This is a genomic window from Streptomyces sp. NPDC060035 (assembly GCF_042736635.1).
Taxonomy (GTDB): domain Bacteria; phylum Actinomycetota; class Actinomycetes; order Streptomycetales; family Streptomycetaceae; genus Streptomyces.
In genome coordinates this window covers 1-57041 of record NZ_JBHWVO010000037.1, presented here as the reverse complement: position 1 = coordinate 57041, position 57041 = coordinate 1, and the positions used below count along the sequence as shown (strand labels likewise).

The window sequence follows — 57041 nt, the reverse complement described above, 5'->3', positions numbered from 1 at the left end:
GAACTCCAAGTGCCAGTGAAAAAAGCGGTTACGGGAGACCACCTCACGCAGTTCCCGCTCCCCCGCCCCCTCGCGCCACTCCCGGTCCTCGTCCGACTCCGGCACCGGGTCTTCACCCATCGGAGGCAAGGGCTCCGGAATACCGTCGAGCGCCTCACCCAGCTCCAGCCGCTTCAACGTCGACGTCGTAATAGGCGCCGGGGCGTCTTTCCGCTTGGGCCAGATGAAGGCCGCACACCAGGCGTCGGCCACCCGCTTGAGGCGTTCCAGCTCCGGGTTGGCCTCGAACTCCTTGTGCCGCTTCGCCAGTTCGCGGATGGCGGCGAGTCCTCTGCCTACCGGCCTGGCCGCTGCCTCCTCCGCGGCCACCCGCACCCTTGCTGTGCTCGTATGGACGGCCGGCTCCCCCAGCTGGCTCTGGACCCAGACCTCGATGCCCTTCAGTTCCTTGCGGTTGCGGTCACGCGCCTCGTTGATCGCCGGGCCCTCGTCGCCCTCCAGCTTCTTGAAGGCGTTCTCCGGGATTCCCGCTTCCAGCAGCAGCGGTGTCGTCCCCAGCAGGGCGTTGCCAACCTTGATGCGGTCGTCCAGGAAGGCGAGCGGCTCCCCCGGGTTCAGGGACTCCAGCCACAGCGACACCTTGGCGATCTCTGCGGCGAGCGGGTTGATGTCGACGCCGTGGACACAGGACCGTACGACCTTGCCCATCGCCTCGCGCACCTTGTCCGGTGCGGGCTCCAGCTCGTTGTCGTGCAGCTGGGCATAGCGCAGAGCTATGCGCCGGGCGGCCGCGACCAGGACATGGCCCGAACCACAGCTGGGGTCCACGAAACGGATCCTGAGAAGGTGATCGGGGATCCCTGACTCCGCGTGGCGCTTGATCACCGGGTCCAGGGCGTTGTCGAGGAGCTTCTCAATGAGTACGGACGGCGTGTAGTACGAGCCGGTCGTCTTCCGCTTGTTCCCGGCCACCAGGTCCTGGAGCCAGAACTCCCGCTTTTCCGGGTCGTGGCGGGGGATGAGCTCCAGCAGGGACTCGTAGACGCTGCCGAGTTCGTCCGCGCCCAGGTGACGGTAGTCCACCCGGCTCGGGCGGCCCTGCTTGTCCCTTACGCGGGAGAGGAGCCGGACCGCGTCGAGCAGGTTCTCGTTGGGGAGCTTCGCCGAGCGCAGGGGTTCCGGGCTGCCGGGGAGCAGGGCGAGGTGGCCCTCACCGCCATCCGCACGGAAGTACAGGCCGCCGAGCTCGGGAAGTGCGAGGGCCTCCAGGCCACGGTCCTGGCCGAGCGCGTCCAGGACGATGCGCAGGCCCTGCCACAGGTCGCTGTTGTGGTCGCCCTTCCTGCGCGAGGAGATCCGGCGCAGCCGGGCTGTGGAGAAGTAGCGGGCGTAACGGGCGCGGGCCCGTTCCAGGGCATCGATCTGCTTGCGGGAAGCGCCTTCCTCCGCCTGCAGGAGCAGGGCGTTGCGGTCTTCGGCGACGAAGAGGAAGACCAGCTGGTAGGCGAGTCGGAGCAGCTCGTGGTGGAAGTCGTCCAGCGCGGGCTTGCCGGCACGGGTGAGCGCTTCGCCGAATTGCGGGTTGGCCTGGAGGAAGCCCGAGCCGAGGATACTCAGGGCCTGCTTGACCTGATTGCGGAGGCGGTCGCGGGCGCGGATGCCGGTCTCAATGGAGTAGGCGCGCCACCATTCGATGCGGCAGTCGGCCGGGGTGAGGACGGTGACGTCGTCGGGGGCGGCTGCGTCGTCGAGTGTGTCCTCCTCGGGCTCGCGCTCGGCCTCGGCCGTGTCGTCGTCTTCCTCGACCTCGACGGCCGCTGCTCCGCGCCGCTTCTTCTCCGGCTTCGGCACGAGCTCGAAGCGGGTGGAGTGGAGCATCGCGTAGAGCAGCAGGAAATCGGCGAACTGGTCGCCGCCGAAGATCGCTTCGAGGTTGAACTCAACGTACGCGGAGCCGACGAGTGCGGTGGAATCGCGCAGAACACGCAGTACCCGGCCGTTGGAGAGGAGTCCCCACAGGTGCTCGTCGGAGACGTTGAGGAGTTCCTGGACCATCGACTGCGGGGCACGGTTGGTGCCGATGCCCCGGTCGAGTTCAGTGTTCCAGCCCAGAAGGTGGACGGGCAGGTGCTGCTGCCACTGGTGGCTCACCGGGTACGGGTCGGGTCGCCCCGGCACCGGGATGCCCTGGCGCTTGGGCACCGTGGTGAGGCCTGCGTAGCCGAGCTCGTCCAGGAGGACGCCGAGCCATTCCTTGACCGTGACCTTTGCCGGGTCGGTGTTCTCGCCGAGCTCGTCGAGCTGGTCCTGGAAGGTGGCGTACGTGGCCTTGAGGTACTCCCATTTGCGGCTGGCGGCGTCCTCGACCCGTACACCGCGCGGCAGACGGTAGTCGGCGGGGGCAGCACCGGGAAGCTCCCGGTCACCGAAGCGGATCTTGTTGATGAGGTCGGCGGAGAGCAGCGCTCCCTCTATGCGTACGGCTGTGCTCGCCGGGAGGTGGTCGGGGGCGAGAGTGGTCACCTGGATCCTCCGGGACGCTTGACGTACACGTACACACCGAGCAGGTCGGGTTCGCCCGCGGGTTCGGCGGTGATGCGGCGGGCGGCTGCCGCGCCGCGTGCCCGGCCTCTTTCGCCGGCCGCCTCCCGTACGCGCTGGTGGGCGGCTTCGAGGCGGCGGGCGACCTGGTCGCCGTGGGCGGTCAGGTGGTCCTCGACCTCGGCGAGTTCATCCAAGGCGCGAGTGATCTGCTGTCCGCGCATCGACTGGTTGGTGTTGCGGTCGGGGGCGGCGAGGAGCAGTTGGGCGGTCTCCTCGTCGCTGAGCCATTCCCGCTTGCCCTCGGGGTCGTTGCGCCAGGCCAGCAGCTGGGCGTCCTCGGCGACCAGTTCACGCGGGGGCTCTGTGGTCCGCACGGTGCGGCGGCCGGGGAGGGTGAGGCGGAAGCGGTAGCGGACCAGGAGCAGGACGGTCCGGTGGGCGACGTCTGGGGTGCGGATGACGCCGAGCCGGCGGGCCGGTCGGTCGTTCTCGCTCAGGCCCGGGTCGAGGGCCGAGTCCAGGGCGTAACGGGCGACGGCCCGCACCGCAGGGTCCGTACGGAACAGGGCGTGCGCCCCGGCCGGGACCGGAAGGTCCTGGTGGAAGACCAGGTTGTCCGCTGCCGGTTTACGGCTCTTGGCCTTGGCCGTACGGGCCGTGGCCTGGGCGGCGCCGGGGCCGAGGGCCTGGTCGGCGTCCTCGTAAATGCCCAGGGAATGGCGCAGGCCACGGGGCAGCGCTGCTGTCGGGGCGGTGAATCCGGTGGAACGGGCGTCGGGGCGTACCGGCGAGCCGAGGGCCTTCAGCGTCTCGCGGGTGAACTCCGCGATGTCGGCAGGGTCGCCGAGGGCCTGGCGCAGGGCGTCGAGTTCGGCCTGGACCTCGTCGGGGCGAAGGCCGCTGTGGGCGAATTTGGTCAGGACCTTCGACTCGCGCTCGGCCGCACTCTCCCACTCCGTGTCGAGCTGTTGGCGTGCGAGGCCGAAGAGTTCGCTGGAATCGAAGTCGAGAGCGAGCTGTCCGTCGCCCGCGCCCTCGCGGCCTCTGAGCAGGAGGGCCTTGGACAGTGCCTGCAGCACCCCGGCACCGGCGTCGGGGACGGGGACGATGACACCCACCTGCTCGGCGATTTCCCGGTGCTTGCGGATGAGTACGTCCAGGACGAGGCCGTCGATGCCGGTGTCCGTGTCGTACAGGGTGATGGCGCGGACGTTCTCGCGGGACTGTCCGAAGCGGTCGACGCGGCCTTCGCGCTGTTCGTGCCGGGTGGGGTTCCAGGAGAGGTCGTAGTGGACGACGGCGCCGAAGTGCTCCTGGAGGTTGACGCCTTCGGAGAGGCAGTCGGTGGCAACCAGGACGTGCCGGCCGCGCTTGGTGGTGAGCTCGTCGATGCGGGCCTGGCGGGCATCGGGGTGAAGCATTCCGGTGATGGCGTCGACGTGGGCGCCGCGGCCGAGTGCTTCGGCGAGGTGCTGGGCGACGTACTCGGCGGTGGGGATGTAGCGGCAGAAGACGATGGGGTCGTATCCGTCGACAAGGAGGCCCTTCACCGCGTCGATGAGGAAGGCCAGCTTGGTGTCGTGCTCGGGGCCGGCCAGCGAAGCCGCACGGTCAGCGAATTCCTTCAGCTTGCGGCTGCCGCCTCGGGTGGTGGTTTCCGCGTCGTCGACGTCTTCGAGGAGGGAGCCGGGTACGGCGTCGAGTCCTTCGCTTGTCTCGTCGCCGGTGAGCTCGAGGACGGCCTTGCGCCCGATGCGTTCCGCCTCGTCGGGCGTGCGTGCTGCGGCGACGGCGGCACGCACCTTGAGCGTCTCCGCCGCCGCGGCCGGCGAGGAGAGCACACAGCGCAGCAGGGCGAGGACGGACCACCAGGTGAGGCGCTGTTTGAGGGCGCCGTCGGGCCGGCGGACCTCCTCGCGCGCGAAGGCGAGGACGTCGGAGACGAAGCGGGCGTACTCGGTGCCCAGTTGGTAGGGAGCCGGGCGCAGTTTACGGTCGCGCGGGAAGGGGGTGTCCTCGTCAAGGTAGCGCCGGATGTCACGGCGGCGGCGCTGTACGAAGTGGCGGGCGAGACGGTCTCGGTGGGCGGGCACGGTCGGGTCGAGTGACTGGAGACCGGGATCGAGCAGGCTGGTGAGCTTGGCGAAGGCCTGGGCGTCGCCGCTGTGCGGGGTGGCAGTGACCAGGACGAGGTGGCGGCTCTCGTCCTGGGCGAGCGTGCGAAGCAGTTCGTAACGCTGCTGGTGTCCTGTGCCCGCTCCGACGCAGGTGTGCGCCTCGTCGACGATCAGCAGGTCCGGGCAGGTGCGGCGAAATGCCTCACGGCGGTCGGGCTGCTTGATGAAGTCGGTGGAGACAATCGTGCAGGGGTAGCGCTCGAAGAGCGTCTGGCCCGGTTCGACACCCTTTTGCAGACGGGCGGCAGTGGAGGGCAGGACCAGCTCCGCCTCCATCCCGAACTTCTCCCGGAGCTCGGACTGCCACTGCTCAGCGAGGGAGGGCGAGCAGAGCACTGCCATGCTGGTGGCCGAACCCTGTTCGAGGAGTTCTTTCGCGATGAGCGCGGCCTCGATGGTCTTGCCGATGCCGACATCGTCGCCGATGAGGAGGCGCACGGTGTCCATCCGCAGGGCCATCATCAGCGGGACCAGCTGGTACTGGCGCGGCTGGACGGCGATGGAGGCGAGGCTGCGGAAGGGCCCGGCACCGTGGGTCGCGGCGATCCGCAGGGCTGTGCGCAGGAGTCCGGCCGAGGCGAAGTCGCCGATCTCGCCCTCTGCCGCATTCGGTCGGCCGAAGCCGGGCTCTTTGATCTCGTACGGGAAGAGCGCGGTGATGAACTCACGGTCACCGTCGAGAGGTTGGGCGATCACCAGGTCGTCGGAAGCACCGGGCAGGACTACCCAGTCCCGCCCCCGGGCCGACACGAGATCGCCGGGCGCGCGGTCGGCGGCCGTCATCGGATGCTCCGTCCGGGGCCGAATACATCCGGGTGTGCGCGCACAGTGCTTTCCCATTCCTTGGTGTCGGCGCCGGCCCGGATCACGAGCCAGCCGTCGTCGATGAGCCGGTACTCGGCCGGCTTGTCCAGGTGCCGGCCGGCCGCGGTGTCCAGGTAGACCGCGACATCCGCGCCGGGCAGGCGGTAGACGATGTCGGGTCGGACGGGGGCGCCGGTCTGCTCCGGGTGTGTTTCATCGGGTAGCCGGTGCCCGGACCGGTCGAGCCACTCCACGAAGTCGGCCACCGGCCCCTGGGCGCTCTCGGTCGCGCGTGCCAGCGCTCGGGCCCGCTGGGCTGCCGGAGTGGTCTGCCGCTCGCCCCTGGTGGTGGCCGAGGCGAGCCTCATCAGCAGCGGGACAGCGGTGTGCCGGTCGATGCGGGTATGGAAACGCTGGTTGCTGTAGGAGAGGAGGCAGTCGTAGCAGCCGAGCTCACACCGCTCGGGAGCTCCCTCGGCTCTGTCCTCGTCCTTGCCGCTGTCAGGGTTCACGTGAATGATCTTCAGTGCCGCACGGGCGACTTCCGCGAGCGCTTGGGGATCATCGTGCAGCAGCCTCAGGACCCCTGCGCCGCCCTCCGCACCCTCGACGAAGAGCATCCGGCCACGCAGGTCCTCGTCGGGGAGGTCCTGACTGTCCAGCTCGGAGTCCTCCAGCTGGTAGCGGGCTTCCATACCGCGTTCAAGGGCGTATCTGAGCGTGATGGCGATCTTCTCGTCGACCGGTTCGGCCAGTCTCAGTACGGCGATGTTCTTGCGGTCCTCGACGTACGGGATGACCTGGAGCGCCCGGTCCGCCGAGGAGAACGCGCCCAGCGCCTCGTCCTCGGCGGACGCTTCCTGCGCTTCGTTCACCTTCTTGGCGCTGAGCCACCTTCCCTGCACCGGGTCGAGCCAGAATCCGCGGTCGCCGGGGTGCTTGCGCTTGCGGCGGCCGATGTTGAAGACACGGACGCGTGCGGTGTCGCCGTAGCTCACTCCGAGGACCGGGCCGTGGGCATCGGCGGAGACTGCGTCCAGCCGGCCGGCCGACTGGGAGAATTGATAGCCCGTCAGGAGTTCGAAGCCGGACTTGAGACGCTCCTCCTCGTCGGAGGAGATACGCCGTACCGGCGATGCCTGGACAGTCGTCAGCACCATCGTCCGGCTCAGCGTGAGAGTGAGCGGGACGTGGCAGTCGTCACACTGGTCCGCGCCTTCGGAACGGTCGTACCAGGTGCCGCAGCTGCCGCAGATCCGCACATCGCTGGTGGCCACCTGCCCGGGCGTGGAGCCTGTCGGAACCTGTACGCGGTCGACCGCGTACCGCTGTCCCTCGTGATAAATGAGCGCTCCCGGACCGAACTCGGAGATGGCGATGAAGCGTGGGCGCTGGATGTACGCACCGTTCTTCTGGCCGTATCTGCCCTCGCCCCGCTGACCGGGAATGTAGGCGGCCAGCGGCAGGCGGGGGAAGGAGTAGCCGGGGAGGAACCCTTCCGAAGCGAAGTAGCGGTAAGTGTAGAAGTCGCTGAAGGACTCCTCGCTGTCCTCGTTGCGCAGCAACTTGAGCCGGCTCTCGGCCTCGGCGCGACGGGCCTGTGCCCGGCGCCGGGACTTCGGGTCGACGGTGAGGTCCCCGGCGGTGCGGTGCTGCTCCTCGCGTTCGGTGAGCGCTGAGCGGTAGAGGCGCCGCCAGCGCTCGCAGTCGTCGTCGAACCGGCGCGGCGCCGACCGTACGACGTCCTCGATCCAGCCGTCGTACCACCAGGTGGTGCGCTCCTCCAGGTCCGCCAGCAGGGGGCGCAGAACCTCGGCCGCCCTCGCGATGGCACGACGGCGGGCCGTCTCGCTGTCGAGTTGGGTGCGCATCGCTTCCGTAAGCCTGAGCGGCACCGGTTCGCCGGGGCCCGCAGGAGTCTCCGCGTCCAGGAAATCGGTCATCCGGGATTCGAGGGAGGCGCCTGTCTCGGCCAGCCAGATGGCGTGGACGTGCGAGCGCAGCAGCTCCTCGTTGGCGAGGTCGAGGCGGGGCGGTGTGACGCTGCCCGCGACCATCAGTTCGGGGCGGCGGAAGTAGTACTGATCGTGGGCGCTGCCTGTCGAGCAGTACGTGGTGACCAGGGCAGGCTGTCCGGAACGTCCGGCGCGGCCGGAGCGCTGGGCGTAGTTGGCGGGAGTGGGAGGGGCGTTGCGCATGGCCACCGCGTTCAGGGTGGCGATGTCCACGCCGAGCTCCATCGTCGGTGAGCAGTAGAGGAGGCTCAGCTCACCCTCCCTGAATGCCTCCTCACGGATCTCGCGTAGAGCCGAGGGAACCTGGGCGGTGTGCTCACGGGCTTCCAGGCCGACCAGCTCGGCCGCGCTGTCCCGATAGAGGTCACGGAAGTAGGTATTGACGCGCGGCTCGGCGTCCGGGTCGCTCACCTTGCGCAACGGGTCGGGCTCGGGAGTGGCACCGTCTCCGGGAAGCCAGCGCAGCGCGGCGGACCTGACCTGGTGCCCTCGCGAACCGTCACGTTCCTCGCGAACGACTGCGACCAGGCCGTGGGTCTCCAGCACCTGCAGAAGGCTGCGGATGACTGCGTCGGCATCCGCGACGGACATGCGCCGCCCGGCGAGACCGGGGATGTCCTCGAACTGGCCGGGCCGACGCAGGAAGCGTCCGTACGCCCCGAGGCCACTGAGGTAAATGGCCTCACCCGAAGGGGCTCCCTTGGGCCCGCTTCCCGGGAAGGCGACGCGCGAGGGTACACGGGGTTCCCTCGTCGGCAGCGCCCACACGCCGAGCAGGTGTCCCTCGGACAGGCGCTGAAGCTGGTCGAAACCTTCCTGGGTGAGCAGCGGATCGTCCACGGCGAGCGACCGACGGAGCTCGTCCAGCAGGACGCGGGCCAGGTAGGCGCGGTGTCCGGGCGAGTCGCCGGTGAGAGCGGGATGCGCACCCTGCCAGCACTCCTCGTCGGCGGCGATCTCCGTGAGATCGGTGTAGCCGAAGCGGAGCAGCCCGGTCTGGGTGAGGTTAGGCATGGTGATGCGCCAGCCGCGCTCCAGGTCCGCGTGGACCCGGTAGGCCAGGACGGTACGCAGCGCAGAGCGCGCGAATTCCCGCTGGCTGTATTTGGCACCCGGGTTGCGCGCGAACGCCTCCATGGGCAGGCCGAGCGCCTCCTCGACCGCCTGTGGCAGCACATCGTGCCGCAGCCCTTCGGGGCCTGCGGCGGCCAGAGCCCGATAGAGCGCCCCGCGGATCTGGGTCACCTGGGCGAAGTCGTTGAAGTGTCCGGCCTGGAGGCTGGCGTCCTGCCGGTTGTCGACAAAGGTCAGAAGCTTACGGGCCCTCTCGTCGATGTCCTGCTGTGCGCGCAGCGAACGCACAACGCTGGCACTGATCAGAGAGACTGCCGAGCTGCGCCCTTCGGCAGCGAATGTCGCCAGCTTGACGAAATCCCTGGCCCGCAGCTGCTCATGGCTGACGCGGCAGCGCAGGCAGAACCGGAACGGGGCCCCGATCCACCAAGCGCGCAGCCCGTGCTCGCCCGAGGCAAGGAGAGTGCCGTCAGGAGCGACCCGGACCTCACGCGGCACGTCGCCGGATCGCGCCTGCACAACGGTCCTGGTGCCGTCTTCCGACGTTTCGACCCAGCTGTCGGGAAGGCGGGACAGCCGCTGCTCGCTGTCGGCCGGCCAAGGCTGCTCCTGGCTGACGTAGAGGTAGCCGTCCGCGTCCTCGGCCGGGGCCTCCGGGTCCCGGCGTGCCGTGAGGCGTGGTCCGGCCGGACCCTCCTCCCGGGTCACCACCAGGTAGTCGTGTCCGCAGTCGCGGCAGAACGCCAGAGGAATCAGCGGCTTCTCCCGGTGCTCAGGCACGCTGACCTGGTACTGGCTGGTCAGATGGCGCTGCCCGGCGGGTTCGAAGCTCGTGTAGACCGTGTCACCCTTGGAGAGGAACTGGTGCAGTCGGAAGGCGAACAACGGGCGCCGGTGCTGCGGGTGCCGCGCCTCGGCGCCTGCCCGGAGGATCGCCTCAATGGCGCCCCGGCACAGTTCCTCGGGCTGCCCGCTCGCCTTGGCAAGTGCGCGGCCCGCGTACGGCACGGTGACAGGTGTCCGGCGCACGAGCCGCCCGCCGGACTTCTTGTCCTCGACCAGGCCGAACGAATCCTCCACCCACACGGCGAGCGTGTCGGTCTGAAGCACCCTGTAGTCGCGCGACAGCGCGTGGGGCTCCTCGGCTGCACGGCGCACCGCCGCGCCCAGGGCCGAGCGCCGCTCACCTGCGGAGCCGCCGGAAGTGGCACCGGGATCTGTGGCGCGTTCGAGCGTCTCACCGATCACCCGTTGGGGACGGACCGTGGTTCCGAAGAGGCTGGTGGCGACGTCCGCCACCTTCGACTGTGCTTCGCCGAACGTGGCAGCACTGGCCATGGTCGCGGAGGTGCCGATGCACTGGAGCCCCGGAGCCGCGCAGGCGTCCCGCAGTCTGCGTACCAGCAGCGCGACGTCGGCTCCCTGCCGGCCGCGATACGTATGCAGCTCGTCCAGCGCAAGGAAGCGCAGGCCCTGAGCAGCTCCGATCAGCTCTTCGCGCTCTTGGGGGCGGGTCAGCAGGTACTCCAGCATGACGTAGTTCGTCAGCAGGATGTCCGGCTTGGCGCGCAGGACCGCAGCCTTCTTCTCTCTGTCCTCCTGCCCGGTGTAGCGGGCGAAGGTCACCTTCCGGTCAGCTTCCGGGATGCCCCACTGCAGGTAGCGCGCCAGCTCGTGCTGCTGGCTGTTGGCTAGGGCGTTCATGGGATAGACGACGATGGCGGAGATGCCGTCGGGGTTGGGGCGGCGCAGTACCGCGTCAACGACGGGAAGGATATAGGCGAGGCTCTTTCCAGAACCCGTTCCTGTCGTCAGGACATAGGAATCCCCCGAGGCGGCCGCTTCAATGGCTTCTCGCTGGTGGCGGTGAAGGGTGAGGGTCCGGGAGCCGGAGTCGTTCTCGTGGTCCTTGGACCGGAAGTAGCGGCGGCATTCGTGGTGCAGGAGGCCTTCGTCGACGAGCTCCGCAACGGTGCCCCCGCTGCGAAAACTGGGGTTGAGCGAAATGCGAGGGTCCGGCCAGCGGGCCTTACGGTTTCGCTCATCGTCGAGGTGCCGTTGGATATCCCGGTCCCGCACGCCGACCAGCGAGCTGGTGAAAGCGTCATAGTCCGTGATGAGTCTCTGGTGGACCCCGAATACATCCATCGTCGCGCGTGCTCCCCATTTACCTGCCGTAATGCGCGGTCCTGCCGCCATCGCTGCTGGCCCCCCAGCCATCGGTGACAATCACCCTACTGCCGCGCGGCACGCTCAGGAGCTGGGAAACATGTAGCCGACCGGAGACGGTTCGTTGCATGGTTCACTCCGGAGTACTCCAAGAGAAGGGGAGCCTTCGTGGCCCACGAGGTAGATCAGTCGTTCCTGGCCCTGCCACTGCGCGCCCTCGCCGACGCGGCGCTCGCCCGCGCGCGTGCGCTCGGCGCGGTGCACGCCGACTTCCGGTTCGAGCGGGTGCGGGGCGCTTCCTGGCGGCTGCGGGACGCCCGGCCCTCCGGGACGTCGGACACCACCGACCTCGGATACGCGGTACGGGTGGTGCACGGCGGGGCATGGGGGTTCGCGTCCGGGGTGGACCTGACGATGGACGCCGCGGCGAAGGTGGCCTCCCAGGCCGTCGCCATGGCGAAGCTGTCGGCCAAGGTGATCGCAGCAGCGGGGTCGGACGAGCGCGTCGAGCTGGCGGACGAACCGGTGCACGGCGAGCGGAGCTGGGTCTCGGCGTACGAGATCGACCCCTTCTCCGTACCGGACGAGGAGAAGGCCGGACTGCTCGCGGAGTGGAGCTCGCGACTGCTGGCGGCGGACGGGGTCGCGCATGTGGACGCCTCGCTGATGACCGTCCACGAGAACAAGTTCTACGCGGACACGGCCGGGACCGTCACCACGCAGCAGCGCGTGCGGGTGCATCCGCAGCTGACCGCGGTCGCCGTGGACTCCACGACGGGTGAGTTCGACTCGATGCGGACCATCGCACCGCCGGTGGGCCGGGGCTGGGAGTACCTCACCGGCACCGGCTGGGACTGGGACGCCGAACTGGAGCGGATCCCCGGGCTGCTGGCCGAGAAGATGCGGGCGCCGAGCGTCGAGGCGGGGACGTACGACCTGGTCGTCGACCCCTCCAATCTGTGGTTGACCATCCACGAGTCGATCGGCCACGCCACCGAACTGGACCGGGCGCTGGGGTACGAGGCGGCGTACGCCGGTACGTCGTTCGCCACGTTCGACCAGCTGGGGAAGCTGAGGTACGGCTCCCCCGTGATGAACGTGACGGGCGACCGCACCGCCGAGCACGGGCTCGCGACCATCGGGTACGACGACGAGGGCGTCGAGGCGCAGTCGTGGGACCTGGTCAAGGACGGCACGCTGGTGGGCTACCAGACGGACCGCCGGATCGCCGAACTGACCGGTCTCGGCCGGTCCAACGGGTGTGCGTACGCGGACTCGCCGGGCCATGTCCCCGTACAGCGCATGGCGAACGTGTCACTGCAGGCGGACCCGGGCGGTCTCTCCACGGAGGATCTGATCGGCGGGGTGGAGCGCGGGATCTACGTGGTCGGCGACCGGTCCTGGTCGATCGACATGCAGCGCTACAACTTCCAGTTCACGGGGCAGCGCTTCTTCCGCATCGAGAACGGCAGGCTGGCCGGCCAGCTGCGGGACGTGGCGTACCAGGCGACGACCACGGACTTCTGGGGCTCGATGGAGAAGGTGGGAGGGCCGCAGACCTATGTCCTGGGCGGCGCCTTCAACTGTGGCAAGGCCCAGCCGGGCCAGGTCGCGGCCGTCTCGCACGGCTGCCCCTCCGCCCTCTTCCGAGGCGTGAACATCCTCAACACGACGCAGGAGGCCGGGCGATGAGCGGTCACCACGGAATCGGCCGGGGGTCCGGGGGTCGTCCCCCGGGTCGGCACAGTCTCAACACGACGCAGGAGGCCGGGCGATGAGCCGCGTCAGCAAGCCGTACGAGATCGTCGAGCGCGCACTCGAGCTGTCCACCACCGATGGCTGTGTGGTCATCGCGGACGAGAACTCCTCGGCCAATCTGCGCTGGGCCGGCAACGCGCTCACCACGAACGGGGTGACACGCGGCCGGACCCTGACCGTGATCGCGACCGTGGACGGCGCCCAAGGGACGGCATCCGGCGTGGTGTCGCGTTCGGCCGTCACCGCCGACGACCTGGAACCTCTCGTGCGGGCCGCCGAGGCCGCCGCGCGCGGGGCCGGACCCGCGGAGGACGCGCAGCCGCTCGTCTCCGGGGTGCCGGTGTCCGCGGCCTTCACGGACGCGCCCGCCGAGACGAGCTCCGATGTCTTCGGCGACTTCGCCCCGGCGCTCGGTGACGCCTTCGCCCGCGCCCGCTCCGGCGGCCGTGAGCTGTACGGCTTCGCCCACCACGAGATGACCTCGACCTACCTGGGTACGTCGACGGGGCTGCGGCTGCGCCACGACCAGCCGAACGGGACGCTTGAGCTGAACGCCAAGTCCCCCGACCGGACCCGCTCCGCTTGGGCGGGACGGGCCACCCGGGACTTCAAGGACGTCGACCCGGGGGTCCTGGACGCCGAGCTCGCGCAGCGGCTCGGCTGGGCCGAGCGCAGGATCGAGCTGCCGGCCGGGCGATACGAGACGCTGCTGCCGCCGACCGCCGTGGCCGACCTGTTGATCTACCAGTTCTGGTCGTCGAGCGCCCGGGACGCCTCGGAGGGCCGGACGGTCTTCTCCAGGCCGGGCGGCGGTACGCGGCTCGGCGAGAAGCTCTCCGCCCTGCCGCTGACCCTGCGCAGCGACCCGCACGAGCCGGGTCTGGAGTCCGCACCGTTCGTGATCGCCCACGCGTCGGGCGACGACGCCTCGGTCTTCGACAACGGCCTGCCGCTGGCACCCACGGACTGGGTCAGGGAGGGCAAGCTGGAGCGGCTGACCACGACACGGCACTCCGCGGGGCTCACGGACCTGCCGCTGGCCCCGGCCGTGGACAACCTGGTGCTGGACGGCGGCGGTGAGCGTTCACTGGAGGAGATGGTGGCCGCCACGACCGGCCGGGCTCTGCTGCTGACCTGCATGTGGTACATCCGGGAGGTGGATCCGGCGACGCTGCTGCTGACCGGCCTGACCCGGGACGGTGTCTATCTGGTGGAGGACGGAGAGGTCCTCGGCGAGGTGAACAACTTCCGGTTCAACGAGTCGCCGGTCGATCTGCTGTCCCGGGCGTCGGAGGCGGGCCGCACCGAGAAGACGCTGCCGCGCGAGTGGGGCGACTACTTCACCCGGGCCGCCATGCCCGCGCTGCGGATCCCCGATTTCCACATGAGCTCGGTCAGCCGGGGCGTCTGACCGACCTAGACTGAACCGCAGTCCCATCCACCCCATCTCGACCCCACGAGGAGAGAAAAGACCGTGACGGACATCGTCGACGAGCTGAAGTGGCGCGGGCTCTTCGCCCAGTCCACCGACGAGGACGCACTGCGCAAGGCTCTCGCGGACGGCCCGGTCACGTTCTATTGCGGGTTCGACCCGACCGCGGCGAGTCTGCACGTCGGGCATCTGGTGCAGGTGCTCACCATGCGCCGGCTCCAGCACGCGGGGCTCAAGCCGCTCGCCCTGGTCGGCGGGGCCACCGGCCAGATCGGTGACCCGCGGCCGACCGCGGAGCGCACGCTGAACGACCCGGAGACCGTCGCGGCGTGGGTTCAGCGGCTGCGCGGGCAGATCGAGCCCTTCCTCACCTTCGAGGGCCCGAACGCCGCGACGATGGTGAACAACCTGGACTGGACCGCGGGCCTGTCCGCGATCGAGTTCCTGCGGGACATCGGCAAGCACTTCCGGGTCAACAAGATGCTCACCAAGGACTCGGTCGCCCGTCGGCTGGAGTCCCAGGAGGGCATCAGCTACACGGAGTTCAGCTACCAGTTGCTGCAGGGCATGGACTTCCTGGAGCTGTACCGGCGCTACGGCTGCACCCTCCAGCAGGGCGGCAGCGACCAGTGGGGCAACCTCACGGCGGGCATCGACCTGATCCACCGCGTGGAGCCGGCTGCCACCGTGCACGCGCTGGCGACCCCGCTGATGGTGAAGGCGGACGGCACCAAGTTCGGCAAGTCCGAGAGCGGTGCGGTCTGGCTCGACCCGGAGATGACGACGCCGTACGCGTTCTACCAGTTCTGGCTGAACGTGGACGACCGGGACATCTCCACGTACATGCGCATCCTCAGCTTCAAGAGCCGCGAGGAGCTCGAGGAGCTGGAGCAGCTCACCGAGGAGCGTCCGCAGGTCCGTTCGGCCCAGCGCTCGCTGGCCGAGGAGCTGACGACGCTGGTACACGGCGGCGCGCAGTGCGCCGCGGTCATCGCGGCGTCGAAGGCGCTGTTCGGCCAGGGCGATCTCGGCGAGCTGGACGAGGCGACGCTGGGCGCCGCCCTGTCCGAGGTTCCGCACGCCGAGGTCACCGAGCTCGGTCCCGTGGTGGATCTCCTGGTCGAGGTCGGTCTGGCGCCGAGCAAGTCGGCCGCCCGCCGCACGGTCAAGGAGGGCGGGGCCTACGTGAACAATGCGAAGGTCACGGACGGCGAGGCCGCCCCGGCCCGCGAGGAGCTGCTGCACGGTCGCTGGCTCGTGCTTCGGCGGGGCAAGAAGAACCTGGCTGCCGTCGAGGTCACGGCCGGCTGATCCGGTCACCGGCACCCACGGCACGGCACGGCGGCCGGTCACGCATCACGCGTGACCGGCCGCCGCCGCCGTGCCGCCCGGGTCAGGTTCTCTGCTTGTTGCTTCGGTTGCCCCTGATCGACTGCCAGACCATGTCGCCGACCCCGACGACGGCTACCGCGCCGATCAGCTGCAGCAGATGGCGCATCCAGTCGATGCCCTTGGTGTCGTCGACACCGATCCAGGCCGCTACGGCGTTGCCGAGGATGCTGCCGAGGATGCCGAACACAGCCGTCAGCCAGAGGGGGATGTTCTGTTTGCCCGGCAGGATCGCCCGGGCGATCAGGCCCAGTACCAGACCCACGATGATTGCCCACAACCAGCTCATATCGCCTCCTCGTGCGGCGCGGTATGCGCACGTTCGCCCAGTCTCGGCCCACCGGGCATACGCCGCATGCCGGACAGGTCCGTACGTGGTGCGGCGGTACGGACCCGGACGGACGGGACATGCCCCGGTCTCGAACCCGGGGGATGGCGGGCGTACCGTAGGGGCGGCCCGGTCCGGGAAGGCCCGGCACAGCGATCTGGTGGTGGAACATGTTGCGGAAGCAGAGCGGCACCGAGGTCTTCCGGATCACCGGAGCCCGCCAGGGTCTTGCCGACGATGTGCGTGGCCGGCAGCGGCGTTACATCATCTCGATGTCCGTGCGGACCGTCTCGGTGGTGCTCGCCGCAACGCTGTGGAATGTCGAGAGGCATGTGGCGGTGGTGGCGCTCGCGCTGGGCGTTCTGCTCCCCTATGTCGCGGTGGTCATCGCCAACGCGGGTCGTGAGAACGTCCCTTCGCTCCCGTCGACGTTCGTGCCCGCACCGATGCGGCCCGCTCTCGACGCCGCCCGTCCGACGGACCCGTCGGAGACCGTCCCGGAAGCCGGGCAGCCGGGCCGCGCCGGAAACGGGCACGAGAACGACTGAGCCGGCAGGCCGAGAAAGCTCAATAAAACCTCAGATCAATCATGAAGTTCCGGTGCACCGCACCCCGGTCCCCGTGACATACTTCGTAGCGCGCTCCGCATCCCCCGTCGGAGCGACGGACCGACGCCGGGCAGCTCCCCCCGTGGCTGCTCGGCGTCGCCTTTTCTCCGGCGGGGATGCGTCGATGAGGCCCTTGTCGATGAGGCCCTTAGGGTTGAGGTCGTGAACTTTCCCGAGACTTCCGCCGAGAGCGCCACCGGTGCGCCCGTCTGTTCCGCCAAGGGCTGCCGCGCCGATGCCGTGTGGGTACTCGCCTGGAACAACCCGAAGCTGCACACCCCGGAGCGGCGCAAGACCTGGCTCGCCTGTGACGAGCACCGGGAGCACCTCTCCTCCTTCCTCGGGGTACGCGGATTCCTGAAGGATGTCGTGCCGCTGGCGGAGTGGGAGTCCTCAGCCGCCGATCGCTGACATCGGCCGGTCGGGCTGCAGGAAGGCCGGGTCGTCGAGCCCGGAGCCCGCCTTCTTGCCCCACATCGCGAGCTTCCAGATCCTGGCTATCTCCTCGTCCGGCGCGTCCGAGCGCAGGGCGCCGCGCAGATCCGTCTCCTCGCGGGCGAACAGGCACGTGCGGACCTGGCCGTCGGCGGTGAGCCTGGTGCGGTCGCAGGCCCGGCAGAACGGCCTGGTCACGGAGGCGATGACGCCGACGCGGTGCGGGCCGCCGTCCACGGTCCAGCGCTCGGCGGGTGCGGATCCGCGCTCGTCCTCGCCCTCGGCGGTGAGGGTGAAGCGGGTGCGCAGCGATTCCAGGATGTCACCGGCCGTGATCATTCCGTCGCGCTTCCAGCCGTGCTGGGCATCGAGCGGCATCTGCTCGATGAAGCGGAGCTCGTACTCGTGCTCGACGGCCCAGGCGAGCAGATCGGGGGCCTCGTCGTCATTGAGTCCCGGCATCAGGACCGTATTGACCTTGACCGGGGTCAGTCCGGCGTCGCGGGCGGCTTCGAGCCCGTCCAGCACGTCCCGGTGCCGGTCACGGCGGGTGAGCGTCTTGAAGACGTCGGGGCGCAGGGTGTCCAGGGAGACGTTGACCCGGTCCAGGCCTGCGGCCTTCAGGGCTGCGGCGGTGCGCTTGAGTCCGATGCCGTTGGTCGTGAGCGACATCCTGGGGCGGGGTTCCAGGGCGGCGCACTGCTCGACGATGGAGACGAGCCCGGGGCGCAGGAGCGGCTCGCCGCCGGTGAAGCGCACTTCGCGGATGCCGAGGTCGGTGACGGCGATACGGACGAGCCTGACGATCTCGTCGTCACTCAGCAGCTCCTGCTTGGCCAGCCACTGCAGGCCTTCTTCGGGCATGCAGTAGGTGCAGCGCAGGTTGCACTTGTCGGTCAGTGATACACGCAGGTCGGTGGCGACCCGGCCGTAGGTGTCGATGAGCACGTGGCCCCCTCCCCCGGTGATGTCCGCAGTTGCGGTCTGACTCCCTCGAGAGTACGCGAGACCTGTGACATCTACGGTGCCCGATTGACACGAGCTGCGGTGGGGCCCCGTCGTATGTCTCTACGACGGGGCCCCACCGGGGTGCGCGGTGTCAGTGGGCGCCGATGCCGGTGAGGGACTTGACCTCGAGTTCGGCGTACTTGCCCACGTCCGGCTCCTCCTTGGAGAGGATCGAGCCGATCCAGCCCAGCAGGAAGCCCAGCGGGATGGAGACGAGGCCCGGGTTCTCCAGGGGGAACCAGGAGAAGTCGACTCCCGGGAACATCGAGCTGGCCTTCCCGGAGACGACGGGGGAGAACAGCACCAGGATGACGGACGAGGCGAGTCCGCCGTAGATGGACCAGAGGGCGCCCTGCGTGGTGAAGCGCTTCCAGAAGAGGCTGTACAGGATGGTCGGCAGGTTGGCCGACGCGGCGACGGCGAAGGCCAGGGCGACGAGCCCTGCCACGTTCAGGTCGCGGGCCATCGCGCCGAGCGCGATGGAGACGATGCCGATCGCGACGGTTGCCCACCGGGCGGCGCGCATCTCCTCCTTTTCGGTTGCCTTCCCCTTGCGGATGACGTTGGCGTAGATGTCGTGGGCGAAGGAGGACGAGGAGGCGAGGGTGAGGCCCGCGACCACGGCGAGGATCGTGGCGAAGGCGACGGCCGAGATCACGGCGAGCATGATCGCGCCGCCGGTGGTGCCGACCCCGCCGAGGTACTCCGCGAGCTGTGGCGCCGCCGCGTTGCCCGCCGGGTTCTTCGCCTTGATCTCCGCCGGTCCGATCAGTGCCGCGGCGCCGAAGCCGAGAGCGATCGTCATCAGGTAGAAGGCGCCGATGATGCCGATGGCCCAGTTGACGGACTTACGGGCGGCCTTGGACGTCGGCACGGTGTAGAAGCGGATCAGGATGTGCGGCAGACCGGCGGTGCCCAGGACCAGCGCGATGCCGAGGGAGATGAAGTCCAGCTTCGTGATCGCGTCCGCGCCGTACTTGAGGCCGGGCTCCAGGAACGCCTTCGCGTCGCCCTTCTGCCCGGCAAGGCTCTTCTCGGCCGCGGTGCCCAGCAGGTCGGAGATGTTGAAGTGGAACTTCCACAGCACCATGAACGTCATCAGCAGGGCGCCCGCGATGAGCAGCACGGCCTTGACCATCTGCACCCAGGTGGTGCCCTTCATGCCGCCGATGGTGACGTAGAGGATCATGAGCACGCCGACCAGCGCCACGATGACGATCTTGCCCGCGTCGCTGGTGATGCCGAGCAGCAGCGAGACAAGGACGCCCGCGCCCGCCATCTGGGCCAGCAGGTAGAAGATCGACACGACGATGGTGGAGGCGCCCGCGGCGGTACGGACCGGCCGCTGCCGCATCCGGTACGCGAGGACGTCGCCCATGGTGTAGCGGCCGGAGTTGCGCAGCGGTTCCGCGACGAGCAGCAGTGCTACGAGCCAGGCGACGAGGAAGCCGATGGAGTAGAGGAAGCCGTCGTACCCGAAGAGCGCGATGGCGCCGGCGATACCGAGGAAGGACGCCGCGGACATGTAGTCGCCGGAGACGGCGAGGCCGTTCTGGAAGGCGGTGAACTGGCGTCCGCCCGCGTAGAAGTCGGAGGCGCTCTTGGTCTGCCGGCCTGCCCAGACGGTGATGGCCAGGGTCGCGGCGACGAAGACCGCGAAGAGGCTGATGATCAGCGGCCGGTGCTCGGTCGTGGACGAGGCGGCGAGCTGGATCGCGGAGTGCGAGTGGTACGCGGCGCTCATGCGTCGGCCTCCATACGGGACTTGATGGCCTCCGCCTTGGGGTCGAGCTTCGTCGAGGCGTGGCGTGAGTAGAGCCAGGCGATGAGGAACGTGGTGGCGAACTGGGCGAGGCCGAAGACGAACGCCACGTTGAAGTTGGCGACGACGACGGTTCCCATGAAGTCACCGGCGTAGTTGGACAGCAGCACGTACAGCAGGTACCAGGTGATGAAGCCGACGGTCAGCGGAAAGGCGAAGGAGCGCTGTGATCGGCGCAGTTCGGCGAAGTCCGCGCTGTTCTGCACCTCGAGGAAGGCCTCGGTCGTGGGCTGGGCAGGACTGGTGTCCGATGTGCCCGGGGGCGGCGGTGCATCGATAGCCACGGATTCTCCTCGCGACGCGGGTGCGGTGGTCTCGGCGGTGGATTTCACAGGGAGTCCTCTGTGTGGTGGGGGGTTGGCGTGCGACTCCCTGACAACGGCACGGAGAGCACGGCGAAGCGGTTCACCGCAGATTCGCCGTTCTCGGACGCGCGTCCGCGGATACGCCTCCCTGAGGTCACACCTCGAACTCACTTGCCCCTATTTGTTGATGCGTCGGCATGATCAGCGATAACTTCACTGGTCATGTACCGGACCGGACACGCTGTGTGTTCCGGTCCACCGGCACGGATGATGTGGAGAACCCATGGCTCATCTGGCATCCAGACGGACACGCGCACTCACGCTGCCCGTCGGACTGGCTCTCACGGCCTCGCTCGGCTTCCTCCCAGGAACCGCGACGGCCGCTCCGGCCCAGGAGCCGACTGCGACGGTTTCGACCGACGGCCCGAAGCTGTCGTACGTCGTGAACACGCGAGGCGGGCATGGCACCGTCAAGCAGGTGAAGAAGGCGATATCCAAGGCCGGCGGCACCGTCGTGACGTCGTACGACAGGATCGGCGTCATCGTCGTCCACTCGCAGAACCCGGACTTCGGCCCGACGATCCGCAGGGCCAAGGGCGTCCAGTCGGCCGGTGCCACGCGCACCAACCCGATCGTCCCGCAGGCCACCAAGGACACCGGGGTCGAGCAGCCGCTCACCTCCGAGCAGGCGCAGGCCGCCGCGGCGGACGCGACGGCCGGTCAGGACCCGCTGGAGCCCCTGCAGTGGGACCTGCCCGCCATCAAGGCGGACAAGGCGCACGAGAAGTCGCTCGGCAGCAGCAAGGTCACGGTCGCCGTCATCGACACGGGTGTGGACGACACGCACCCGGACCTGGCGCCCAACTTCGACCGCGGGGCATCGGTGAACTGTGTGTCCGGCGCGCCGGACACGACGGACGGCGCCTGGCGGCCCGCCGCCGGTGAGAGCGACCACGGCACGCACGTCGCGGGCACCATAGCCGCGGCGAAGAACGGTGTCGGTGTCACCGGTATCGCGCCCGGTGTGAAGGTCTCCGGCATCAAGGTGTCGACGCCCAGCGGCTTCTTCTACACCGAGGCCGTCGTCTGCGGCTTCGTCTGGGCAGCCGAGCACGGCGTCGATGTGACCAACAACAGCTATTACACCGACCCTTGGCTGTTCAACTGCAAGAACGACCCCGACCAGGGTGCCCTGGTCGAGGCGGTCACCCGCGCCACCCGGTACGCGGAGGGCAAGGGCGTCGTCAATGTCGCCGCGGCCGGCAACTCCGACCACGACCTGGCCCTCGACGCGATCGAGGACACGACGAGCCCGAACGACACGACGACGGTCACGCGCACGGTCGACCCGAGCGCGTGCCCCGACATCCCGACCATGCTGCCGGGTGTCGTGACGGTCTCCGCCACGGGTGCCAAGGGCCTGAAGTCCTCGTACTCGAACTACGGTCTCGGTGTCATCGACGTGGCGGCCCCCGGCGGCGACTCGACGATCTACCAGACGCCCGCACCGCCGGCCACCAGCGGCCTGATCCTGTCCACGCTGCCCGGTGGCAGGTTCGGCTACAAGGCGGGTACGTCGATGGCGTCCCCGCATGTCGCGGGCGTCGTGGCCCTGATCAAGTCGACCCACCCGCACGCCTCGGCGCGCACGGTGAAGGCGCTGCTGACGCACCAGGCCGATGCCACGGCCTGCGGCGATCCGTACGACATCAACGGTGACGGAACGGTCGATGCGGTCTGCGAAGGCGGCACGAACTACAACGGCTTCTACGGAGCCGGTGTCGTGGACGCACTGGACGCGGTCCGCAGGTAACACCTGCGGCGATGCGTGAGGAGGGGCCGGGGACAGCTGTCCCCGGCCCCTCCTGCCGCTTCCGCCTCCATGGGCAACGGCTACGGCTTGATGAGCACCTTGAGGGCCGTGCGCTCGTCCATCGCCTTGTAACCGCCGGGCACCCCGTCCAGGCCGATGCTCAGGTCGAAGACCGGCGAGGGGTCGATCGTGCCGTCCAGCACGTCGGGGAGCAGTTCCGGAATGTACGTACGCACGGGTGCGACGCCTCCGCGCAGCGCGATGTTCCGGTCGAACATGACACCGAGGTCGAGTCCGGTACCGCTGCCGTGCGGGACACCGACGTACCCGATGGAGCCGCCGTCGCGGACGATGCCGATGGCCGTGCGCATCGACTGCTCGGTGCCGACCGCCTCGATCACCCCGTGGGTGCCCTCGCCCCGGGTCAGCTCGCGTACGGCGGCGACGGCGGCCTCGCCCCGCTCGGCGACGACATCCGTGGCGCCGAAGAGACGGGCGATGTCGGTACGGGCCTCGTGACGGCCCAGCGCGATGATCCGCTCGGCCCCGAGCCGCTTGGCGGCCATGACACCGCACAGGCCGACCGCACCGTCACCGACCACCGCGACGGTGCTGCCGGGCTTCACGTCCGCGCCGATCGCGGCGTGGTGCCCGGTGCCGAGGACGTCGGAGAGTGCCAGGAGCGCGGTGAGCAGCCGTTCGTCGGAGGCGGCAGCCGCCGGGAGCTTGACGAGCGTTCCGTCGGCGAACGGGACCCGCACGGCCTCGCCCTGGCCGCCGTCGGATCCGACCGATCCCCAGAAGCCGCCCTGGGCGCAGGAGGTGGTGAGGCCCTCCGCGCAGTAGGTGCACGTGCCGTCGGACCAGACGAACGGGGCGACGACGAGGTCGCCGACGGCGAAGCCGTTGACCCCGGCGCCCGCCTCCTCGACGATGCCGAGGAATTCATGGCCGATGCGCTGACCGGGCTGCCGGGCCGATTCGCCGCGGTAGGCCCACAGGTCGCTGCCGCAGATGCAGGCCCGCAGAACCCGCAGGACCACGTCGGTGGGCTGCTGGACCGTCGGGTCGGGCACCTCCTCGACGCGGATGTCGTGGGGGGCATGGATCACGGTGGCGCGCATGCGTGGGGGTCCTCGCTCGTCTCAGATTCTGATACTCCCCTCACGGTACGCCCCGGTGTCCGAGCCGGTGGAATCCCCTCGGCTGCCGAGCACTCCCGTGGTGAGCAGGTACTGGGCGGCCAGATAGGTCAGCATGATCCAGAAGTCGTGGACGGGCAGCTGCGGCCAGTCGGCGATGCCGGTCGCGATGAGCGCGTCGGAGAGCAGGAAGAGCGCGCCGCCGAGTGCCGCGTACCGGCCGAGGATGCCGGCCCGCCAGGCCATGGCGGTGAGGAGCAGGCTGTAGCCGGTCAGCGGGATCCGCAGGTCCGCGGGAAGGCCGGGCCAGAGCAGGACGAGGAAGGTCACGAGGACGGCTGCGTACGCGAGGCCGGCCGGCAGGGAGGCCCGGGCACGCCCGAAGAGCCACAGGTAGCAGATATGGCCCACGGCGAAGGAGCCCATCCCGGCGAGGAAGGCCGCCTCCGCGTCGGGCATCAGCAGCACGTCCCCGCCCCAGCCGAACAGCAGCGCTGCGATGAGCAGCCGAGGGCCTCGGCGGGCGGCGGCGTAGGCGGCGAGCAGGGGCATCAGCAGCGGCTTGGTGACCATCTGTGCGGCGTCGATACCGGCGAGGTGCCCGGCCAGGTGGAGGGCGGCGACGGCGAGGAAGGCGACGATCAGCGGGCGGACCAGCCGGGGCGCGCCGGTGCGGGGGCTCATCCGGTGTGCTCTGCGGAGGCGCGGGGCTGTACGGGCGCGGCTGCGGGGACCCGGTCTGCGGGCTGCCAGCCCGGACCGCGGAAGATCCGGCCCGCCCGCTCGCTCCAGGTGTCCGCCGCCCGTACGTCACGGGCTATGGCCGCGTACTCGTGGGTCGCGACGCGGAGCGGGTTGTGGCTGGCGATGTTCTTGGTGAGGCCGAAGACGGGCCGTTCGGTCTCGGCGGTGAAGGAGCCGAAGAGCCGGTCCCAGATGATCAGGATCCCGCCGAAGTTCCGGTCGAGGTAGCCGCCCTGGGAGGCATGGTGCACCCGGTGGTGCGAGGGGGTGTTGAGTACGTACTCGAAGGGGCGGGGCAGCTTGTCGATCCGTTCGGTGTGCACCCAGAACTGGTAGACGAGATTCGCCGAGGAGCAGAAGGCGAGCGCCGCCGGGTGGACACCGCAGGCGATGAGCGGGACGTAGAACGGCCAGACGGTCAGCGAGGTCCAGGGCTGGCGCAGCGCGGTGGTGAGGTTGAACTTCCGGCTGGAGTGGTGGACCACGTGGCAGGCCCAGAGGATCCGGATGACGTGGTGGCCGCGGTGGGACCAGTAGTAGAAGAAGTCCTGGGCGAGCAGCATCAGCAGGACCGTCCACCACAGGACGGGAATGCGCAGCGGGGTCAGTTCGTAGACCGCGGCGTAGATCGCCACGATGGGTATCTTCCACAGCAGGTCGAAGGCCAGGCTGCCGAGGCCCATGGTGACGCTGGTGGCGGCGTCCTTGGCGTCGTACCCGGCGGCGTCCTCGTCCGGGTGCAGCCGGTGGACCACCATTTCGAGGACGGTGAGCAGGACGAAGGCCGAGATCGACCACAGCACGACATCGGGCAGGTTCGGCTCCATGCGAGCACCGTAGAGCCGCCGGACGGCCGGGGCTAGACGTTGTTACCCACAAGTATGCGAGACGTGACGTCAGCAACTGTTGGCAGGTTCCGCCAAGTCCCGCCCTGCCTCAGATCCCCGCAGCCCCCAGCAACGCCCCCGCACCGTAGGTCACCGCCATCGCCACGGCTCCCCCGCCCATGTTCCGCAGCACCGCACGCCCCACCGCCGCATCGCCCAGCCGTGCGCTCCACCAGCCGGTGAGGGCCAGGGCCGCGAGTACCGACACCACGGTGACCGCCAGCCGCGCCGAGGACGGCGGCAGCACGATCGCCAGCAGGGGCAGCAGCGCACCCACCGTGAACGCCAGGAAACTCGCACCCGCCGCATGCCACGGGTTCGTCAGCTCGTCCGGGTCGATGCCCAGCTCGACCTCCGCGTGGGCGCGCAGCGCATCGCGCTCCGTGAGCTGGACGGCTGCCTCGCGGGCCACCTGCGCGCTCAGCCCCTTCCCCTCCAACAAGCCGGTCAGTTCGATGAGTTCGGCATCCGGGGTCTCCTCCAGCTCGCGCTTCTCCGTCGCCAGCGCCGCCTTCTCGGAATCGCGCTGGGTGGAAACCGACACGTACTCGCCGGCCGCCATCGACATGGACCCCGCGAGCAGCCCGGCCAGACCCGCCGTCACCAGGGTGGCCCTGTCACCCGTCGCCCCGGCGACGCCGACGACGAGGCCGGCGGTGGAGACCACGCCGTCGTTGGCACCGAGGACCGCGGCCCGCAGCCAGTTGAGCCGAGTACCCAGTCCGTTTTGGTGGGGTTCGTCGTGAGTCTGTGCCTGTGTCTCCGTCACTCCGGGAGGGTCTCACCGCAGGCCCGCCCGCCGCACCCCGACCCGCCCGGCCAACTGCCCGGCACCCGCTCCGGGTTCGCGACCCGGGGACGCCCGAATAGGGCACTGTCGGTCGCTGCCCGTATTCTCTGTGACCATGCTCGACGACCGCCAGACCGCAGTGCCGTGGCCGACCGCCTACCCCCAGGGGTACGCGGTCGTCGACGTGGAGACCACGGGGCTCGCCCGCGACGACCGGATAGTGTCCGCGGCCGTCTACCGCCTGGACGCCCTGGGCAATGTCGAGGACCACTGGTACACGCTGGTGAATCCCCAGCGGGATCCGGGCCCCGTCTGGATCCATGGCCTGACCAGCGACGTCCTGGAGGGCGCACCGCTCTTCCCGGAGGTGGCCGCGCAGTTGTCCGAGCGGCTCGCCGGCCGGGTGCTCGTCGCGCACAATGCCGCGTTCGACTGGTCGATGCTCGCCCGGGAGTACGCGCGCGCGGCGGTCGTCGCACCCGTCGAGCAGCGGCTGTGCACCATCGCGCTCTCCAAGGAGCTCCGGCTTCCTCTGCCCAACCACAAGCTGGAGTCGCTCGCCGCGCACTTCGGCGTGGTGCAGCAGCGGGCGCACCACGCGCTGGACGATGCCCGGGTGCTGGCCGAGGCCTTCCGGCCGAGTCTGCACGCGGCGGCCCGGGACGGGATGCGGCTGCCCCTGCTGGAGTGCCGGCCGCTGACCGAGTGGTCCGACTCCCCCGTCACCCCGCGCATCGGCTATCAGGCGTCGCACGGCCAGGGCAGCTGGCGGCCCTCCCGCAAGCGCCCCGCGTGCCCGTATCCGAATCCGGGGCGGTACGAGTCGGACAAGCCCCTCATGCAGGGGATGCGGGTGGCGTTCTCCGGAGACACCTCGATCGACCGCGAGCTGCTGGAGGACCGGGCCGTGGAAGCGGGTCTGCACGTGGCGACCGGCGTCTCCCGGCTCACGAGCCTTCTCGTCAGCAACGATCCGGACGCGGTGACGTCGAAGACGGTGAAGGCGAAGTCGTTCGGCACGCCGATCCTGGAGGAGAGCGCCTTCACTCATCTGCTGCGGGATGTGGCACCCGCGCCCTCGCGCGTCCCACCGCCGCCGTCATCGGAGTGAACCGGGCGCGACTCGCCCGCCACCCGCTCGCCCGCCGCCGCCCTCTCGTCCGACCCTGTGGCGCATGGCACGTTGCGAGGTTTGCGGAAACGACTACGGGATGTCCTTCGAGGTGCACGCGCAGGGCGCGGTGCACGTCTTCGACTGCTTCTCCTGCGCCATCCACCGCATGGCGCCCATCTGTGAGCACTGCCGGGTCCAGGTGATCGGCCAGGGCGTCGAGGTCGACGGCCACTGGTACTGCGGCGGACACTGCGCCCGGGCCGAGGGAAGGGCGGGCATCGTGGACAAAGTGTGACGGGCTGCCCCGGCACCCCGGGGACCCTGCGTGCTACACCCCATGACCCCAGTTGTACGGTCATGGGGTGTACCGCTTCCTGTTGACCCGGCAGTGGGTGATTCTCACCCTCCTCGTCCTCGTCCTGATTCCCACGATGGTCGAGCTGGGTTTCTGGCAGCTGCACCGGCATCAGCACCGGGTCGCGCAGAATGCGCTGATCTCGCAGAACCTCCGGGCGAAGCCCGAGCCGGTCTCCCGCCTCACCTCCCCGGGGCACACCGTTCCCCGTTCCGAGTACTGGCGTGCGGTGACGGCCACCGGAACGTTCGACACCGCGCACGAGGTGGTCGTACGGCGCCGCACCTCGAAGGACGAGCGCATCGGTTTCCACGTCCTGACCCCGTTGGACCTCAAGGGCGGCGGCACCGTGCTGGTCAACCGCGGCTGGGTTCCCGCCGCCGACAGCCAGCAGGCCTTCCCCGAGGTCCCGGCCCCGCCCACGGGCGAGGTCACCGTCACCGGCCGGCTGAAGGCCGACGAGACGACGGGCGCCAGCGGCATCAAGGACCTGGCAGGTCTGCCGGACCGCCAGGTGATGCTCATCAACAGCGCCCAGCAGTCGCAGCTGCTCGCCAGGCCGGTCCTGGGCGGGTATCTCGAACTGACCGCTCCCGAACCGGCCGACGGCGCCCCCGAGATGATCCCCGCCCCCGACGACGCCTCCATCGGCTCCCACATGGCCTACGCCGTCCAGTGGTGGCTCTTCGCCGCCGGTGTGCCCGTCGGCTGGGTGATCCTCGTACGCCGCGAGAAGCACGACCGGCAACAGGCCGCTCAGGACAGCGAGACGGCCCGGGAACCCGCACCCGTCACCACGTAGCCCGTCCCGCCGGTGTGTCGGTCCCGGCCGGGCTGCTTAGCGGGGCCCAGGTTCGGGAAGACGCCAGAGCGTGACCCCACGTATCGAGGACTACGCGCTCATCGGCGATCTCCAGACCGGCGCCCTGGTCGGCAGGAACGGTTCCGTCGACTGGCTGTGCCTGCCCCGCTTCGATTCGGGCGCCTGCTTCGCGGCCCTTCTCGGTGACGAGGACAACGGCCACTGGCGCATCGCCCCCCAGGGCACGGACAGCGCGGACACCTGCACCCGGCGCGCGTACGTGGCCGACTCCCTGGTCCTGGAAACGATCTGGGAGACCAGGACCGGCACGGTCAAGGTCATCGACTTCATGCCGCAGCGCGACAAGGCGCCCGACGTCATGCGCATCGTCGAGGGCATCAGCGGCAGCGTCGACATGAGTGCCGTACTGCGGCTGCGCTTCGACTTCGGTTCCGTGGTGCCGTGGATGCGCCGCTCGCACGGACACCGGGTGGCCGTCGCGGGACCCGACTCCGTCTGGCTGCGCAGTGAGCCGCCGGTCAAGACCTGGGGCCAGCAGTTCAGCACCTGCTCCTCGTTCACCGTCACCGAGGGAGAGAAGGTGGCGTTCGTCCTCACCTGGCACCCCTCGCACGGCCCGCGCCCGAAGCTGATCGATCCGTACAAGGCGCTGAAGCACACCCTCGCCGACTGGGCGAAGTGGTCGGCACGATGCACCTACCGGGGCAGGCACCGGGAAGCCGTGCTCCGTTCCCTGATCACCCTGAAGGCGCTCACCTACGCGCCCACCGGCGGCATCGTGGCGGCCCTCACCACCTCGCTGCCGGAGGAGATCGGCGGCGTACGGAACTGGGACTACCGCTACTGCTGGCTGCGGGACTCCACCCTCACACTGGGCGCCATGGTCGCGGCCGGCTATCTGAAGGAGGCCGCGGCCTGGCGGGACTGGCTGCTGCGGGCCGTCGCCGGTGACCCGGCCGACCTGCAGATCATGTACGGCCTGGCGGGCGAGCGCAGACTCCCCGAGGCCGAGCTGCCGTGGCTGAGCGGCTACGAACACTCCCGGCCGGTCCGTACGGGCAACGCGGCGGTCCGCCAGCGGCAGCTCGATGTGTACGGCGAGGTCATCGACTCGCTCAGGGTGGCCCGCGAGGCCGGACTCGACAACAAGCCGCACGCCTGGAACCTGCAGCTCAGTCTGCTCGGCTTCCTGGAATCCACCTGGCGCGAACCGGACGAGGGCCTGTGGGAGATCCGCGGGCAGCGCCGCCACTTCGTGCACTCCAAGGTGATGGCCTGGGTGGCCGCCGACCGTGCGGTGCGCACCCTGGAGGATGACCCCTGCCTGCCGGGCGACGCGGACCGCTGGCGGGCGATGCGGGACGCCGTGCACGCGGATGTCTGCGAGAAGGGCTACGACCCCGTACGCAACACGTTCACCCAGTACTACGGCTCCCAGGAGCTCGATGCCTCCACGCTGCTCATCGCGCGGACCGGCTTCCTGCCACCGGACGACCCCCGGGTCGTCGGAACGGTCGACGCCGTACGGAACGGGCTCGCCCGGGACGGCCTGATCCGCCGCTACAGCACGGAGGGCGCTTCCGTGGACGGTCTGCCCGGCGACGAAGGGGCGTTCATCGCCTGCTCGTTCTGGCTGGTGGACGCACTGCTGCGGATCGGGAGGACGGACGACGCCGAGGTGCTGTTCGAACGGCTGCTGGAGCTGCGCAACGATGTGGGGCTGCTGGCCGAGGAGTACGACACGGTGGCCCTGCGCCAGCTCGGCAACTACCCGCAGGCGTTCAGCCATATCGGGCTGGTGAACAGCGCGGTCGACCTCGCCGGCCTGGACCCGGCAGGATAGAGCCATGGATCTTGGACTGAAGGACCGCGTCTACATCATCACCGGTGCGACCCGTGGGCTGGGCCGTGCGACCGCGGACGCGCTGGTCGCGGACGGCGCGAAGGTGATCATCTCCGGCCGGGACGACAAGGGGGTGACGGCGGCCGCCGCCGAGCTGGGGCCCGACGCGCTCGGGCTCGTCGCCGACAACGCCGACCCGGCAGCCGCGCAGCGCCTGGTGGACACCGCGAAGGAACGCTTCGGCAGGCTGGACGGCATCCTCATCAGCGTCGGCGGACCCGCACCCGGTTTCGCAGCCGACAACACGGACGAGCAGTGGCAGTCCGCGTTCGAGTCGGTCTTCCTCGGCGCCGTGCGTCTGGCCCGCACGGCGGCTGCCGCACTGGGCGAGGGCGGCGTCATCGGCTTCGTACTGTCCGCGTCGGTGCACGAGCCGATTGCCGGGCTCACCATCTCCAACGGCCTGCGCCCCGGCCTCGCCGGCTTCGCCAAGTCCCTCGCCGACGAACTGGGCCCGCGGGGAATCCGGGTCGTCGGGGTGCTGCCGTCCCGGATCGACACGGACCGGGTGCGCGAGCTGGATGCCCTGTCCGGGGACGCGGAGGCGTCCCGCAGGGCCGCTGAGGCGCGCATCCCGCTGCGCCGCTACGGCACCGCGGAGGAATTCGGGAGGACCTCGGCCTTCCTGCTCTCCCCCGCCGCCTCGTACCTGACGGGCATCATGGTGCCGGTCGACGGCGGCGCCCGGCACGGCTTCTGACGGGCAGACGCCGACCGGGCCGTCAGCTCACCCGCTCCGCACGGTGCTTGACCGCCTTGAGCCGTACCTCGGCGGGCAGCTCGTCCAGGCCCGCCGAGCCGCGCGCATGGGCCAGCGCCTCGTCGGCGAGACCTCGCAGTGCCCGCTCCGGGGCGGCGTGCGGCTCCAGCAGGAGCCGGATCCGGGCCCGCGGGGCGGTGCGCCGGCCGGTCAGTGCGACCTTGGCGTCGGACACCCCGTCCAGGGTGCGTGCCTCACTGCCGAGCACACCCTCCAGGGCCCTGCCCCGCAGGAGCGCGCCCTCGCCGTCGCCGCTGTCGACCAGCACTTCGGCGAGGCGGGCACGGCGCAGCTGGGCGAGCAGCCACCACAGGGCGAGGACGACCAGGACGGCCAGGCCCGCGATGACGGCCGGCCACCACCAGCCCTCGTCACGCCAGCGGTACCGGTCGCCCCTGCTGAGCAGGACATCGTCCCTGCCGTCGAAGGGCCACCAGGACGGCACGGACACGCCGAGCCCCGTCGCGAGGACAGCCCCGCCCACCACAAGGAGGACCAGCCCGGCAAGACCGAGCAGCACCCGGTTGACGGTTCCGATCACGCGGTTCACCCCTTCTTCGCCGGCCTGCGGACATGAACGGACAGGCGCGGCGGCCGGGCCAGGCCCAACTCCTTGATACCCGTGCCCAGTGCGGTGTCCAGGTCGGCCCGTACGTCGTCGAGTTCACGGAAGTGCGACACGGCGCGCACGGCCACCTTGCCGCGTCCCATCCTGACCCGTACGGACTGCACACCGGACACCTCCACCGCCCTGTCGCGCAGGACCAGGGCGGCGGCTGTCCGGTCGAGTGCGGCCCGGATTCCGGCATGGTCGCGGCGCATCGGCAGCAGCCCGCGCAGTCCGGGTGTGACGGCCAGCCAGAGAAGCCAGAGGCCGATGGCCGCTGCCGCCGCGGAGCCGGCCAGCACCCAGACGTCGTCGAGGTGACGGCTCGCCAGTTCGTCGGCGAGCGAGCGCCGCCACCGCATGGCCGGGTGGTCGGTCCGTACCGCCGCGACGTCGTAGAGCAGGAGCCCGGCGCCGCCGAGGACCACCAGGCCGACGAGCGCGGCAGGGATCCGGCGCTCGGACCGGAACCGGCGGGCATGACCGCCGGGCCGGTCGAGTACGGAAACGGGGTCGTAGGCCGAGCCCGACGCGGACTGATCCATCGCGAGTACGCCCGCGGGGGCCGCGGACTCCGTCGTGGGAAGGCGCTGTGTGCTGTTCTCCGGGTCCTGGGGCTCGCTCATCGGATCCTCCCCTCCGGCATCGCGCCCGCTGCGGGATGCAGCCGCTCGACCTGCACCGCCACTTCGGGCACCTCCATCCCCGCCAGTGCTTCTACCCGCTCGGCGACACGGCGACGCACCGCTCCGCATTGGCGGCCGATATCACTGGGGTAGCCGAGTTCGAGGCTGACCCGCACCCGGGCGGTGTCCCGGTGCACGTTGACCGTGGCGCGCGGCGGCGCGCCGTCCTTGGGAGGCTCGTCGACCGCCTCCTTCGCCGCCTGCGCGGCGATCTTCGCGACGACCCGGTCGGCGATCCGGGTCTCCCCGCGTCCCGCGGCGGCGACCTGGTCTGTCACCGCCGTCATCGTCGCCGGTCGCCGCGCTCGCGACTGCGGAAGAAGTCGCCGGGTTCAAGGTCGCCGTCCAGGAACCGACCGGCGATGAAACCGACCGCGCCCAGCGCGGCCACCAGCAGAAAGGCCCCGAACCCACCGAAGTATCCGGCGAAACCGAGGGCCATGCCGGCCAACAGGCCGGCCACAGCCATGCTCATCGTGCGCTCCTCAACTGCCTCATGGGGGAGGTCTACTGCAGACGTGGCTCGGACTCGGCTTCCTCGTCCTCCTCGTCGGGCAGTTTGACATCGCTGACGGCGATGTTGACCTCGACGACTTCGAGGCCTGTCATGCGCTCGACCGCGGCGATGACGTTCTCACGCACATCGCGGGCCACGTCGCTGATCGACACGCCGTAGTCGACGACGATCTCCAGGTCGAGTGCGGTCTGGGACTCGCCGACCTCCGCCTTGACGCCGCGGGTGACGGACTTGCCTCCACCCGGGACCCGGTCGCGTACCGCGCCGAAGGTCCGGGAGAAGCCGCTGCCCATCGCATGGACGCCGACGACGTCGCGTGCCGCCATTCCGGCGATCTTCTCGACCACACCGTCGGCGATCGTGGTGCGGCCGCGGGTGGCGGGGTCTCCCCCGCCGCGCTTGGCGAGCGGATTCTTCCTGGCGTCGTCCCCGCCGGGCACACCGCCGGGGTTGTCGGGCCGGTTCCGCTGTGGGGTCTCGGTCATCGCCGCTCTTCCCTTCGGGACAGGTTTGGACTCGTTGCTCACATTAAGTGCGCTTTCGCCGTTCCGCGCCGTGGATGCGGCAGGCTGGGGCGATGACAACGGCTGACAGCCCGCACCGGGCCGACGGATGGACCGCTGCGGTACGCCAAAGGCTCGGCCTCGGCCGGTTACTCCCTCTGGGCGGCCCCGCCGACGGGGCCTGGATCGCGGAACGCGCGGCGGCGGCAGTGCTGCGGGAGGCCGCGACCGGCACGGGGGCGATGCTGGGGCGGCTCAGGATCGCCGCGGCCGACGCGGACACGGCCCCGGACCCGGAGGTGCCTGCTCCGCCCGGTGCGCTGCCGCCGGGCCCTCTGCGGATCGAGGCGGGCTTCTCCGCGACGGCACGGCGTCCGCTGCACGTCACCGCGGAAGCGCTGCGCTCCGCGTTGCTCACCGCTGCGTCCGCACGGCTCGGTCTGGACGTCGCCGAGGTGGACCTGCGGGTGACGGAGCTGCTGGAAACGGAGCCCGAACGTGCCACGGCGCCGCCGGCCGAGGTGCCCACGGCCGAGCCGGACGGGGTGGCGGGTACCGCGGCCGGCGGAGTGCCCGGTGTGGTCTCGCTGACGCGGGTGCTGGGCAACGCGGTGCACTCCGGTGCGGGCCATGTCCGGGTGGAGCTGGCGACGGCCGGGGACCATCGCGCGCTCGACGTGGCGCGGGCCGTGCGCGGGGCGGTGGCCGATGCCGTGGAGGGCCGACCGTCCGTCGCCGTCCTGGTCACGGCCGTGGTGGAGCAGGATTGACCCGGCCCCGCCCCCGCCCCTGTACAGGGGCGGGGGTTGGCGGTTCAGTCGGTGACGCCGGCGAGGTCGCGCAGCCGGCGGCCCTGTGCGGCGCGCTCGGCGGCGCGCTGCTCCTCGTACGTGCGGGAGACGGCGCCGCTCAGCAGGGCCTTGGTCTCGACGACCGCGTCGCGCGGGGCGGCGAGGAGGGCGGCTGCCAGGTCACTGGCTGCCCCGTCCAGCTGCTCGGCGGGGACCACGAGGTTGGCGAGGCCGATGCGCTCGGCCTCCTCGGCGTGCACGAAGCGGCCGGTGGCGCAGATCTCGAGCGCACGCGCGTACCCCACGAGGTTCACCAGGGGGTGGGTGCCCGTGAGGTCGGGAACGAGACCGAGGCCGGTCTCGCGCATGGCGAACTCCACGTCCTCGGCGGCGATCCGGAGATCGCAGGCGAGGGCGAGCTGGAAGCCGGCGCCGATCGCGTGACCCTGGACGGCCGCGATCGACACGATGTCGTTGCGGCGCCACCAGGTGAACCCCTCCTGGTACTCGGCGATGGTCGCGTCGAGATCGGCCTCGGAGCCGCGCGCCATGTCGAGGAAGGACGGCTCACCGTCGAACCCCTCGGGGGTGAACGCCTGCCGGTCGAGGCCCGCGGAGAAGGACTTGCCCTCGCCACGCAGCACGACGACCCGCACGTTGCCGGGCAGTACCCGTCCGGCCTCTGCCAACGCCCGCCACAGAGCGGGAGACTGAGCGTTGCGCTTGGCCGGGTTGGTGAGCGTCACCGTGGCAACCGCGTCATCGACGGTGAGCCGTACGCCGTCCTTGTCGAGCACAGAGTCGAGCGAGGTCATGGGGCGCCTCCGGATCGGGTGCAGTCAGCACTTACTGGCAAGTACTGAACAGTAACCACCCGGACGACCTCACGATCGGCCGGGTGGCCACCCGGTGTTCCGGTGAGCCCCCGGGGTCGGCACACGCCTGCCCCGGACCGCTGCCCGCCGTCAGGCCGTAGCGGCCTTCTTGCCTCGAGTCGCTCCGCCACGTCCTCGCAGCGTGACTCCGGACTCACTGAGCATCCGGTGGACGAACCCGTAGGAGCGGCCGGTTTCCTCGGCCAACGCCCGGATGCTCGCACCGGAGTCATACTTCTTCTTCAGGTCTGCCGCGAGCTTGTCGCGCGCGGCGCCGGTTACCCGGCTGCCCTTCTTCAGAGTCTCGGCCACCCGTGCCTCCTCAAGGAAGTGCGCTCTGGACTCTCATGATCACCCCTCCTGGGCTTCCTGGCCACCCATTCGGCAAGGTCCGTACGACCGGTTTCCGGGTCCTGGAGCGGGGAGACACAAGCGGAATCCAGTATTCCGAGGGATTCCGGAGGACCATGGGGCGACCGTCCGGAAGAACGCCCAGGTCAGGGCCGTACGGGGCGAGTCACCCGAAATGGGTGCGCCCGGCAGGCATCTGCCGGGCGCCGCGCCGGAGTACGAGACCCGCTCACCCAGATGATGGATCACACGTAGGCCGAATGATCCATACGCAGTGGATCGCGGGAATCGCAGCGGGATCTTGCCCGGGCGACCGGTCCCCCGGGATCAGGCCAGGGCGACCAGGTCCCGGTAGTCCGCACCCCAGAGGTCCTCGACACCGTCGGGCAGCAGGATGATCCGCTCCGGCTGGAGCGCCTCGACCGCGCCCTCGTCGTGGGTGACGAGCACGACCGCACCCTTGTACGTGCGCAGCGCCCCCAGGATCTCCTCGCGGCTGGCCGGGTCGAGGTTGTTCGTCGGCTCGTCCAGGAGCAGCACATTGGCGGACGAGACGACCAGCGTCGCCAGGGCGAGCCGGGTCTTCTCACCGCCGGAGAGCACCCCGGCGGGCTTGTCGACGTCGTCGCCTGAGAAGAGGAACGAGCCGAGCGTCTTGCGGACCGCGACGAGGTCGAGGTCGGGCGCCGCGGAGCGCATGTTCTCCAGGACGGTGCGATCCGGGTCGAGGGTCTCGTGCTCCTGGGCGTAGTAGCCGAGCTTGAGCCCGTGCCCCTCGATGATGTCGCCCGTGTCGGGCTTCTCGGCGCCGCCGAGGAGGCGCAGCAGCGTGGTCTTTCCTGCGCCGTTGAGGCCGAGGATGACGACCCGGGAGCCCTTGTCGATGGCCAGGTCGACGTCGGTGAAGATCTCGAGCGAACCGTAGGACTTGGACAGCCCCTCGGCCATCAGCGGGGTCTTGCCGCACGGCGAGGGATCGGGGAAGCGCAGCTTGGCGACCTTGTCGGAGACCCGCACGGCCTCCAGACCCGAGAGCAGCCGGTCGGCGCGCTTGGCCATGTTCTGCGCGGCGACGGTCTTGGTGGCCTTGGCGCGCATCTTGTCGGCCTGCGCGTTGAGTGTCGCGGCCTTCTTCTCCGCGTTCTGCCGCTCGCGCTTGCGGCGCTTCTCGTCCGCCTCGCGCTGCTGCTGGTAGAGCTTCCAGCCCATGTTGTACACGTCGATCTGCGAACGGTTGGCGTCGAGGTAGAAGACCTTGTTGACCACCGTCTCGACGAGATCGACATCGTGGGAGATCACGATGAAACCGCCGCGGTAGGTCTTGAGGTAGTCACGCAGCCAGACGATCGAGTCCGCGTCCAGGTGGTTGGTGGGCTCGTCCAGGAGCAGGGTGTCGGCGTCCGAGAACAGAATGCGGGCGAGCTCGACACGGCGGCGCTGACCACCGGAGAGCGTATGCAGGGGCTGGCCGAGCACCCGGTCGGGCAGGCTGAGCGCGGCGGCGATGGTGGCGGCCTCGGCCTCGGCGGCGTATCCGCCCTTGGTGAGGAACTCCGTCTCCAGGCGTTCGTACTTCTTCATCGCCTTGTCGCGGGTGGCGCCCTGGCCGTTCGCCATCCGCTCCTCGTTCTCACGCATCTTGCGCAGGATCTCGTCGAGTCCGCGGGCGGAGAGGATGCGGTCGCGGGCCAGGATCTCGAGGTCGCCGGTGCGCGGGTCCTGCGGGAGGTAGCCGACCTCACCGCTGCGCGTGATGGTGCCGCCGGCCGGGGTTCCTTCGCCGGCGAGGCACTTGGTGAGGGTGGTCTTGCCCGCTCCGTTACGGCCGACCAGGCCGATGCGGTCGCCCTTGGCGATACGGAAGGAGGCGGACTCGATAAGCATGCGGGCGCCGGCGCGCAACTCGATGCCGGAAGCGGTGATCACGGAAAAACTCCAGGGCGGTATGGACGGCGGAGGGACGGTAACGGACTCACGACTCGACGCCGTCTAATGCACAAGGAGAATTGCCATGGAGCTCATTCTACTGGCGGTGTCCACCCGCTTTTCCGCGTGCTCCCGCCTGTCACCGCACCACAACGACACGTGGCACAAGGGGGCATCCCATGCCGTACTGGCCGATACGCGGCGCAGGACGGCAAGGGTGCCGTGCCACAGCCGGAGCAGAGGGTGGTCCGCCCCATGCAGTTCGACGACGACGCCGACCTGGACACGTCCGAGGTCCAGGATGTGCGCGGCAGCCGGATCCCGGGCGGCAGGGCCACCGTGGGCGGCGGCATCATCGGCGTCGTCGCGCTGCTCCTGGGGCACTTCTTCGGCGTCGGCCCGGACCAGCTCGGACTCTCCTCGGGCGACCCCGACACGACCGCGACCACGTCGTCCGCCGCCCAGGTCCAGCAGAGCTGCCTGACGGGCGAGGACGCGAACACGAAGGACGACTGCCGGACCGTGGCGGTGGTCAACAGCGACACGCTCCGTTGAACCGCCGCCCCCGGGGCGCGTTGTCGGTGCCCGATGGAAGACTGAGACGCAGATCACAGCAAACCGGTGGGAAAAGGAGAGGGTGAGCGCCATGGCAGGCACGGGCGGTGTACCGACGATCTACCCGACGATTCTGTACGACGACGCGAAGGCCGCGATCAGGACGCTGACCCAGGCCCTGGGTTTCACGGAGGAAGCGGTCTACGAGGGGAAGGACGGCAGCGTGCTGCATGCCGAGCTGTCCTGCGGCAACGGCAGGGTGATGCTCGGCTCCAGGGGACGCGAAGGCGTTTTCGCCAAGGCGATGGCGGGGGCGGGACCCTCCGGGGTGTACGTCGTGGTGGACGAGGTGGACGAGCACCATGCGAGGGCCGTGGAGCACGGCGTGGAGATCCTGATGCCGCCCACCGACCAGGACTACGGCTCGCGTGACTACGTGGCGCGGGACGCGGAGGGCAACGTCTGGAGCTTCGGGACGTACGCCCCGGGGTCGGCGGGCTGACCGCCTCCCCCGGAGCTCCGCGTTCCGTGCTCAGGTACCGCCGGTGTGCACCTGGAAGGCCGCCCGGCGTACGGCCTTGGCGAGGGCCGGGTCCGGGTGGGCGGCGGCCAGAGCGACCAGCACCTGCACGGTGCGCGGGTGTCCGACGGCACGGACCTCGTCGAGCAGAGCCGGGACCGTGCCCTGGACGGCGGAGTCGAGGTGGCGGACCAGGAGCCCGGTCTCGCCGTGATCCGCGACCGCCGCGGCGGTGTCGATCCAGAGCCAGGTGGCTTCCTCACGGCTGAGGACGTCCTGGGCGTCGTCCGGGTCGGCGCCCTCGTACTCGGCGAGCCAGAGCAGGGCGTAGGGACGAAGCGGCGGTTCGGTGACGACGGTGCGCACCACGGGCTCCGCGGGAGCGCCGACGACACGCAGCGCCTCGAAGGCGAGACCGCGCAGCAGGGCGTCCTCGCCCCGGGCGACGGCGAGCAGTTCGGTCACTGCGCTGCCGACGGTCCGGGCGGCGAGCCAGGCCCGGTATTCGGCGCGGGCAGGTCCGGGGGTGAGCCGAGCGCAGCCGAGCAGCATGTCGGCAGCGGACTGCTCGATGTTTCCGGCCGGGCTCTGGGCGGCGACGCAGATCTGTTCCAGCTTGACCCAGACCGCCCAGTTGCCCAGGGGGGTGAGCGTGGCGTGTCCGGCTCCGAGCGTGAGCGCGCCGACGGCGGCGAGGCCTTCGAGGGCCCAGTCGAGCAGGAGCGCGTTCAGGTCCTCGGGCTGCCCGTCGGCGGGGCTGCCGGGGGCGGGCTGCTGCGGCGGCCCGTACGGCACTTCGCACCGCTCCTCGTGGAGTTCCGCGACGCGCTGGCCGAGGAGGTCCAGGAGCGCGGGCACGGTGACGGAGCCGGCCGAGAGCTGCAGGAGCGAGAGCACCTGGGGTACCGCCTCGACGGCTTCGGCGACCGCGGTGGCCTCGATGCCTTCGGGTGCGGCGTGGACGAGCGACCAGGCGTCGAAGAGCGCCACCCAGCCGCGCAGCACGGCGGAGTCGTCCCGGTCCCAGGCGCGCAGCCTCCAGCCGGGGCGCGCGGTGTCGCCGTGGAGTTCGATCAGCCCGGCAAGCCTGGCCCGGTCCCAGCCGGTCTGTATCTGAGCCGGGGACAGTTCCAGCGCCGCCGCGGCCCGTTCCAGGGCATGGGTGGCGAGCGGGGCCGCCCCCGGGCTCGCGCCGTCGGCGGCCCAGTGGGCGATCCGCACGGCGTGGGCCAGCACGGCCCTGGCCTGGCGTGCCAGTTCCGCAGGGGGCGGTGTGCCCTCGGGTGGGCGGGGGGCCGGCCTGGTGCGCCGGGTGGTCACGGCCTTGCGGGCGGTGGCAAGGGGTCGCGGGCGGACAAGTCGCAGCCTGGAGTCGCGCGGGGTACGGGACGTCACGGGGAGCAGTCTTGCCTCTGACGGCCCGAAAGCCCAAACGGAAGCCGGATCCCATGGCTACGGGAGGGCTTCGGCCCCGGTCACCAACCGGGCCGATCCCTCCCATCAGCTCACATCAGGGGCGTGAGGAAGCGCCGGAGGGCCTCTTCGTAGCGTGCCGGATCGGCATTCCACATCGCCGCATGCGGAGCCTGCGCCACGGGGTGCAGGGTGACCAGGTCGGGACGTCGCGCGGCCAGTTCCTGGGAGGGCTGCCAGGGGGCCAGGGTGTCGTCGGGGCCGTGGAAGATCAGTGTCGGGGCGTGCAGGGCGGTCGGCACGGAGGTGTCCAGCAGCCGGGCGCCGTGCAGTCCGGTCTGGCCCTGGGCGGCCCTGACGGCAAGAGGCAGGAGCGCGGCGGGGATGCCGCGGGCAACGGCCAGGGCACGCAGGGTGACCTTCCAGTCCAGGACCGGGGAGTCCAGGACGAGACCGCTGATGCGGTCGCGGAGTGCGGAGTTGACGGCGGCGTGCAGGGCCATCGATGCGCCGGAGGACCAGCCGTGGACGACGACGCGCTCGGCCCCGTAGCGCACGGCGTATCGGATGGCCGCGTCGAGGTCGCGCCATTCGGACTCGCCGAGGTGGCCGAGCCCGTCGGGCGAACGGGGTGCTCCGGCGTCACCGCGGTAGGCCAGGTCGAGCACCGGGAGCTGCTGGGCCTGCAGGAATCCCATGACGTTCATGGGGTGTTCCCGGGTGGTGCCGAGGCCGTGCACGGTGATCACCCAGGTGTCGCGGGCGCCGGGCAGGAACCAGGCGGGCAGGGCGCCCAGCTCGCCGGGGATCTCGACCTCCTTGTACGCGAGGCCGAGTGCGCCGAGCGGGTCGCCGCTGTGGAGCTCGGGGGTGATGCGGACCTTGGCGCCCGGTTCCAGGCTGCCCCGGGTGACGCGTTCCAGCCTGCGCACGACGGTGTCGGCGGAGTCGTGCGGTGCCTGCTCGACGACCGGGCCGACGACCGCGTGGACGTCGCGGCCCACCAGTCCGTACGTACCGGGGCGCAGGGCGGCGAAGGAACGGGTCAGGGTGACCTGCCCGGCCGCGGTGGCGTGCACGGTGAGTCTGCGGTCGGCGGGGAAGGGACGTGGTGACGGAGCCCCGAGGGCGGCGTCGCTGGCGTAGCGGCCGGCCGCGACCGCTGCCGCACCGACGCCGAGGATCGTAGTGACGGCCGCTGCCGCCGCTGTTGCCGGGCGCACGGCTTCAGTGTCCTGGGCAGCGGCGCGGCCTGCCAGCGGGGAGGGGCCGTCCGGTACCGGACCCGGGCTCAGCCGGGCTGGCCGTACCCCTTCAGGGCGTCCGTCACCTCTCGCAGCTGGGCCGGGGAGAGCAGGGTCGGGTGGTGGCCGGGCACGGAACTCGCGGTGAGCCAGAGCCTGCACATCCATTCGAGCTGGGCCGTGCGGTCGTAGGCCTCGTCGAGGGTGTCCCCGTAGGTGACCGTTCCGTGGTTCTGCAGCAGGCAGCCGGTGCGGTCGCGCAGTGCGGTGAGCATGTTCTCGGCGAGCTCCCGCGTCCCGTACCGGGCATAGGCGGCGGTGCGGACGGGGCCGCCGAGCATGGCGGCGGCGTAGTGCACGAGCGGGACCTCGGTGACGAGGGTGGAGACGGCCGTGGCGTGGACCGCGTGGGTGTGCACGACGGCGGCGGCGTTGCTGTTGTTGTAGACGGCCAGGTGGAGGGGGAGCTCGCTGGTCGGGGTCATGTCGCCGAGGACCTGACGGCCTGCGAGGTCGACGCCGACCGCGTCTCCGGGGCCCAGCCGGTCGTAGGGCACTCCGCTGGGGGTGACCAGGACGACGCCGCCGACCCGCGCCGACACATTGCCGGAGGTACCGACGACCAGCCCGTCCGCAGCCGTCCTGCGGGCCGTCGCGACGACACCGTCCCACACCCGCTCGATCGCGTCCTGATGCTGATCGCTCATGCGGAGATCCTAGGTCGACGGGCCGTTCGGCCCGATCCGTTGCGGAGCACGTGACCGAAGTCTCTTCAATGGGGCAAATCCGGCAGACCGTGCGTGCCCCGGAACCCGGTGACGGCCGGTCCCCGCAGCGCCGCGTGGCTGCGGGGCCACCCCCGCGCGCACACAAGCGGAATGGCTATTCGCGCTTGGAGTCACCGCACCGCCCTGCTCAGTTCATCTTCCGTTCATCCAGGTTGCTTACGTTCCTACAGCCACTGACGTCGAACGATTGCCTGGGTAAATGGAACACATCACGCTGCTGCTCGCGATCGTGATCGTGACAGCTCTCGTGTTCGATTTCACGAACGGTTTCCACGACACCGCCAACGCGATGGCCACCACCATCTCGACCGGCGCCCTCAAGCCCAAGACAGCGGTGGCCATGTCCGCCGTTCTCAACCTCGTCGGCGCGTTCCTGTCGGTGGAGGTCGCCAAGACGATCTCCGGCGGGATCATCAATGAGAACGGCCTCAGAACCGAGGTCATCTTCGCGGCGCTCGTCGGCGCCATCCTGTGGAATCTGATGACCTGGCTGGTCGGTCTGCCCTCCAGCTCCTCCCACGCACTCTTCGGCGGCCTCATCGGCGCCGCGGTGATGTCGGCCGGCTGGTCCTCGATCAACGGCGGCACCGTCGTCACCAAGGTCCTCCTGCCCGCGATCGCAGCCCCCCTCGTCGCCGGTCTGGCCGCACTGCTGGCCACGAAGCTGACGTACCGCCTCAACCGGAAGATCACCGACGAGGCCCAGCTGAAGTCGACCGCCAAGGGGTACCGGGCCGGCCAGATCGCCTCCGCCGGTCTCGTCTCGCTCGCCCACGGCACCAACGACGCGCAGAAGACGATGGGCATCATCACCCTGGCCCTGGTCACCGGCGGCGTCCTCGCCCCCGGCTCCAACCCGCCGGTCTGGGTCATCGCCTCCGCCGGTCTCGCCATCGCGATGGGCACCTACCTCGGCGGCTGGCGCATCATCCGCACCATGGGCAGCGGCCTCACCGACCTCAGGCCGCCGCAGGGCTTCGCCGCCCAGACCAGCGCGGCCACGGTCATCCTGGCCTCCTCGCACCTCGGCTTCTCCCTCTCCACCACCCAGTCCTGCTCCGGTGCCGTGATGGGCGCGGGCCTCGGACGCAAGGGGGGCGTGGTCCGCTGGTCCACCGCCACCCGCATGTTCATCGCCTGGGGCCTGACCCTGCCGGCCGCCGGTCTGGTCGGCGCGGGCGCGGAATTCCTCACCAAGCAGGGCCCCTGGGGTGTCGGCGTGGTCGCCGTGCTCCTCGTCTCGGGCTCCGGTGCCATCTGGATGCTGTCGCGCCGCAAGCCCGTCGACCACACCAACGTCAACGCGACGGACGCCGAGCCCGCGGGCGTCGTCACCACCGCCATCGCGGCCGTCAGCCCGCCGCCCGTCGGCTCCGGCATCCCGGACCTCAAGACCACCATTCCGGCCCCGGCCCCGGCGGCCGGAACCCCGGCCGACCCGGCCCGACCGGCCACGGTGTAAGGACAGATCCGTATGAACATCGACTGGGCAGCTCTCGCCTCCGTCTTCGGCGTCAGCCTCGTGGTCACCGTCGCGCTGGTCGGCCTCTTCACCCTCGGCATCATCGGCCTCTCCAAGCAGGCGTCGACGGCTCCGGCCGGCGGATCTCTCACGCTGGCGCGCACCGGCGCGTACGCCTGCTTCGGGCTGTGCGCGGCGGCGGTCGCCTACGGGATCTACCTGATCGTCGCCTGACCACCCGGCGCTTCCCCGCCGCCTCGTCACATCGGGCCGGACACACCACCTGTGTGTCCGGCCCGATGTGCGTCTGCGCACACTGCGCTCCTGCAGGTCAACGGCAGGTTGACGGGCGTTCACGGGGCGTGGTGGACTGCCGGTGCCATTTACGGCGACAGGAGAGGAAGCCGGTGCGAATCCGGCGCGGTCCCGCCACTGTCACCGGGGAGCAGTCCCCCACACGGAAGTCACGGTCCATCACGGACTGGAAGGCCGGGGGAACTGCGGATCCGGAAGCCAGGAGACTCTCGTCGCCGGTCACGTCGAACCAGGGCGCGGACCCTGAGTTAAGGACATCTGCCATGCCTGGCTGCCGTGCGTCGGTCCCTGTGTCACCCGCTGCGAAGGTCCTTCGAGGCACGACGGCCGGCTGAACCGTGCGAGCCGACCGCATCTTCGCGTACGGCGCCACCGCCGGTCTGATCGGCGACCTGCTGCTCGGTGATCCCCGCCGGGGCCACCCCGTCGCCGCCTTCGGGCAGGCCGCAGCAGGTGTCGAGAGCCGGCTGTGGCGCGATCACCGCGGCTGGGGCGCCCTGCACGCGCTGGTCTGCGCCGGAGGCGCCGCGGGCGCCGCCGCACTGGCCGCCCGTGCCGTACACAACCGCCCCGCCGCGGCGGTGGCACTGACCGCCGCCGCCACCTGGTCCGTCATCGGCGGTACGTCGCTGGGCCGGGAGGCCCGCGCCATCGGCGGTGCGCTCGCCGCAGGTGACATCGAGGTGGCCCGGGAGCGGCTGCCGCATCTGTGCGGCCGTGACCCGTACTCCCTCGACGGCCAGCAGATCGCCCGTGCGGTGGTGGAGTCCGTCGCCGAGAACACCTCCGACGCCGTCGTCGGCGCTCTGGTGTGGGGCGCCATCGGCGGTGTCCCGGGCCTGGTCGGGTTCCGGGCCGTCAACACCCTCGACGCCATGGTCGGCCACAGGTCGCCGCGCCACCGGCGCTACGGCTGGGCCTCGGCCCGGCTCGACGACCTGGTCGGCTGGCCCGGTGCCCGCCTCACCGCCGTGCTCGCCGTGGCCGCCGGCGGGCGCCCGCGCGAGGCCGTACGGGCCTGGCGGGCCGACGCGGGCAAGCACCCGAGCCCCAACGCGGGCCCGGTGGAGGCATCGTTCGCGGGTGCGCTCGGCGTACGCCTCGGCGGGACACTCGCGTACGGCGGGCGGGTCGAGCACCGGCCCGTACTCAACGGGGAGAGCGGCCGGGACGTGCGGGTCACGGACATCGAACGCGCGGTGCGGCTGTCGCGCCGGGTGAGTGTGCTGGCCCTCGGCGTGTGTGCGGCCGCGCGGCTGGCCGCAGGACGGAAGGGTCGGGCATGAGCGGTGGACAGGGCGGCGGGCTGCTGGTCGCGGGAACCACCTCGGACGCGGGCAAGAGCGTCGTCACGGCGGGAATCTGCCGGTGGCTGGTGCGCCGGGGGGTGAAGGTCGCGCCGTTCAAGGCGCAGAACATGTCGCTGAACTCGTTCGTCACCCGCGAGGATGCGGAGATCGGCCGCGCCCAGGCGATGCAGGCGCAGGCCGCCCGGGTGGAGCCGAGCGTCCTGATGAATCCGGTGCTGCTCAAGCCCGGCGGTGACCGTTCCAGTCAGGTGGTCCTGATGGGGAAGCCGGTCGGCGAGATGAGTGCGCGCGGCTATCACGGGGGCCGTCAGGAAGCACTGTTCGGGACGGTCGTGGACTGCCTGGAGCAGCTCCGGGGCACGTATGACGCCGTGATCTGCGAGGGGGCGGGCAGTCCGGCCGAGATCAATCTGCGGCGCACGGACATCGTGAACATGGGTATCGCGCGGGCCGCCCGCTTCCCGGTGCTGGTCGTCGGGGACATCGACCGGGGCGGTGTGTTCGCGTCGTTCTTCGGTACGACGGCGCTGCTGAGCGCCGAGGACCAGTCGCTGGTCGCCGGGTACCTCGTCAACAAGTTCCGCGGCGATGTGTCGCTGCTGGAGCCGGGCCTGGACATGCTGTACGAGCTCACCGGGCGCCGTACGTACGGGGTGCTGCCGTTCACCCACGGCCTCGGCATCGACGAGGAGGACGGGCTGCGGGTGTCGATGCGCGGCGCCGTCCGGGAGTCCGTTGTCGCGCCGCCGCACGGGCAGGACGTGCTGCGGGTCGCGGTGTGCGCCGTGCCGCTGATGTCGAACTTCACCGATGTGGACGCGCTGGCGGCCGAGCCGGGTGTGGTGGTGCGGTTCGTGGACCGGGCCGAGGAGCTCGCCGACGCGGACCTGGTGATCGTGCCCGGTACCCGCGGCACCGTGAAGGCACTGGCGTGGCTGCGCGAACGGGGGCTGGCCGACGCGCTGCTGCGGCGGGCCGCCGAGGGGCTTCCGGTGCTGGGGATCTGCGGCGGGTTCCAGGTGCTCGGCGAGTCCATCGAGGACGAGGTGGAGTCGCGGGCGGGGCTGGTCGACGGGCTCGGGCTGCTGCCGGTACGGATCCGGTTCGGCCGGGAGAAGGTGCTGGGCCGGCCTGTCGGGTCGGCGCTCGGAGAGCCGGTGGAGGGGTACGAGATCCATCACGGGGTCGCCGATGTGCGCGGCGGTGAGCCGTTCCTGGACGGATGCCGGGTGGGCTCGGTGTGGGGGACGCACTGGCACGGGTCGCTGGAGAGCGATGCGTTCAGGCGCCGGTTCCTGGCGGAGGTGGCGCTGGCGGCCGGGCGGCGGTTCGTGGCGGCTCCGGACACGAGCTTCTCGGAGCTGCGGGAGGAGCAGCTGGACCGGCTGGGGGATCTTGTCGAGGAGCATGCGGATACGGATGCGTTGTGGCGGCTGATCGAGGCGGGAGCGCCGAGCGGGCTGCCGTTCGTGCCGCCGGGGGCACCGCGGGCGGAGGGGCCGGTGGTGGGGGCGGGGACGCCTGCGGCGGGCTCTGTTCCCCACCCCGCCCCCACCCTTGACCGGGGCTCCGCCCCGGACCCCGGTCATCGAGCGCCGGACAGATCCGATGTGGTGCCCCGGGACGCGGGGCGCACGCCCCACGGGCTCGATCTCGCAGGGCGGACGCCTGATGGGGCCGGAGCAGTTGTGCACGTGACAGAGGAGGCACCGTGAGTACCCCGTATCCCTTCACCGCCATCGTCGGGCAGGACGACCTGCGGCTCGGGCTGTTGCTGAACGCCGTCAGTCCGGCCGTCGGCGGCGTTCTCGTGCGGGGCGAGAAGGGCACCGCCAAGTCCACCGCCGTGCGGGCGCTCGCCGCGCTCATGCCTGAGGTGTCCGTGGTCTCCGGGTGCCGGTTCTCGTGCGATCCGGTGGCGCCCGACCCGGCGTGTCCCGATGGTCCGCATGAGACCGGGACCGGCGTGTCGCGTGCCGCTCGGACCGTGGAGCTGCCCGTCGGCGCGTCCGAGGACCGCCTCGTGGGTGCGCTGGACATCGAGCGGGCGCTCTCGGAGGGGGTCAAGGCCTTCGAGCCGGGGCTCCTGGCCGACGCGCATCGCGGGATCCTCTACGTGGACGAGGTCAACCTGCTCCACGACCATCTGGTGGACCTGCTGCTGGACGCGGCGGCCATGGGTGCCTCGTACGTCGAACGCGAAGGCGTCTCCGTACGGCATGCGGCGCGGTTCCTGCTGGTCGGGACGATGAACCCCGAAGAGGGTGAGCTGCGCCCGCAGTTGCTGGACCGCTTCGGCCTGACCGTCGAGGTGGCGGCCTCCCGGGACACCGATCAGCGGGTGGAGGTCGTGCGGCGGCGGCTCGCGTACGACGACGATCCGGCCGGGTTCGCCGCCCGGTGGGCGCAGGAGGAGGGCGCGTTGCGGGCACGGATCGCCGCCGCGCGTGTCCTGTTGCCCGAAGTGGTCCTCGGGGACGGCGTGTTGCGGCAGATCGCGGCGACGTGCGCCGCGTTCGAGGTCGACGGCATGCGTGCCGACATCGTCATGGCCCGCACCGCGACCGCGCTGGCCGCGTGGGCGGGGCGCGACGAGGTCACCGCCGAGGACGTGCGCCGGGCCGCACTCCTGGCGCTCCCCCACCGGCGGCGCCGCAACCCCTTCGACGCCCCGGGGCTGGACGAGGACAAGCTGGACGACACCCTCAGGGACGCGGCCGACGACGCGGACGGGGGCGATGACGATCCGGAGCCCGACGGGCCCGGTGGCGGTGGTCTGCCTCCTCAGGGGGGCGGTCCCGACGCGGAGGGCGGTCCGGGCACGGAGAGCGGTCCCGACGCGGAGAACGGTCCCGACGCGGAGAACGGTCCCGGTACCGGCCGTCCCGAGGCGCCCGCGCCGGCCGGCGGCGGGGAACAGCAGCCCGTACGTGCCTCGGAGCCGTTCCGTACGAAGATGCTCAGCGTGCCCGGTCTCGGCGAGGGCGCGGCCGGGCGGCGGTCCCGGGCGCGTACCGAGCACGGGCGGACGACCGGGGCGCGGCGGCCCGAGGGCACGCTGACGAAGCTGCACCTCGCGGCGACCGTGCAGGCGGCGGCGCCGCATCAGCGGGCGCGCGGGCGGTCCGGTCGCGGTCTCGTCGTACGGCGTGACGACCTGCGGCAGGCGACACGGGAGGGGCGCGAGGGGAACCTGGTGCTCTTCGTGGTGGACGCCTCGGGGTCGATGGCGGCCCGGCAGCGGATGAGCGCCGTGAAGGGCGCCGTGATGTCGCTGCTGCTGGACGCCTACCAGCGGCGGGACAAGGTGGGCCTGGTGACCTTCCGCGGCAAGGACGCCGAGGTGGTGCTGCCGCCCACCTCGTCGGTGGACGCGGCGGCGGCGCGACTGGAGTCGCTGCCGACCGGTGGGCGCACCCCGCTGGCCGCCGGACTGCTGAGGGCGCACGACGTACTGCGGGTGGAGCGGCTGCGCGATCCGTCCCGGCGGCCGCTGCTCGTCGTGGTGACGGACGGCCGGGCGACCGGTGGTCCGGACCCGGTGGCGCTGGCCGCGCGGGCCGGCCGGCTGCATGCCGCCGAGGGCACGGCGTCCGTCGTCGTGGACTGCGAGTCGGGGTTCGTACGCCTCGGGCTCGCCGCACAGCTCGCCCGCGATCTCGGGGGCAGCGCGGTCACGCTCGACGAACTGCGCGCCGACTCGATCGCCGGGCTGGTCAAGGATGTACAAGCAGCCGGGAGGGCCGCGTAATGCCACAGGGACAGCCTGTATCGGTGCCGGACGACGGGCTGACGACACGTCAGCGGCGCAATCGTCCGCTTCTCTTCGTCCACACGGGCATCGGCAAGGGCAAGTCGACGGCCGCCTTCGGGCTCGCGCTGCGGGCCTGGAACCAGGGCTGGCCGATCGGGGTGTTCCAGTTCGTGAAGTCGGCGAAGTGGAAGGTCGGCGAGGAGAACGCGCTGAAGGTGCTCGGGGCGAGCGGCGAGGGCGGCACCGTCGACTGGCACAAGATGGGCGAGGGCTGGTCGTGGGTCCAGAGGGACAACCAGCTGGACAACGAGGAGAAGGCCCGCGAGGGCTGGGAGCAGGTCAAGCGTGACCTGGCGGCGGAGACGTACAAGCTGTACGTGCTCGACGAGTTCGCCTATCCGATGCACTGGGGCTGGATCGACACCGACGAGGTCGTCGAGGTGATGCGCGACCGCCCGGGGACGCAGCATGTCGTGATCACCGGGCGCAACGCTCCCCGGAAGCTGATCGAGGCCGCCGATCTGGTGACCGACATGTCGAAGGTCAAGCACCCGATGGACGCAGGCCAGAAGGGCCAGAGGGGCATCGAGTGGTGAGTGTTCCTCGTCTGGTCATTGCTGCACCGGCCTCCAACAGCGGCAAGACCACGGTCGCCACGGGGCTGATGGCGGCCTTCACGGGGCGCGGCCTCGCCGTGTCCCCGCACAAGGTGGGCCCCGACTACATCGACCCGGGGTACCACGCGCTGGCCACCGGCCGCCCGGGGCGCAATCTGGACGCGTACATGTGCGGTCCTGAGCTGATCGCCCCGTTGTTCGCGCACGGGTCGGCCGGTGCTGACCTGGCGGTCGTCGAGGGCGTCATGGGGCTGTACGACGGCGCTTCGGGCCAGGGCGAACTCGCCTCCACCGCCCAGGTGTCGAAGCTGCTCCGGGCTCCCGTCGTCCTGGTCGTCGACGCCTCCTCGCAGTCCCGTTCGGTCGCGGCCCTGGTGCACGGATTCGCCTCCTGGGATCCGGAGGTGCGGATCGGCGGGGTGATCCTCAACAAGGTGGCGTCCGACCGGCACGAGGCCCTGCTGCGGGATGCGCTCGAGGAGACCGGCCTGCCGGTGCTGGGGGCACTGCGGCGGGCGCCGCAGGTGGTGACGCCCTCACGCCATCTGGGTCTGGTTCCGGTGGCGGAGCGGCAGACCGAGGCCGTCGACGCCGTACGGGCGATGGCGGAACGGGTGCGGGCGGGCTGCGATCTGGACGCCCTGCTGGCGCTGGCCCGTTCGGCGCCCGCGCTGCCCGACGAGGTGTGGGAGCCGGAGCAGCATTCCGTCGAGGGGGTACGGCCGGTGGTGGCCGTGGCGGGCGGGGCCGCGTTCACATTCGCGTACGCCGAGCATGCCGAGCTGCTGACGGCCGCGGGCGCGGATGTGGTGGTCTTCGACCCGCTGCGCGACGAGAAGCTGCCCACGGGCACTGCGGGGCTGGTCATCGGGGGCGGCTTCCCCGAGATGTACGCGCCGGAGCTGTCGGCGAACGAGCCGCTGCGCAGGGCGGTGACCGAACTGGCCCTGTCCGGTGCCCCGGTGGCAGCGGAGTGCGCGGGGCTGCTGTATCTGGCCCGTGAGCTGGACGGGCGTCCGATGTGCGGGGTGCTGGACGCCTCGGCCCGGATGTCCGAGCGGCTGACGCTCGGCTACCGGCAGGCGGTGGCGGTGTCCGACAGTGTGCTGGCGGCGGCGGGGACGCGGCTGCGCGGGCACGAGTTCCACCGGACCGTGCTGGAGCCGGGTGCCGGTGCCACCCCTGCCTGGGGCATGCACCAGCCGGAACGGCGGGTGGAGGGCTTCGTCCAGCAGGGTGTGCACGCGAGCTATCTGCATACGCACTGGGCGGCGTCGCCCGGCGTGGCCCGCCGGTTCGTGGAGCATTGCCGCGCATGAGCACGGCGAGAGGCCCCAGGTCATTCCGCGATGCCGACCACCAGCCAGATGAAGCCCACTCCGGCGACGGTGCACAGCAGCGTGGAGCGGGCCGGGTGGTCGTGGTGCGCCTCGGGCAGGATCTCGGCGGCGGCGAGGTAGAGGAGCGCCCCGCCGAAGAAGCCGAGATAACAACCGAGCAGTTCCTCCGGAAGAGTGAACAGCAGGGTGGTCGCCGCGCCCACGATCGGGGCCAGGGCGTCCGCGTACAGCATCAGGAGGGCCTTGCGGCGGGCGTTCCCGTAGAGGCTGGTGATCGTGTAGGTGTTGAATCCGTCGGCGAAGTCATGGGTGATGACCGCGAGTGCGACGGCGGCGCCCATGCCGCCGCCGATCTGGAAGGCGGCACCGAGCGCGATGCCGTCCATCAGGCTGTGGCCCACCATCGCGGCCGCGGCCGTCATCCCGACCTGCGGCACCCTTTCCTCGCTCGCACCATGTGCCGCCTGGCGTACGGCCAGTGAACGCTCCACCACATGGGCCACCAGGAAGCCGCCCACGAAGAGCAGCAGCGCGGCGGGGACACCGAAGACCGCTCCGCCCGCGGCCTCCACCGCTTCGGGCAGCAGATCGAGACCGACGACGCCGAGCATCAGCCCGCCCGCGAGGCCGAGCACCAGGTGACGGCGGTCGGTGACGCGTTGAGCGACCCAGCCGCCCGCCAGGGTCATCAGGAACGCGCCGAGCGCGACGAACACCGCCATGGGCCCTTGCTAGCCGATCCACCCCCGGGCCCGCATCTCAGGCAGCACTGACCTGCCACCGTGAAAAGGACTCAGTTCATGACCCGGACCGCACTCGTTGTCGGTGTCGGTGCCCGCCGGGGCGTCACGGCCGAGGAGGTCCTCGGGCTGATCCGGGAGGCACTGAGCGCGGCCGGGCTGCCGGCCGCCGATGTGGTGGAGCTGGCCACGCTCGACACGAGGGCGGACGAACCGGGGATCGCCGGTGCGGCAGCACGGCTCGGGGTGCCGGTGCGCTCGTTTCCCGCCGCGGTGCTGGCCGCCGTCCGCGTACCGAACCCCTCGAGGGCGCCGCAGGACGCCGTGGGCACACCGTCGGTCGCGGAGGCTGCCGCGCTTGTCGGTGCGGACGAACTCCTCGTCACGAAGCGGAGGTCGGCGTCGGCAACCTGCGCGGTGGCCCGCCGGAGCGCACATTGGTCGACTTCTGTCGGCACCCCGGCGTCGACGAATGGCGCTGAGCCGTTCACCATGGCTGCCATGCTGCCCCCCACGAAGCACATCGACAGCGCCGGGCCCGACTTGCGGCACCACGGCGACGCGGAAGTACGCGGCCTGGATCTGACCGACCTCGCCGTGAACGTACGGACCGGTACGCCCCCGGACTGGCTGCGGGAGCGGATAGCCGCGTCGCTGGGCTCGCTGGCCGCCTATCCGGACGGACGTCAGGCCCGCGCGGCGGTGGCCGCACGGCACGAACTGCCCGAGGAGCGGGTCCTGCTCACCGCGGGTGCGGCCGAGGCCTTCGTGCTGATCGCACGGGCGTTGCCGGCCCGGCGGCCGGTCGTCGTGCATCCGCAGTTCACCGAGCCGGAGGCCGCGCTGCGTGCGGCCGGGCACGAGGTCGGGCGGGTTGTGCTGCGCCCGGAGGACGGCTTCCGGCTGGATCCGTCGGCGGTGCCCGAGGACGCGGATCTGGTGGTGGTCGGCAATCCGACCAACCCGACGTCCGTGCTCCATCCCGCGGGCGTACTGGAGCAACTGGCGCGGCCCGGGCGGACGCTGGTGGTCGACGAGGCGTTCATGGACGCCGTCCCGGGCGAACGGGAGGCGCTGTGCGGGCGCGAGGACGTTCCCGGGCTCGTCGTACTGCGGAGCCTGACCAAGACCTGGGGTCTGGCAGGGCTGCGGATCGGCTATGTGCTGGCGGATCCGGCGACGATCGCTCTGCTGCAGGAGGCACAGCCGCTGTGGCCGGTGTCGTCCCCCGCGCTGGCGGCGGCGGAAGCCTGCATGGAGCCGCGTGCGCTGGTGGAGGCGGCCGATGCGGCCGACCGTCTCGTGGTGGACCGGGCACATCTGCTGGCCGGACTCGCGGAGTTCAGTGAGGTACGGGTGGTGGAGCCGGCCGCGGGGCCGTTCGTTCTCCTGCGGGTGGAGCGGGCGGACGAGGTGAGGGAGAGGCTGCGCTCACGGGGGTTCGCCGCGCGACGCGGTGACACGTTCCCCGGGCTGGGCAGTGAGTGGCTGCGGCTGGCCGTGCGCGACCGGGTGACGACCAACAGATTCCTGCAGGCGCTCGACCTGGCGCTGCAGGGGCTGCCCCGGAGAACTGCCGGCTGACGGACACGGGGGCTTCGCCCACGGGGCGGGGAGCGGTGTTCCGTCACACGAACGCCGCTTCCCGCCCCGCCCCCAGGTCCCCCTCGGCGGCTCAGCTCCCGGCGCGCCTGCGGGCGACGATTGTGGCACCGGCGCCGACCGCCAGCAGAAGGGCCGCGCCGCCTGCGACGTACGGGGTCGAGGAGCTGGAGCCGGTCTCGGCGAGGTCGCCGCTCCCGGATGCCTGGACCGCGTCGGAGCCGGTCTGGGGCTTCACGTCGACGGCATCGCCCTTGTCGCCCGTGCTGCCGGTGTCGCCGGATCCTCCGTCACCGCCGGTCGATCCGCCGGTGCCGCCCGTCGATCCGCCGGTGCCGGCGGTGGAACCGCCGTCCTGCGAACCTCCGTCGCCCGAACCGCCGTTGTCCGAACCGCCGTTGTCCGAACCTCCGTCGCCCGAACCGCCGTTGTCCGAACCGCCGTCACTGGCACCGCCGTCCTCCGAGCCGCCCGTGCCCTTCGGTGTCTCGCACGTCGCCTCGGCCAGCGTGACCTCTCCCTGCACATCGGCGACGTTGAGCTTGAGCGGGTTCACGGACACGCGCAGCTGCAGCGCCGTCGCGGCGGCCGTCCGTGAGGTGGTGCGGGTCTTCGACAGATCGAGGGTCACCTCGCCGACGCCCGGCACCTCGACCTTCGTCGGACCGCCCGAGGTCAGCCTGATCCGCTTGCCGAGCACCGAGACATGCCCCAGCACGTTCGACTCCGCGACCGGCTTCTTCCCCACCTCACAGACCGCCTTGGAGGTGACCTTCTCGATCTCGATGAGCGAGAGCCGTGGCAGTCCCGGCACGTGCACCCGAGCCTTCACGACGTTGGTGTACCCCTCGGCCCTGCGCCTGTCGACGGTTGCGTTCGCGGTGGCCACATCGGCCTTCAGCACGTGGACCGGGCGCCCCCGCTCCGCTCCGTCGAGCTCCACGCTGAGCGCGGTCTTCTCTGCACTCGCCGGTGCCTGCACCTCGTTCAGCGTGGCCTTGAGCGGTACCTCGACCGACTTGTTCAGGAGCGAGACATCGAGTGCGGCGCGGAGCACGACCGCGCTCGCCTTTCCGTGGCCGTCCGGGGTGGCCGGTGCCGTCCCGGTGGCGGCCTGTGCGGGGACGGCGACCAGCAGTGCGACGGGCGCGGCAGCGACCGCCAGGGCAGCCAGACGGAAGGTGTTGCTGTTCAAGATGGTGGAACCCCCACAAGAGACATGGAGCCCTCCGGCGCCGTCAATGGGGGACATCGCGTGCGCCGAGGACCTCGACTCCGTGAATCTTTACGCACAGAGGGTGAACTGACAGACACCTGGCGTCAGTTCACTCCAAAGGGGGGTTTTCGTGTACACATTCGAATATTCCGGCACAGGAGTTCCCCGGAGTCACTCGTTTCGCCGAGCGCGGGCGGCGCGGTCACCGACCGAGCCCAAGAACGCACCGGGGTGCTTCAACGAGTGGGCGACGACCGGGTCACTGCCGGTCAACACGGCACCACCCCGGCCGGTCAGTCGATCACCCGCCCGTTGAGCACCACCCGCCGCGGCTCCGCCAGCACGCGCACGTCCGCCCGCGGGTCCTCGTCGTACACCACCAGATCCGCCGGAGCCCCCTCCTCCAGCACCGGCCGGCCGAGCCACTGCCGCGCCCCCCAGGCCGTCGCGGAGAGTGCCTCGAGGGGCGGGATGCCCGCCTTCACCAGTTCGGCGACCTCCGCCGCCACCAGGCCGTGGGCCAGCGAACCGCCCGCGTCCGTGCCGACGAAGACCGGGATGCCCGCGTCGTACGCCGCACGCACGGTGTCGTAGCGGCGCTCGTACAACTGCCGCATGTGCGCGGACCACTGGGGGAACTTGGCCTCGCCGCCCGCCGCGAGATCGGGGAACGTGGCGATGTTGACCAGCGTCGGGACGATCGCCACGCCACGCTCCGCGAAGAGCGGAATGGTGTCCTCGGTCAGCCCCGTCGCATGCTCGATGCAGTCGATCCCGGCCTCCACCAGGTCGCGCAGGGCGGCCTCGGCGAAGCAGTGAGCGGTGACCCGGGCCCCGAGGCGGTGCGCCTCGGCGATGGCGGCCTCGACCTCGCCGCGCGGCCAGCATGCGGTCAGATCCCCGGCGTCGCGGTCGATCCAGTCGCCGACCAGCTTCACCCAGCCGTCACCGCGCTTCGCCTCCTGTGCGACGTACGCGACCAGGTCACCGGGCTCGATCTCATGGGCGAAGTTCCTGATGTACCGGCGGGTCCTGGCAATGTGACGGCCTGCCCTGATGATCTTCGGCAGGTCCTCGCGGTCGTCGATCCACCGGGTGTCGGAGGGCGATCCGGCGTCCCGGATGAGCAGCGTGCCGGCCTCCCGGTCGGTGAGGGCCTGCTTCTCGCTGGTCGCCGCGTCGACGGGCCCGTGGTGGTCGAGGCCGACATGGCAGTGCGCGTCGACGAGACCGGGCAGGGCCCAGCCGGTGACGGTCACCGCGTCGTCCGCGCCCGGCGGCCGCTCGTAGGTGATCCGCCCGTCGACGGCCCAGAGCCCGTCCCTGACGTCGTCGGGGCCGACGAGCACCCGCCCCTCGATCCGCAGCACCGGCGCCACCTCGTGATCATTCATGGGAGGCACTGTACGAGGCGGGGGACAAGGGCTCCAGGGCGCGCTGGGTACCCTCGACGCACGCGCTGACCGCAGCTGGACCGATTCGAAGAGAGCACCACCGTGACACACCCCTTCCTCGACCTTCCCCCGCTCACCGCTGCTCGTTTCGCGGCGATCGAGCGGCGGGTGGCCGGCCTCCTCGCCACCGAGCAGGACGTCGTCATCATGCAAGGCGAGGCGCTGCTGCCCCTCGAAGGCTGCATCCGGGGCGGGGCCGGGCCCGGTTCGACCGCACTGAACATCATCACGGGCCCCTACGGCCAGACCTTCGGGAACTGGCTGCGCGACTGCGGCGCCGATGTCGTCGATCTCGCGGTGCCCTTCCACATGGCGGTCACCGCCGAACAGGTCGCACAGGCACTGGCCGCACGCCCGGAGATCGACTTCGTGTCACTGGTGCACGCCGAAGCCGCGACCGGCAACACCAACCCGGTCACGGAGATCGGTGAGGTGGTCCGGGCCCACGGCGCACTGTTCATGCTGGACGCCGTCGCGTCGGTGGGGGCGGAGCCGCTGCTGCCGGATGTCTGGGGCGTGGATCTGTGTGTCATCGGCGCCCAGAAGGCGATGGGCGGCCCGGCCGGGGTGTCGGCGGTGTCGGTGAGCGAGCGGGCCTGGAAGCGGATCGCGGCCAACCCGCAGGCCCCGCGGCACTCCTACCTCTCCCTCCTGGACTGGAAGACGCGCTGGATCGACGGTGGGCGCAAGGCACTGCTGCACGCTCCCGCGCAGCTGGAGATGCTGGCGCTGGAGGCTTGTCTGGAGCGGATCGAGGCCGAGGGCCTGGACACCCTGACGGCCCGGCACGCCTCGGCCGCGGCGGCGACCCGGGCGGGCGTCCTGGCGCTCGGCGGCGGGCTGGAGCCGTACGTCCACGACGCCCGTGACGCGGCGCCGGTCGCCACGACGCTGCGCACCCCGGAGGGTGTCGACGCAGCCGCCCTGGTCGAGCGGGCGCTCGCGGCCGATCCTTCGCTGCCGCTGATCGCGGGCGGCGGCGCACTGTCCAAGGAGATGATCCGGGTCAACCACTACGGCGTGGACGCATCGCCGGGCGCGGTGCAGTCCTCGCTCGCCGCTCTGGGTGCCGCGCTGGCCGGCGCCCGCCGGACGGCCGACCCCGAGGCTGCCCGCAGGGCCGTATCGGAAACCTGGCCGGGTCGCTGAATTCAATCGGCTCCACAGTCGGCCGGTTAAATAAATGAATAAGGGGAGCTGCTTTATCGAGAGCAGCTCCCCGCAATCTTCTGCCCGCTTTCCCCTTCCCTAAACACCCCAGTTCCCACGTGGTCCACCTGCGCAATCCGAACGCGTGTCACGAGAGTTACGACCCTGTGACCGACTCCACAGAGACTGCGTTATGCCGGATAAATTCCGGTCAAAGGGTGAGAAAACGCCCTCCTTTCCGGCTCGGATCGCGCCCGCGTGATAACACAGCAAGACCTCTCGCCCAACCCCCTGCGTCGATGCAATTTTGATTTTTGCTGGGTAAATTCAATTCGCATGACCGCAGCACCAGCAGACTTTGCACGTGCCCGAAGCGAATTCCTTAGGATCGACACCCCGCGAGTGGAGGACGGAGCCGCGATCTGGCGAATTGCCCGCGACTCCGAGGTCCTGGACCTCAACTCCTCGTACAGCTACCTGCTGTGGTGCCGTGACTTCGCGGCGACCTCCGTGGTCGCGCGCGACGAGAACGGCGAGCCGATCGCCTTCGTGACGGGATACATCCGCCCCGACCGCCCCGAGACGCTCGTCGTCTGGCAGGTGGCCGTCGACCACGCCCACCGCGGGAAGGGACTGGCCGCCACGCTGCTGGACGCCCTGACCGCGCGTGTCGCCGCCAACCAGGGCCTGGATTCGGTCGAGACGACCATCACCCCGGACAACACCGCGTCCGACCGGCTGTTCACCTCCTTCGCACAGCGCCACGACGTGCCCCTGGAGCACGAGGTGCTCTTCGACGGCGGGCTGTTCCCCGAGGGAACACACCTGCCGGAGGTGCTGTACCGCATCGGTCCGCTCCACGCGTAGGGACTGAACCCGCCCCCCGCCCGGGGCATGCCTCACCCGCCGCCCGTCACACCCCCCTCGAGCAGGAGATTCGCTGTGACCATCACCCCGCCCGCCCTGAGTGTCTTCGAGACCCTGGAGTCGGAAGTACGGAGCTACTGCCGCAGCTGGCCCGCAGTGTTCGACCGTGCGCAGGGCGCCCGGTTGACGGACGAGGACGGACACTCGTACCTGGACTTCTTCGCCGGTGCCGGATCGCTC

48 protein-coding genes, 2 pseudogenes and 1 riboswitch (1 of these 51 running past the window's edge) are annotated in these 57041 nt (G+C 70.7%); of the genes and pseudogenes, 25 read left to right on the top strand and 25 right to left on the bottom strand.

The window, feature by feature from the left end:
* The 3 genes in view from ACFWBQ_RS34935 to ACFWBQ_RS34925 are tightly spaced (each overlapping or abutting the next) and all read right to left on the bottom strand, a layout consistent with a single transcriptional unit that may run on beyond the window.
* On the bottom strand, window positions 1–2523 hold the 5' portion of the coding sequence (locus ACFWBQ_RS34935; protein WP_385506731.1) for an Eco57I restriction-modification methylase domain-containing protein. Its footprint begins 1968 nt before the window's first position; only the first 2523 of its 4491 coding nucleotides appear in the window; its start codon is at window positions 2521–2523; the stop codon falls past the left edge of the window.
* Window positions 2520–5504, bottom strand: coding sequence for a helicase-related protein (locus ACFWBQ_RS34930; RefSeq protein ID WP_385506729.1), 2985 nt, complete (start codon window positions 5502–5504; stop codon window positions 2520–2522). Before ACFWBQ_RS34930 ends, ACFWBQ_RS34935 begins: the two co-directional genes overlap by 4 nt.
* A complete protein-coding gene (locus tag ACFWBQ_RS34925; protein WP_385506727.1) occupies window positions 5501–10762 on the bottom strand; it encodes a DEAD/DEAH box helicase in 5262 nt (1753 codons plus the stop codon). The genes ACFWBQ_RS34930 and ACFWBQ_RS34925 overlap by 4 nt, the downstream gene beginning before the upstream one ends.
* Before the next feature lie 189 nt (window positions 10763–10951).
* On the opposite strand from ACFWBQ_RS34925, the gene ACFWBQ_RS34920 reads away from it, so the two are divergent.
* From ACFWBQ_RS34920 to tyrS, 3 genes are all read left to right on the top strand, one after another.
* A complete protein-coding gene (locus ACFWBQ_RS34920) occupies window positions 10952–12475 on the top strand; it encodes a TldD/PmbA family protein (protein WP_385506723.1) in 1524 nt (507 codons plus the stop codon).
* 82 nt (window positions 12476–12557) lie between these two features.
* Entirely contained in the window at window positions 12558–13952 is a 1395-nt protein-coding gene (locus ACFWBQ_RS34915; RefSeq protein WP_385506721.1) for a metallopeptidase TldD-related protein, read from the top strand.
* 63 nt (window positions 13953–14015) lie between these two features.
* Window positions 14016–15284 carry a tyrosine--tRNA ligase gene (gene tyrS / locus ACFWBQ_RS34910; RefSeq protein WP_385506718.1) on the top strand — a complete coding sequence of 423 codons (1269 nt, stop codon included), beginning with the start codon at window positions 14016–14018 and terminating at the stop codon, window positions 15282–15284.
* Between the two features lie 82 nt (window positions 15285–15366).
* Here tyrS and ACFWBQ_RS34905 read toward each other — a convergent pair whose 3' ends face one another.
* Window positions 15367–15651 (bottom strand): GlsB/YeaQ/YmgE family stress response membrane protein, encoded by a 285-nt coding sequence (locus ACFWBQ_RS34905; protein ID WP_385506715.1) that lies wholly within the window; start codon window positions 15649–15651, stop codon window positions 15367–15369.
* 209 nt (window positions 15652–15860) lie between these two features.
* Here ACFWBQ_RS34905 and ACFWBQ_RS34900 point away from each other — a divergent pair, with 209 nt between their 5' ends.
* Both ACFWBQ_RS34900 and ACFWBQ_RS34895 read left to right on the top strand, forming a co-directional pair.
* Entirely contained in the window at window positions 15861–16238 is a 378-nt protein-coding gene (locus tag ACFWBQ_RS34900) for a DUF3099 domain-containing protein (RefSeq protein WP_385506713.1), read from the top strand.
* Window positions 16239–16460: 222 nt separating this feature from the next.
* Window positions 16461–16709 carry a hypothetical protein gene (locus ACFWBQ_RS34895; RefSeq protein WP_056792733.1) on the top strand — a complete coding sequence of 83 codons (249 nt, stop codon included), beginning with the start codon at window positions 16461–16463 and terminating at the stop codon, window positions 16707–16709.
* On the opposite strand, the gene moaA is transcribed toward ACFWBQ_RS34895, so the two are convergent.
* The 3 genes from moaA to ACFWBQ_RS34880 form a co-directional block, all read right to left on the bottom strand.
* Window positions 16692–17681 carry a GTP 3',8-cyclase MoaA gene (moaA, locus tag ACFWBQ_RS34890; RefSeq protein WP_385506710.1) on the bottom strand — a complete coding sequence of 330 codons (990 nt, stop codon included), beginning with the start codon at window positions 17679–17681 and terminating at the stop codon, window positions 16692–16694. The genes ACFWBQ_RS34895 and moaA overlap by 18 nt on opposite strands.
* A gap of 151 nt (window positions 17682–17832) precedes the next feature.
* On the bottom strand, window positions 17833–19485 hold the full coding sequence (locus tag ACFWBQ_RS34885) for a cation acetate symporter (protein WP_385506707.1): 1653 nt from the start codon (window positions 19483–19485) through the stop codon (window positions 17833–17835).
* Window positions 19482–19847 carry a DUF485 domain-containing protein gene (locus ACFWBQ_RS34880; protein ID WP_385506704.1) on the bottom strand — a complete coding sequence of 122 codons (366 nt, stop codon included), beginning with the start codon at window positions 19845–19847 and terminating at the stop codon, window positions 19482–19484. Before ACFWBQ_RS34880 ends, ACFWBQ_RS34885 begins: the two co-directional genes overlap by 4 nt.
* Before the next feature lie 304 nt (window positions 19848–20151).
* Between ACFWBQ_RS34880 and ACFWBQ_RS34875 the strand changes: the two genes are divergently transcribed.
* A complete protein-coding gene (locus ACFWBQ_RS34875; RefSeq protein ID WP_385506703.1) occupies window positions 20152–21681 on the top strand; it encodes a S8 family serine peptidase in 1530 nt (509 codons plus the stop codon).
* An 80-nt stretch (window positions 21682–21761) separates the two neighbouring features.
* Here the strand turns inward: ACFWBQ_RS34875 and ACFWBQ_RS34870 are convergent, their stop codons facing one another.
* The 4 genes from ACFWBQ_RS34870 to ACFWBQ_RS34855 all read right to left on the bottom strand — a co-directional run bounded on the left by ACFWBQ_RS34870 (window position 21762) and on the right by ACFWBQ_RS34855 (window position 25223).
* Window positions 21762–22805, bottom strand: a complete 1044-nt coding sequence (locus ACFWBQ_RS34870) for a zinc-dependent alcohol dehydrogenase family protein (protein ID WP_385506701.1) — start codon at window positions 22803–22805, stop codon at window positions 21762–21764.
* A 21-nt stretch (window positions 22806–22826) separates the two neighbouring features.
* Window positions 22827–23507 carry a lysoplasmalogenase gene (locus tag ACFWBQ_RS34865; RefSeq protein ID WP_385506699.1) on the bottom strand — a complete coding sequence of 227 codons (681 nt, stop codon included), beginning with the start codon at window positions 23505–23507 and terminating at the stop codon, window positions 22827–22829.
* Complete coding sequence (locus ACFWBQ_RS34860; protein ID WP_385506698.1) at window positions 23504–24394, bottom strand: sterol desaturase family protein; 891 nt, start codon at window positions 24392–24394, stop codon at window positions 23504–23506. Before ACFWBQ_RS34860 ends, ACFWBQ_RS34865 begins: the two co-directional genes overlap by 4 nt.
* A 109-nt stretch (window positions 24395–24503) precedes the next feature.
* Entirely contained in the window at window positions 24504–25223 is a 720-nt protein-coding gene (locus ACFWBQ_RS34855; RefSeq protein WP_385506695.1) for a VIT family protein, read from the bottom strand.
* A gap of 130 nt (window positions 25224–25353) precedes the next feature.
* Here ACFWBQ_RS34855 and ACFWBQ_RS34850 point away from each other — a divergent pair, with 130 nt between their 5' ends.
* The 5 genes from ACFWBQ_RS34850 (at window position 25354) to ACFWBQ_RS34830 (ending at window position 30139) form a co-directional block, all read left to right on the top strand.
* A complete protein-coding gene (locus tag ACFWBQ_RS34850; RefSeq protein WP_385506692.1) occupies window positions 25354–26355 on the top strand; it encodes a DEDDh family exonuclease in 1002 nt (333 codons plus the stop codon).
* A 64-nt stretch (window positions 26356–26419) separates the two neighbouring features.
* Window positions 26420–26653 carry a hypothetical protein gene (locus ACFWBQ_RS34845; RefSeq protein WP_073747930.1) on the top strand — a complete coding sequence of 78 codons (234 nt, stop codon included), beginning with the start codon at window positions 26420–26422 and terminating at the stop codon, window positions 26651–26653.
* Between the two features lie 67 nt (window positions 26654–26720).
* Complete coding sequence (locus ACFWBQ_RS34840; RefSeq protein ID WP_385506689.1) at window positions 26721–27515, top strand: SURF1 family protein; 795 nt, start codon at window positions 26721–26723, stop codon at window positions 27513–27515.
* A gap of 70 nt (window positions 27516–27585) precedes the next feature.
* Entirely contained in the window at window positions 27586–29379 is a 1794-nt protein-coding gene (locus ACFWBQ_RS34835; protein WP_385506686.1) for a glycoside hydrolase family 15 protein, read from the top strand.
* Between the two features lie 4 nt (window positions 29380–29383).
* Window positions 29384–30139, top strand: a complete 756-nt coding sequence (locus ACFWBQ_RS34830; RefSeq protein ID WP_385506683.1) for an SDR family oxidoreductase — start codon at window positions 29384–29386, stop codon at window positions 30137–30139.
* A gap of 22 nt (window positions 30140–30161) precedes the next feature.
* Here the strand turns inward: ACFWBQ_RS34830 and amaP are convergent, their stop codons facing one another.
* The 5 genes from amaP to ACFWBQ_RS34805 are packed head-to-tail and all read right to left on the bottom strand — an operon-like array spanning window position 30162 to window position 32494.
* Window positions 30162–30740, bottom strand: coding sequence for an alkaline shock response membrane anchor protein AmaP (gene amaP / locus ACFWBQ_RS34825; RefSeq protein WP_385506681.1), 579 nt, complete (start codon window positions 30738–30740; stop codon window positions 30162–30164).
* A 5-nt stretch (window positions 30741–30745) separates the two neighbouring features.
* Window positions 30746–31432, bottom strand: a complete 687-nt coding sequence (locus ACFWBQ_RS34820; protein ID WP_385506677.1) for a DUF6286 domain-containing protein — start codon at window positions 31430–31432, stop codon at window positions 30746–30748.
* The gene (locus ACFWBQ_RS34815; protein ID WP_385506675.1) at window positions 31429–31779 is read right to left on the bottom strand and encodes a hypothetical protein; all 351 of its coding nucleotides are present in this window, start codon (window positions 31777–31779) and stop codon (window positions 31429–31431) included. The genes ACFWBQ_RS34820 and ACFWBQ_RS34815 overlap by 4 nt, the downstream gene beginning before the upstream one ends.
* On the bottom strand, window positions 31776–31967 hold the full coding sequence (locus ACFWBQ_RS34810; RefSeq protein WP_383183817.1) for a hypothetical protein: 192 nt from the start codon (window positions 31965–31967) through the stop codon (window positions 31776–31778). The genes ACFWBQ_RS34815 and ACFWBQ_RS34810 overlap by 4 nt, the downstream gene beginning before the upstream one ends.
* A 32-nt stretch (window positions 31968–31999) precedes the next feature.
* Window positions 32000–32494: an Asp23/Gls24 family envelope stress response protein gene (locus ACFWBQ_RS34805; protein WP_385506671.1), complete on the bottom strand. Its 495-nt coding sequence runs from the start codon at window positions 32492–32494 to the stop codon at window positions 32000–32002.
* 92 nt (window positions 32495–32586) lie between these two features.
* On the opposite strand from ACFWBQ_RS34805, the gene ACFWBQ_RS34800 reads away from it, so the two are divergent.
* The gene (locus ACFWBQ_RS34800) at window positions 32587–33282 is read left to right on the top strand and encodes a hypothetical protein (RefSeq protein ID WP_385506669.1); all 696 of its coding nucleotides are present in this window, start codon (window positions 32587–32589) and stop codon (window positions 33280–33282) included.
* 44 nt (window positions 33283–33326) lie between these two features.
* Here ACFWBQ_RS34800 and ACFWBQ_RS34795 read toward each other — a convergent pair whose 3' ends face one another.
* The 3 genes from ACFWBQ_RS34795 to ACFWBQ_RS34785 all read right to left on the bottom strand — a co-directional run bounded on the left by ACFWBQ_RS34795 (window position 33327) and on the right by ACFWBQ_RS34785 (window position 36455).
* Entirely contained in the window at window positions 33327–34118 is a 792-nt protein-coding gene (locus tag ACFWBQ_RS34795) for an enoyl-CoA hydratase/isomerase family protein (protein ID WP_385506666.1), read from the bottom strand.
* Between the two features lie 150 nt (window positions 34119–34268).
* On the bottom strand, window positions 34269–34490 hold the full coding sequence (locus ACFWBQ_RS34790; protein ID WP_018518904.1) for a helix-turn-helix domain-containing protein: 222 nt from the start codon (window positions 34488–34490) through the stop codon (window positions 34269–34271).
* A 366-nt stretch (window positions 34491–34856) separates the two neighbouring features.
* Window positions 34857–36455, bottom strand: coding sequence for an ABC-F family ATP-binding cassette domain-containing protein (locus ACFWBQ_RS34785; RefSeq protein ID WP_385506664.1), 1599 nt, complete (start codon window positions 36453–36455; stop codon window positions 34857–34859).
* A 255-nt stretch (window positions 36456–36710) separates the two neighbouring features.
* On the opposite strand from ACFWBQ_RS34785, the pseudogene ACFWBQ_RS34780 reads away from it, so the two are divergent.
* Window positions 36711–36995: pseudogene (locus tag ACFWBQ_RS34780) on the top strand (hypothetical protein); the annotation flags it as partial.
* Between the two features lie 106 nt (window positions 36996–37101).
* Window positions 37102–37512 (top strand): VOC family protein, encoded by a 411-nt coding sequence (locus tag ACFWBQ_RS34775; RefSeq protein ID WP_385506734.1) that lies wholly within the window; start codon window positions 37102–37104, stop codon window positions 37510–37512.
* A 30-nt stretch (window positions 37513–37542) separates the two neighbouring features.
* On the opposite strand, the gene ACFWBQ_RS34770 is transcribed toward ACFWBQ_RS34775, so the two are convergent.
* The 3 genes from ACFWBQ_RS34770 to ACFWBQ_RS34760 all read right to left on the bottom strand — a co-directional run bounded on the left by ACFWBQ_RS34770 (window position 37543) and on the right by ACFWBQ_RS34760 (window position 40894).
* A complete protein-coding gene (locus ACFWBQ_RS34770; RefSeq protein ID WP_385506733.1) occupies window positions 37543–38850 on the bottom strand; it encodes a hypothetical protein in 1308 nt (435 codons plus the stop codon).
* Between the two features lie 185 nt (window positions 38851–39035).
* A complete protein-coding gene (locus tag ACFWBQ_RS34765; protein WP_385506661.1) occupies window positions 39036–40166 on the bottom strand; it encodes an alpha/beta hydrolase in 1131 nt (376 codons plus the stop codon).
* A gap of 68 nt (window positions 40167–40234) precedes the next feature.
* Window positions 40235–40894, bottom strand: coding sequence for a class II aldolase/adducin family protein (locus ACFWBQ_RS34760; RefSeq protein ID WP_385506658.1), 660 nt, complete (start codon window positions 40892–40894; stop codon window positions 40235–40237).
* A gap of 280 nt (window positions 40895–41174) precedes the next feature.
* On the opposite strand from ACFWBQ_RS34760, the gene ACFWBQ_RS34755 reads away from it, so the two are divergent.
* From ACFWBQ_RS34755 to ACFWBQ_RS34725, 7 genes are all read left to right on the top strand, one after another.
* Window positions 41175–42437, top strand: coding sequence for an anion permease (locus ACFWBQ_RS34755; protein WP_385506657.1), 1263 nt, complete (start codon window positions 41175–41177; stop codon window positions 42435–42437).
* Between the two features lie 12 nt (window positions 42438–42449).
* On the top strand, window positions 42450–42671 hold the full coding sequence (locus ACFWBQ_RS34750) for a hypothetical protein (RefSeq protein WP_385506655.1): 222 nt from the start codon (window positions 42450–42452) through the stop codon (window positions 42669–42671).
* 162 nt (window positions 42672–42833) lie between these two features.
* A riboswitch (cobalamin riboswitch) is annotated at window positions 42834–42961 on the top strand.
* Between the two features lie 129 nt (window positions 42962–43090).
* A complete protein-coding gene (locus ACFWBQ_RS34745; protein WP_385506654.1) occupies window positions 43091–44038 on the top strand; it encodes a cobalamin biosynthesis protein in 948 nt (315 codons plus the stop codon).
* The gene (locus ACFWBQ_RS34740) at window positions 44035–45777 is read left to right on the top strand and encodes a cobyric acid synthase (protein ID WP_385506652.1); all 1743 of its coding nucleotides are present in this window, start codon (window positions 44035–44037) and stop codon (window positions 45775–45777) included. Before ACFWBQ_RS34745 ends, ACFWBQ_RS34740 begins: the two co-directional genes overlap by 4 nt.
* Window positions 45774–47813: a putative cobaltochelatase gene (locus tag ACFWBQ_RS34735; protein WP_385506650.1), complete on the top strand. Its 2040-nt coding sequence runs from the start codon at window positions 45774–45776 to the stop codon at window positions 47811–47813. Before ACFWBQ_RS34740 ends, ACFWBQ_RS34735 begins: the two co-directional genes overlap by 4 nt.
* The gene (cobO, locus tag ACFWBQ_RS34730; RefSeq protein ID WP_385506649.1) at window positions 47813–48412 is read left to right on the top strand and encodes a cob(I)yrinic acid a,c-diamide adenosyltransferase; all 600 of its coding nucleotides are present in this window, start codon (window positions 47813–47815) and stop codon (window positions 48410–48412) included. The genes ACFWBQ_RS34735 and cobO overlap by 1 nt, the downstream gene beginning before the upstream one ends.
* The gene (locus ACFWBQ_RS34725) at window positions 48406–49752 is read left to right on the top strand and encodes a cobyrinate a,c-diamide synthase (protein WP_385506647.1); all 1347 of its coding nucleotides are present in this window, start codon (window positions 48406–48408) and stop codon (window positions 49750–49752) included. The genes cobO and ACFWBQ_RS34725 overlap by 7 nt, the downstream gene beginning before the upstream one ends.
* A gap of 20 nt (window positions 49753–49772) precedes the next feature.
* On the opposite strand, the gene ACFWBQ_RS34720 is transcribed toward ACFWBQ_RS34725, so the two are convergent.
* Window positions 49773–50495, bottom strand: coding sequence for a ZIP family metal transporter (locus ACFWBQ_RS34720; protein ID WP_385506645.1), 723 nt, complete (start codon window positions 50493–50495; stop codon window positions 49773–49775).
* A 78-nt stretch (window positions 50496–50573) separates the two neighbouring features.
* Between ACFWBQ_RS34720 and cobC the strand changes: the two genes are divergently transcribed.
* The gene (gene cobC / locus ACFWBQ_RS34715) at window positions 50574–52097 is read left to right on the top strand and encodes an Rv2231c family pyridoxal phosphate-dependent protein CobC (protein ID WP_385506642.1); all 1524 of its coding nucleotides are present in this window, start codon (window positions 50574–50576) and stop codon (window positions 52095–52097) included.
* Between the two features lie 91 nt (window positions 52098–52188).
* Here the strand turns inward: cobC and ACFWBQ_RS34710 are convergent, their stop codons facing one another.
* Together ACFWBQ_RS34710 and ACFWBQ_RS34705 are read right to left on the bottom strand one after the other, a co-directional pair.
* Entirely contained in the window at window positions 52189–53310 is a 1122-nt protein-coding gene (locus tag ACFWBQ_RS34710) for an SCO1860 family LAETG-anchored protein (RefSeq protein ID WP_385506639.1), read from the bottom strand.
* Between the two features lie 314 nt (window positions 53311–53624).
* Window positions 53625–54725, bottom strand: a complete 1101-nt coding sequence (locus ACFWBQ_RS34705) for an amidohydrolase family protein (protein ID WP_385506635.1) — start codon at window positions 54723–54725, stop codon at window positions 53625–53627.
* 102 nt (window positions 54726–54827) lie between these two features.
* Between ACFWBQ_RS34705 and ACFWBQ_RS34700 the strand changes: the two genes are divergently transcribed.
* The 3 genes and pseudogenes from ACFWBQ_RS34700 to ACFWBQ_RS34690 all read left to right on the top strand — a co-directional run.
* On the top strand, window positions 54828–55934 hold the full coding sequence (locus ACFWBQ_RS34700; RefSeq protein WP_385506630.1) for a pyridoxal-phosphate-dependent aminotransferase family protein: 1107 nt from the start codon (window positions 54828–54830) through the stop codon (window positions 55932–55934).
* 336 nt (window positions 55935–56270) lie between these two features.
* Window positions 56271–56801: a diaminobutyrate acetyltransferase gene (gene ectA / locus ACFWBQ_RS34695; RefSeq protein WP_385506627.1), complete on the top strand. Its 531-nt coding sequence runs from the start codon at window positions 56271–56273 to the stop codon at window positions 56799–56801.
* A 75-nt stretch (window positions 56802–56876) separates the two neighbouring features.
* Window positions 56877–57041, top strand: a pseudogene (locus ACFWBQ_RS34690) (diaminobutyrate--2-oxoglutarate transaminase); the annotation flags it as partial.

Excerpts from the sequence above, each read along its gene's own strand:
- ACFWBQ_RS34930 (WP_385506729.1), bottom strand. The coding sequence starts at position 5,504 with ATGACGGCCGCCGACCGCGCGCCCGGCGATCTCGTGTCGGCCCGGGGG.
- ACFWBQ_RS34925 (WP_385506727.1), bottom strand. The coding sequence starts at position 10,762 with ATGGATGTATTCGGGGTCCACCAGAGACTCATCACGGACTATGACGCT.
- ACFWBQ_RS34915 (WP_385506721.1), top strand. The coding sequence starts at position 12,558 with ATGAGCCGCGTCAGCAAGCCGTACGAGATCGTCGAGCGCGCACTCGAG.
- ACFWBQ_RS34905 (WP_385506715.1), bottom strand. The coding sequence starts at position 15,651 with ATGAGCTGGTTGTGGGCAATCATCGTGGGTCTGGTACTGGGCCTGATC.
- ACFWBQ_RS34900 (WP_385506713.1), top strand. The coding sequence starts at position 15,861 with ATGTTGCGGAAGCAGAGCGGCACCGAGGTCTTCCGGATCACCGGAGCC.
- ACFWBQ_RS34885 (WP_385506707.1), bottom strand. The coding sequence starts at position 19,485 with ATGAGCGCCGCGTACCACTCGCACTCCGCGATCCAGCTCGCCGCCTCG.
- ACFWBQ_RS34875 (WP_385506703.1), top strand. The coding sequence starts at position 20,152 with ATGGCTCATCTGGCATCCAGACGGACACGCGCACTCACGCTGCCCGTC.
- ACFWBQ_RS34870 (WP_385506701.1), bottom strand. The coding sequence starts at position 22,805 with ATGCGCGCCACCGTGATCCATGCCCCCCACGACATCCGCGTCGAGGAG.
- ACFWBQ_RS34865 (WP_385506699.1), bottom strand. The coding sequence starts at position 23,507 with ATGAGCCCCCGCACCGGCGCGCCCCGGCTGGTCCGCCCGCTGATCGTC.
- ACFWBQ_RS34860 (WP_385506698.1), bottom strand. The coding sequence starts at position 24,394 with ATGGAGCCGAACCTGCCCGATGTCGTGCTGTGGTCGATCTCGGCCTTC.
- ACFWBQ_RS34845 (WP_073747930.1), top strand. The coding sequence starts at position 26,420 with ATGGCACGTTGCGAGGTTTGCGGAAACGACTACGGGATGTCCTTCGAG.
- ACFWBQ_RS34830 (WP_385506683.1), top strand. The coding sequence starts at position 29,384 with ATGGATCTTGGACTGAAGGACCGCGTCTACATCATCACCGGTGCGACC.
- ACFWBQ_RS34820 (WP_385506677.1), bottom strand. The coding sequence starts at position 31,432 with ATGAGCGAGCCCCAGGACCCGGAGAACAGCACACAGCGCCTTCCCACG.
- ACFWBQ_RS34815 (WP_385506675.1), bottom strand. The coding sequence starts at position 31,779 with ATGACGGCGGTGACAGACCAGGTCGCCGCCGCGGGACGCGGGGAGACC.
- ACFWBQ_RS34810 (WP_383183817.1), bottom strand. The coding sequence starts at position 31,967 with ATGAGCATGGCTGTGGCCGGCCTGTTGGCCGGCATGGCCCTCGGTTTC.
- ACFWBQ_RS34805 (WP_385506671.1), bottom strand. The coding sequence starts at position 32,494 with ATGACCGAGACCCCACAGCGGAACCGGCCCGACAACCCCGGCGGTGTG.
- ACFWBQ_RS34800 (WP_385506669.1), top strand. The coding sequence starts at position 32,587 with ATGACAACGGCTGACAGCCCGCACCGGGCCGACGGATGGACCGCTGCG.
- ACFWBQ_RS34795 (WP_385506666.1), bottom strand. The coding sequence starts at position 34,118 with ATGACCTCGCTCGACTCTGTGCTCGACAAGGACGGCGTACGGCTCACC.
- ACFWBQ_RS34775 (WP_385506734.1), top strand. The coding sequence starts at position 37,102 with ATGGCAGGCACGGGCGGTGTACCGACGATCTACCCGACGATTCTGTAC.
- ACFWBQ_RS34760 (WP_385506658.1), bottom strand. The coding sequence starts at position 40,894 with ATGAGCGATCAGCATCAGGACGCGATCGAGCGGGTGTGGGACGGTGTC.
- ACFWBQ_RS34755 (WP_385506657.1), top strand. The coding sequence starts at position 41,175 with ATGGAACACATCACGCTGCTGCTCGCGATCGTGATCGTGACAGCTCTC.
- ACFWBQ_RS34750 (WP_385506655.1), top strand. The coding sequence starts at position 42,450 with ATGAACATCGACTGGGCAGCTCTCGCCTCCGTCTTCGGCGTCAGCCTC.
- ACFWBQ_RS34740 (WP_385506652.1), top strand. The coding sequence starts at position 44,035 with ATGAGCGGTGGACAGGGCGGCGGGCTGCTGGTCGCGGGAACCACCTCG.
- cobO (WP_385506649.1), top strand. The coding sequence starts at position 47,813 with ATGCCACAGGGACAGCCTGTATCGGTGCCGGACGACGGGCTGACGACA.
- ACFWBQ_RS34720 (WP_385506645.1), bottom strand. The coding sequence starts at position 50,495 with ATGGCGGTGTTCGTCGCGCTCGGCGCGTTCCTGATGACCCTGGCGGGC.
- cobC (WP_385506642.1), top strand. The coding sequence starts at position 50,574 with ATGACCCGGACCGCACTCGTTGTCGGTGTCGGTGCCCGCCGGGGCGTC.
- ACFWBQ_RS34705 (WP_385506635.1), bottom strand. The coding sequence starts at position 54,725 with ATGAATGATCACGAGGTGGCGCCGGTGCTGCGGATCGAGGGGCGGGTG.
- ectA (WP_385506627.1), top strand. The coding sequence starts at position 56,271 with ATGACCGCAGCACCAGCAGACTTTGCACGTGCCCGAAGCGAATTCCTT.